62 protein-coding genes, 1 tRNA gene and 1 other RNA gene (2 of these 64 only partly in view) are annotated in these 54,612 nt (G+C 64.9%); 28 read left to right on the plus strand and 36 right to left on the minus strand.

Annotated elements, in window-relative coordinates; all coding sequences use genetic code 11:
• The 10 genes from mltG to IGX34_RS12820 form a co-directional block, all read right to left on the minus strand.
• On the minus strand, positions 1-44 hold the start of the coding sequence (gene mltG, locus IGX34_RS12775; protein WP_192556107.1) for an endolytic transglycosylase MltG. The gene continues 997 nt to the left of window position 1, outside the view; 44 of the gene's 1,041 nt are visible here — the first part of the coding sequence; its start codon is at positions 42-44; its stop codon lies beyond the left edge, outside the window.
• Positions 41-856, minus strand: a complete 816-nt coding sequence (gene pabC, locus IGX34_RS12780) for an aminodeoxychorismate lyase (protein WP_192556108.1) — start codon at positions 854-856, stop codon at positions 41-43. The genes mltG and pabC overlap by 4 nt, the downstream gene beginning before the upstream one ends.
• Positions 856-2,205 carry an aminodeoxychorismate synthase component I gene (locus tag IGX34_RS12785; protein ID WP_192556109.1) on the minus strand — a complete coding sequence of 450 codons (1,350 nt, stop codon included), beginning with the start codon at positions 2,203-2,205 and terminating at the stop codon, positions 856-858. Before IGX34_RS12785 ends, pabC begins: the two co-directional genes overlap by 1 nt.
• Positions 2,206-3,444: a beta-ketoacyl-ACP synthase II gene (gene fabF, locus IGX34_RS12790; protein WP_192556110.1), complete on the minus strand. Its 1,239-nt coding sequence runs from the start codon at positions 3,442-3,444 to the stop codon at positions 2,206-2,208. It lies immediately after the preceding gene.
• A gap of 198 nt (positions 3,445-3,642) precedes the next feature.
• Entirely contained in the window at positions 3,643-3,882 is a 240-nt protein-coding gene (gene acpP / locus IGX34_RS12795; RefSeq protein WP_192556111.1) for an acyl carrier protein, read from the minus strand.
• Positions 3,883-4,186: 304 nt separating this feature from the next.
• Positions 4,187-4,927: a 3-oxoacyl-ACP reductase FabG gene (fabG, locus tag IGX34_RS12800; protein ID WP_192556112.1), complete on the minus strand. Its 741-nt coding sequence runs from the start codon at positions 4,925-4,927 to the stop codon at positions 4,187-4,189.
• A gap of 36 nt (positions 4,928-4,963) precedes the next feature.
• On the minus strand, positions 4,964-5,905 hold the full coding sequence (fabD, locus tag IGX34_RS12805) for an ACP S-malonyltransferase (RefSeq protein ID WP_192556113.1): 942 nt from the start codon (positions 5,903-5,905) through the stop codon (positions 4,964-4,966).
• Between the two features lie 160 nt (positions 5,906-6,065).
• Complete coding sequence (locus tag IGX34_RS12810) at positions 6,066-7,040, minus strand: beta-ketoacyl-ACP synthase III (RefSeq protein WP_192556114.1); 975 nt, start codon at positions 7,038-7,040, stop codon at positions 6,066-6,068.
• 164 nt (positions 7,041-7,204) lie between these two features.
• Positions 7,205-7,399, minus strand: a complete 195-nt coding sequence (rpmF, locus tag IGX34_RS12815) for a 50S ribosomal protein L32 (protein ID WP_192556115.1) — start codon at positions 7,397-7,399, stop codon at positions 7,205-7,207.
• Positions 7,400-7,416: 17 nt separating this feature from the next.
• Positions 7,417-7,893 (minus strand): YceD family protein, encoded by a 477-nt coding sequence (locus IGX34_RS12820; protein ID WP_192556116.1) that lies wholly within the window; start codon positions 7,891-7,893, stop codon positions 7,417-7,419.
• Between the two features lie 199 nt (positions 7,894-8,092).
• Between IGX34_RS12820 and IGX34_RS12825 the strand changes: the two genes are divergently transcribed.
• Together IGX34_RS12825 and IGX34_RS12830 are read left to right on the plus strand one after the other, a co-directional pair.
• Positions 8,093-8,545 (plus strand): hypothetical protein, encoded by a 453-nt coding sequence (locus IGX34_RS12825; RefSeq protein ID WP_192556117.1) that lies wholly within the window; start codon positions 8,093-8,095, stop codon positions 8,543-8,545.
• Complete coding sequence (locus tag IGX34_RS12830; RefSeq protein ID WP_192556118.1) at positions 8,542-9,126, plus strand: Maf family nucleotide pyrophosphatase; 585 nt, start codon at positions 8,542-8,544, stop codon at positions 9,124-9,126. The genes IGX34_RS12825 and IGX34_RS12830 overlap by 4 nt, the downstream gene beginning before the upstream one ends.
• On the opposite strand, the gene IGX34_RS12835 is transcribed toward IGX34_RS12830, so the two are convergent.
• Positions 9,127-10,647 carry a glycosyltransferase family 39 protein gene (locus IGX34_RS12835; RefSeq protein ID WP_225737431.1) on the minus strand — a complete coding sequence of 507 codons (1,521 nt, stop codon included), beginning with the start codon at positions 10,645-10,647 and terminating at the stop codon, positions 9,127-9,129.
• 91 nt (positions 10,648-10,738) lie between these two features.
• Between IGX34_RS12835 and IGX34_RS12840 the strand changes: the two genes are divergently transcribed.
• The 4 genes from IGX34_RS12840 to IGX34_RS12855 are packed head-to-tail and all read left to right on the plus strand — an operon-like array spanning position 10,739 to position 15,246.
• Positions 10,739-11,680: an AAA family ATPase gene (locus IGX34_RS12840; RefSeq protein ID WP_192556120.1), complete on the plus strand. Its 942-nt coding sequence runs from the start codon at positions 10,739-10,741 to the stop codon at positions 11,678-11,680.
• Between the two features lie 13 nt (positions 11,681-11,693).
• Positions 11,694-12,641, plus strand: a complete 948-nt coding sequence (locus IGX34_RS12845) for a DUF58 domain-containing protein (RefSeq protein ID WP_192556177.1) — start codon at positions 11,694-11,696, stop codon at positions 12,639-12,641.
• Positions 12,638-14,614, plus strand: a complete 1,977-nt coding sequence (locus IGX34_RS12850) for a transglutaminase TgpA family protein (RefSeq protein WP_192556121.1) — start codon at positions 12,638-12,640, stop codon at positions 14,612-14,614. Before IGX34_RS12845 ends, IGX34_RS12850 begins: the two co-directional genes overlap by 4 nt.
• 50 nt (positions 14,615-14,664) lie before the next feature.
• Positions 14,665-15,246, plus strand: coding sequence for a Slp family lipoprotein (locus IGX34_RS12855; protein WP_192556122.1), 582 nt, complete (start codon positions 14,665-14,667; stop codon positions 15,244-15,246).
• A gap of 72 nt (positions 15,247-15,318) precedes the next feature.
• Here the strand turns inward: IGX34_RS12855 and IGX34_RS12860 are convergent, their stop codons facing one another.
• From IGX34_RS12860 to IGX34_RS12895, 8 genes are all read right to left on the minus strand, one after another.
• The gene (locus IGX34_RS12860; RefSeq protein WP_192556123.1) at positions 15,319-15,663 is read right to left on the minus strand and encodes a histidine triad nucleotide-binding protein; all 345 of its coding nucleotides are present in this window, start codon (positions 15,661-15,663) and stop codon (positions 15,319-15,321) included.
• Positions 15,664-15,681: 18 nt separating this feature from the next.
• Complete coding sequence (recR, locus tag IGX34_RS12865; protein WP_192556124.1) at positions 15,682-16,281, minus strand: recombination mediator RecR; 600 nt, start codon at positions 16,279-16,281, stop codon at positions 15,682-15,684.
• A gap of 49 nt (positions 16,282-16,330) precedes the next feature.
• On the minus strand, positions 16,331-16,654 hold the full coding sequence (locus IGX34_RS12870) for a YbaB/EbfC family nucleoid-associated protein (RefSeq protein ID WP_192556125.1): 324 nt from the start codon (positions 16,652-16,654) through the stop codon (positions 16,331-16,333).
• 19 nt (positions 16,655-16,673) lie between these two features.
• The gene (dnaX, locus tag IGX34_RS12875; protein WP_192556126.1) at positions 16,674-18,341 is read right to left on the minus strand and encodes a DNA polymerase III subunit gamma/tau; all 1,668 of its coding nucleotides are present in this window, start codon (positions 18,339-18,341) and stop codon (positions 16,674-16,676) included.
• A 97-nt stretch (positions 18,342-18,438) separates the two neighbouring features.
• An RNA gene (ffs, locus tag IGX34_RS12880) (signal recognition particle sRNA small type) lies at positions 18,439-18,535 on the minus strand.
• 111 nt (positions 18,536-18,646) lie between these two features.
• Positions 18,647-18,739 (minus strand) — tRNA-Ser (locus tag IGX34_RS12885).
• A gap of 86 nt (positions 18,740-18,825) precedes the next feature.
• A complete protein-coding gene (locus IGX34_RS12890; RefSeq protein ID WP_192556127.1) occupies positions 18,826-19,584 on the minus strand; it encodes an MBL fold metallo-hydrolase in 759 nt (252 codons plus the stop codon).
• A complete protein-coding gene (locus IGX34_RS12895; protein ID WP_192556128.1) occupies positions 19,581-20,306 on the minus strand; it encodes a 3-deoxy-D-manno-octulosonic acid kinase in 726 nt (241 codons plus the stop codon). Before IGX34_RS12895 ends, IGX34_RS12890 begins: the two co-directional genes overlap by 4 nt.
• A 47-nt stretch (positions 20,307-20,353) precedes the next feature.
• On the opposite strand from IGX34_RS12895, the gene IGX34_RS12900 reads away from it, so the two are divergent.
• The gene (locus IGX34_RS12900; RefSeq protein ID WP_192556129.1) at positions 20,354-21,400 is read left to right on the plus strand and encodes a glycosyltransferase family 9 protein; all 1,047 of its coding nucleotides are present in this window, start codon (positions 20,354-20,356) and stop codon (positions 21,398-21,400) included.
• Between the two features lie 71 nt (positions 21,401-21,471).
• On the opposite strand, the gene IGX34_RS12905 is transcribed toward IGX34_RS12900, so the two are convergent.
• The 15 genes from IGX34_RS12905 to IGX34_RS22500 all read right to left on the minus strand — a co-directional run bounded on the left by IGX34_RS12905 (position 21,472) and on the right by IGX34_RS22500 (position 34,970).
• Positions 21,472-21,873, minus strand: a complete 402-nt coding sequence (locus IGX34_RS12905; protein WP_192556130.1) for a DUF6165 family protein — start codon at positions 21,871-21,873, stop codon at positions 21,472-21,474.
• A 69-nt stretch (positions 21,874-21,942) separates the two neighbouring features.
• A complete protein-coding gene (gene lpxK, locus IGX34_RS12910; RefSeq protein WP_192556131.1) occupies positions 21,943-22,920 on the minus strand; it encodes a tetraacyldisaccharide 4'-kinase in 978 nt (325 codons plus the stop codon).
• Between the two features lie 4 nt (positions 22,921-22,924).
• Positions 22,925-24,709 carry a lipid A export permease/ATP-binding protein MsbA gene (gene msbA, locus IGX34_RS12915; protein ID WP_192556132.1) on the minus strand — a complete coding sequence of 595 codons (1,785 nt, stop codon included), beginning with the start codon at positions 24,707-24,709 and terminating at the stop codon, positions 22,925-22,927.
• Positions 24,706-25,137 (minus strand): ExbD/TolR family protein, encoded by a 432-nt coding sequence (locus tag IGX34_RS12920; protein ID WP_192556133.1) that lies wholly within the window; start codon positions 25,135-25,137, stop codon positions 24,706-24,708. The genes msbA and IGX34_RS12920 overlap by 4 nt, the downstream gene beginning before the upstream one ends.
• 23 nt (positions 25,138-25,160) lie before the next feature.
• On the minus strand, positions 25,161-25,829 hold the full coding sequence (locus IGX34_RS12925) for a MotA/TolQ/ExbB proton channel family protein (RefSeq protein WP_192556178.1): 669 nt from the start codon (positions 25,827-25,829) through the stop codon (positions 25,161-25,163).
• Positions 25,830-25,941: 112 nt separating this feature from the next.
• Positions 25,942-28,233 carry a DNA internalization-related competence protein ComEC/Rec2 gene (locus IGX34_RS12930; protein WP_338015468.1) on the minus strand — a complete coding sequence of 764 codons (2,292 nt, stop codon included), beginning with the start codon at positions 28,231-28,233 and terminating at the stop codon, positions 25,942-25,944.
• A 165-nt stretch (positions 28,234-28,398) separates the two neighbouring features.
• Positions 28,399-29,100, minus strand: a complete 702-nt coding sequence (lolD, locus tag IGX34_RS12935) for a lipoprotein-releasing ABC transporter ATP-binding protein LolD (protein ID WP_225737433.1) — start codon at positions 29,098-29,100, stop codon at positions 28,399-28,401.
• Between the two features lie 4 nt (positions 29,101-29,104).
• Positions 29,105-30,352, minus strand: coding sequence for a lipoprotein-releasing ABC transporter permease subunit (locus IGX34_RS12940; RefSeq protein ID WP_192556135.1), 1,248 nt, complete (start codon positions 30,350-30,352; stop codon positions 29,105-29,107).
• A 129-nt stretch (positions 30,353-30,481) separates the two neighbouring features.
• Positions 30,482-30,913, minus strand: coding sequence for a hypothetical protein (locus tag IGX34_RS12945; RefSeq protein ID WP_192556136.1), 432 nt, complete (start codon positions 30,911-30,913; stop codon positions 30,482-30,484).
• Positions 30,885-31,133 carry a succinate dehydrogenase assembly factor 2 gene (locus tag IGX34_RS12950; protein WP_192556137.1) on the minus strand — a complete coding sequence of 83 codons (249 nt, stop codon included), beginning with the start codon at positions 31,131-31,133 and terminating at the stop codon, positions 30,885-30,887. The genes IGX34_RS12945 and IGX34_RS12950 overlap by 29 nt, the downstream gene beginning before the upstream one ends.
• A gap of 188 nt (positions 31,134-31,321) precedes the next feature.
• Complete coding sequence (locus tag IGX34_RS12955) at positions 31,322-32,104, minus strand: succinate dehydrogenase iron-sulfur subunit (protein ID WP_192556138.1); 783 nt, start codon at positions 32,102-32,104, stop codon at positions 31,322-31,324.
• Positions 32,105-32,128: 24 nt separating this feature from the next.
• A complete protein-coding gene (gene sdhA, locus IGX34_RS12960) occupies positions 32,129-33,916 on the minus strand; it encodes a succinate dehydrogenase flavoprotein subunit (RefSeq protein ID WP_192556139.1) in 1,788 nt (595 codons plus the stop codon).
• A 5-nt stretch (positions 33,917-33,921) separates the two neighbouring features.
• Positions 33,922-34,317 carry a succinate dehydrogenase, hydrophobic membrane anchor protein gene (gene sdhD / locus IGX34_RS12965; protein ID WP_192556140.1) on the minus strand — a complete coding sequence of 132 codons (396 nt, stop codon included), beginning with the start codon at positions 34,315-34,317 and terminating at the stop codon, positions 33,922-33,924.
• Positions 34,314-34,709 carry a succinate dehydrogenase, cytochrome b556 subunit gene (gene sdhC, locus IGX34_RS12970; protein WP_192556141.1) on the minus strand — a complete coding sequence of 132 codons (396 nt, stop codon included), beginning with the start codon at positions 34,707-34,709 and terminating at the stop codon, positions 34,314-34,316. Before sdhC ends, sdhD begins: the two co-directional genes overlap by 4 nt.
• A 93-nt stretch (positions 34,710-34,802) precedes the next feature.
• A complete protein-coding gene (locus IGX34_RS22500) occupies positions 34,803-34,970 on the minus strand; it encodes a DUF1674 domain-containing protein (protein ID WP_192556142.1) in 168 nt (55 codons plus the stop codon).
• A 124-nt stretch (positions 34,971-35,094) separates the two neighbouring features.
• Between IGX34_RS22500 and ygfZ the strand changes: the two genes are divergently transcribed.
• Both ygfZ and IGX34_RS12985 read left to right on the plus strand, forming a co-directional pair.
• Positions 35,095-35,898, plus strand: coding sequence for a CAF17-like 4Fe-4S cluster assembly/insertion protein YgfZ (gene ygfZ / locus IGX34_RS12980; RefSeq protein ID WP_192556143.1), 804 nt, complete (start codon positions 35,095-35,097; stop codon positions 35,896-35,898).
• A gap of 440 nt (positions 35,899-36,338) precedes the next feature.
• The gene (locus tag IGX34_RS12985; protein WP_225737434.1) at positions 36,339-36,773 is read left to right on the plus strand and encodes a cell wall hydrolase; all 435 of its coding nucleotides are present in this window, start codon (positions 36,339-36,341) and stop codon (positions 36,771-36,773) included.
• 102 nt (positions 36,774-36,875) lie between these two features.
• Here IGX34_RS12985 and IGX34_RS12990 read toward each other — a convergent pair whose 3' ends face one another.
• Both IGX34_RS12990 and IGX34_RS12995 read right to left on the minus strand, forming a co-directional pair.
• Entirely contained in the window at positions 36,876-37,337 is a 462-nt protein-coding gene (locus IGX34_RS12990) for a glycine zipper 2TM domain-containing protein (RefSeq protein ID WP_225737450.1), read from the minus strand.
• A gap of 28 nt (positions 37,338-37,365) precedes the next feature.
• Positions 37,366-37,992, minus strand: coding sequence for a glycine zipper 2TM domain-containing protein (locus IGX34_RS12995; protein ID WP_192556145.1), 627 nt, complete (start codon positions 37,990-37,992; stop codon positions 37,366-37,368).
• Positions 37,993-38,170: 178 nt separating this feature from the next.
• Between IGX34_RS12995 and IGX34_RS13000 the strand changes: the two genes are divergently transcribed.
• The 19 genes from IGX34_RS13000 to metX form a co-directional block, all read left to right on the plus strand.
• Positions 38,171-38,959 carry a TatD family hydrolase gene (locus tag IGX34_RS13000; RefSeq protein ID WP_192556146.1) on the plus strand — a complete coding sequence of 263 codons (789 nt, stop codon included), beginning with the start codon at positions 38,171-38,173 and terminating at the stop codon, positions 38,957-38,959.
• A gap of 92 nt (positions 38,960-39,051) precedes the next feature.
• The gene (locus tag IGX34_RS13005; protein ID WP_192556147.1) at positions 39,052-39,576 is read left to right on the plus strand and encodes a MarR family transcriptional regulator; all 525 of its coding nucleotides are present in this window, start codon (positions 39,052-39,054) and stop codon (positions 39,574-39,576) included.
• Positions 39,573-41,120, plus strand: coding sequence for an efflux transporter outer membrane subunit (locus IGX34_RS13010; RefSeq protein ID WP_192556148.1), 1,548 nt, complete (start codon positions 39,573-39,575; stop codon positions 41,118-41,120). The genes IGX34_RS13005 and IGX34_RS13010 overlap by 4 nt, the downstream gene beginning before the upstream one ends.
• A 1-nt stretch (position 41,121) precedes the next feature.
• Positions 41,122-42,303: an HlyD/EmrA/EmrK family protein gene (locus IGX34_RS13015; RefSeq protein WP_192556149.1), complete on the plus strand. Its 1,182-nt coding sequence runs from the start codon at positions 41,122-41,124 to the stop codon at positions 42,301-42,303.
• 95 nt (positions 42,304-42,398) lie between these two features.
• The gene (locus tag IGX34_RS13020) at positions 42,399-43,952 is read left to right on the plus strand and encodes a DHA2 family efflux MFS transporter permease subunit (protein ID WP_192556150.1); all 1,554 of its coding nucleotides are present in this window, start codon (positions 42,399-42,401) and stop codon (positions 43,950-43,952) included.
• Positions 43,953-44,055: 103 nt separating this feature from the next.
• Positions 44,056-44,553 (plus strand): polyhydroxyalkanoate synthesis repressor PhaR, encoded by a 498-nt coding sequence (gene phaR, locus IGX34_RS13025; protein WP_192556151.1) that lies wholly within the window; start codon positions 44,056-44,058, stop codon positions 44,551-44,553.
• An 85-nt stretch (positions 44,554-44,638) separates the two neighbouring features.
• The gene (phbB, locus tag IGX34_RS13030; RefSeq protein WP_192556181.1) at positions 44,639-45,400 is read left to right on the plus strand and encodes an acetoacetyl-CoA reductase; all 762 of its coding nucleotides are present in this window, start codon (positions 44,639-44,641) and stop codon (positions 45,398-45,400) included.
• A gap of 87 nt (positions 45,401-45,487) precedes the next feature.
• Complete coding sequence (locus IGX34_RS13035) at positions 45,488-46,858, plus strand: FAD-dependent oxidoreductase (RefSeq protein WP_192556152.1); 1,371 nt, start codon at positions 45,488-45,490, stop codon at positions 46,856-46,858.
• Positions 46,851-47,285 carry a DUF3293 domain-containing protein gene (locus IGX34_RS13040; protein ID WP_192556153.1) on the plus strand — a complete coding sequence of 145 codons (435 nt, stop codon included), beginning with the start codon at positions 46,851-46,853 and terminating at the stop codon, positions 47,283-47,285. The genes IGX34_RS13035 and IGX34_RS13040 overlap by 8 nt, the downstream gene beginning before the upstream one ends.
• 21 nt (positions 47,286-47,306) lie before the next feature.
• Positions 47,307-47,942, plus strand: coding sequence for a cytochrome c biogenesis heme-transporting ATPase CcmA (gene ccmA / locus IGX34_RS13045; protein ID WP_192556154.1), 636 nt, complete (start codon positions 47,307-47,309; stop codon positions 47,940-47,942).
• Entirely contained in the window at positions 47,935-48,630 is a 696-nt protein-coding gene (ccmB, locus tag IGX34_RS13050) for a heme exporter protein CcmB (protein ID WP_192556155.1), read from the plus strand. Before ccmA ends, ccmB begins: the two co-directional genes overlap by 8 nt.
• A gap of 2 nt (positions 48,631-48,632) precedes the next feature.
• Positions 48,633-49,391 (plus strand): heme ABC transporter permease, encoded by a 759-nt coding sequence (locus tag IGX34_RS13055; protein WP_192556156.1) that lies wholly within the window; start codon positions 48,633-48,635, stop codon positions 49,389-49,391.
• Entirely contained in the window at positions 49,388-49,627 is a 240-nt protein-coding gene (gene ccmD, locus IGX34_RS13060; protein ID WP_425598789.1) for a heme exporter protein CcmD, read from the plus strand. The genes IGX34_RS13055 and ccmD overlap by 4 nt, the downstream gene beginning before the upstream one ends.
• Positions 49,628-49,751: 124 nt before the next feature.
• Positions 49,752-50,222, plus strand: a complete 471-nt coding sequence (gene ccmE / locus IGX34_RS13065; RefSeq protein ID WP_192556157.1) for a cytochrome c maturation protein CcmE — start codon at positions 49,752-49,754, stop codon at positions 50,220-50,222.
• Positions 50,219-52,192, plus strand: a complete 1,974-nt coding sequence (locus IGX34_RS13070; protein WP_192556158.1) for a heme lyase CcmF/NrfE family subunit — start codon at positions 50,219-50,221, stop codon at positions 52,190-52,192. Before ccmE ends, IGX34_RS13070 begins: the two co-directional genes overlap by 4 nt.
• Positions 52,189-52,731, plus strand: coding sequence for a DsbE family thiol:disulfide interchange protein (locus tag IGX34_RS13075; protein ID WP_192556159.1), 543 nt, complete (start codon positions 52,189-52,191; stop codon positions 52,729-52,731). The genes IGX34_RS13070 and IGX34_RS13075 overlap by 4 nt, the downstream gene beginning before the upstream one ends.
• A complete protein-coding gene (locus tag IGX34_RS13080) occupies positions 52,731-53,174 on the plus strand; it encodes a cytochrome c-type biogenesis protein (protein ID WP_192556160.1) in 444 nt (147 codons plus the stop codon). Before IGX34_RS13075 ends, IGX34_RS13080 begins: the two co-directional genes overlap by 1 nt.
• The gene (locus IGX34_RS13085; RefSeq protein WP_192556161.1) at positions 53,171-54,229 is read left to right on the plus strand and encodes a c-type cytochrome biogenesis protein CcmI/CycH; all 1,059 of its coding nucleotides are present in this window, start codon (positions 53,171-53,173) and stop codon (positions 54,227-54,229) included. The genes IGX34_RS13080 and IGX34_RS13085 overlap by 4 nt, the downstream gene beginning before the upstream one ends.
• Before the next feature lie 80 nt (positions 54,230-54,309).
• On the plus strand, positions 54,310-54,612 hold the start of the coding sequence (metX, locus tag IGX34_RS13090; RefSeq protein ID WP_192556162.1) for a homoserine O-acetyltransferase MetX. Its footprint extends 801 nt past the window's final position; 303 of the gene's 1,104 nt are visible here — the first part of the coding sequence; the start codon lies at positions 54,310-54,312; its stop codon lies off the right edge, out of view.

Consider the following 54,612-nt stretch of genomic DNA (forward strand, 5'->3'; position numbering starts at 1 on the left):
AGGCGCCAGGAAATGCGCCCCAGGTGTGCACCGCTTCGCTTCATGCCTGCTCCATCGGAAAACCGAGCCCCTGCCAGTACCGCTGTACGGCACGGGTCACCGGGCCGGGAGCGTACACGGTATTGGCGACGGCCTGAACCGGCAGGATGCCGCGGACGCTGGAGCTGAGGAACAGCTCGGATGCGCGCAGGCATTCGGTCAGCGGCAGATCACGCACTCGGCAGTCCGGCCGTGCGTGCAGCAGCTCGGCGCGCGCCACGCCCGCAACACCGCAGCGCTCTACCGAAGGTGTCACCAGTTCACCGTCGATCACGGCAAACAGATTCGCCGCCGTCGCCGAGATGACCCGGCCATGCTGATCGCAGACCAGGCCTTCGGCCAGCGCCGGATCATTCCATTCCGCCCGCGCCAGCACCTGCTCCAGCCGGTTGAGGTGCTTGATGCCGGCCAGCAAGGGCTGCTCGGCCAGCGTGGTCGTGCACTGATGCAGGCGCAGGCCGTCGCAATAAGCGCCGGCTGTCATCAGCGGCATCGGAAATGCGGCAACGATGCGCGTAGCCTGGGTGATCGCAGGCAGTGCATAACCACGCTCGCCCGATCCGCGCGTAAGCGTGATACGCAGCACCGCATCCGCCAGCCCATCGGCGGCCTGCAGCGCCTCCTGCCATAGTTGCTGCGCATCGGGCCGCGGCATCCGCAAGCGCTCGCATCCGAACGCAAGGCGTTGCATATGCCGGGCCCATAGCGGGGCATGCCCGTGCAGCAGACGGATGGTTTCGAACAGGCCGTCGCCGTAACTCAGGCCACGATCCAGTGCCGGCACGCTGTCCTGCAACTGGCCGTTGACCAGCAGCATCAGCCGGGCACTCCCAGCGCCCGCAACATGCCGCGGGCCTTGGCGCGGGTTTCGTCCAGCTCCTTGGCCGCGACCGAATCGGCCACGATGCCGGCGCCTGCACGCAGACTCACTTCCTGCCCATGCAAGGTCAGCGTGCGGATCAGGATGTTCAAATCGAGGTCGCCGTTGCGGTCGAGATAACCTAGCGCACCGGTGTAGGCGCCGCGCGGCGCATTTTCCAGCGCCGCGATGATCTGCATGCAGCGCACCTTCGGACAGCCGGTGATGGTGCCACCCGGAAAGGTCGCGGCAATCACCTGCCCCGGCGTCACGCCGTCGCGCACCCGGCCGCGCACATTGGACACGATGTGATGCACGTGCGCGTAGCTTTCCACCACCATCAGCTCGTTCACTTCGACCGTGCCCGGGCGACACACGCGGCCCAGGTCATTGCGCTCCAGATCGATCAACATCACGTGCTCCGCGCGTTCCTTGGGATGCGCGGTGAGTTCGCGGATACGTGCCAGGTCGTCGTCGCCGGCCACGCGCGGACGGGTGCCGGCGATCGGCCGCGTCTGCGCCATGCCGCGCCGCACTTCGACCAGGCGTTCGGGCGAGGAGCTGACCACCGCCCAATCCGCATGCTGCAGCAAGCCGGCAAAAGGCGCCGGATTGGCGCGGCGCAGTGCGGCATACAAGCTCGCAGCCGAAGGTGCCTCGGCAAAATGCGCATGCCACGCGCGCGAAAGATTGGCCTGAAAGACGTCGCCGGCCTGCAGATGCTCGTGGATGCGCTCCACGCCATCGAGGAACAGCGCCGGCTCGTCATCCTCCAGCGTCGCCGGCAAGGGCAGCGGCGGAATCGACACTGCAAGCTCGAGATCCGCAGCCATGCTGTCGAGCATGGCTTCGTGCCCGGCTTCGGCGATCAACACCGTGCGCGCCTGCAGGTGATCCACGATGATCGCCGCAGGACAGCGCACCGCCAGTGCAACCGGCAAATGCTCCGAATAGCGCAGGCGCAGGCTGGGCTCGATTTCCGCGGCCAGCTCATAGCTGAGCAGCATTACCCAGCCGCCGTGAAACGGCAGGCCATCATCATCGGCATGCGGCAGGCGCTCGGCCTTCCAGGCTGCATCGAGCGCATCGAGAAAGCGGCCGGGCCGTAAGGTTCCATGCTCATCGCGCACGCAGCCATCCGCGCCCAGCGCCAGCGAGGCCTGCGGAAACGCGAACAGGATGTCATAGCGCGCATGCGCACTGCCCTGCGTGACGCTCTCAAGCAGGGCCGGATAACGGGCCGGAAATGCAGCGGCCGGCGCGAGCAGATCGCGCCGGCCGGCAAACGTACGCTGGATCGCAGCCACTTAGATGCGGCGGAAAACCAGGGTACCGTTGGTACCGCCGAAGCCGAACGAGTTGGAGATGGCGACGTCGAGCTTCGCTTCGCGCGCCGTGTGCGGCACGAAATCGAGATCGCAATCCTCACCCGGCTCGTCGAGGTTGATGGTGGGCGGCAGCACCTGGTCGCGCATGGCGAGGATGGTGAAGATCGCTTCCACGCCACCGGCCGCACCCAGCAAGTGGCCGGTGACCGACTTGGTGGAGCTCATCGCCAGCTTGTAGGCGTGGTCGCCGAACACGCGCTTGGCGGCCAGCACTTCGCCCAGGTCGCCCAGCGGCGTGGAGGTGCCGTGCGCGTTGATGTATTGCACCTGGGTCGGATCGATGCCGCCGTCCTTCAGCGCGGTTTCCATGCAGCGCGCTGCACCTTCGCCGCCCTCGCTGGGCGCGGTGATGTGGAATGCATCGCCGCTCATGCCGAAGCCGACCAGCTCGGCGTAGATCTTCGCGCCGCGCGCCTTGGCGTGTTCGTATTCTTCCAGCACCAGCACGCCGGCGCCGTCGGACAGCACGAAGCCGTCGCGATCCTTGTCCCACGGGCGACTAGCCTTGGATGGCTCGTCATTGCGGGTGGACATCGCCTTGGCCGAGCAGAAGCCGGCCATGGCGGTACCGGTGGTGGCGAACTCGGCGCCGCCGGCCACCATCACGTCGGCATCGCCGTACTGGATCATGCGCGCGGCCAGGCCGATGTTGTGCGCACCGGTGGTGCAGGCCGTGACGCAGGCAATGTTCGGGCCCTTCAGGCCGTACATGATCGACAGGTGGCCCGAGACCATGTTGATGATCGAGCTTGGCACGAAGAACGGCGACACGCGACGCGGCCCCTTCTCGTGCAGCTCGATCGATGTGCGCTCGATGGTATGCAGGCCGCCGATACCGGCCGCCACCGCCACGCCGATGCGCGGGGCATTCGCTTCCGTCACTTCCAGGCCGGAGTCGCGCAGGGCCTGGGTGCCGGCCGCGATACCGTAGTGGATGAACGGATCCATCTTCTTGATTTCTTTCGCCGCAATCCACTGGGCCGGATCGAAGTCACGGACCTGGCCAGCGATGCGCGTGGCATACGTGGTGGCATCGAAATGCGTGACCTGGCCGATGCCGCTGACGCCCTTGAGGATGTTGTCCCAGGCGGTGGCGATGTCGTTGCCGACCGGCGAGATGATACCCATGCCGGTCACTACCACTCGTCTCTTGCTCATGGATCAGTTCCTTACTGGTTCGGGAAGGATCGGCCATCCAGCCTCGCCTGCCACAAATCGCGATGCGCCGATCGTGCAAACCATACGTGATCGGACGTTACACCTTGCAGAAACGAAAACTGCGCCGATATGGCGCAGCTTCCGGTGTGTCGCTTCGTCGTGCATGGGACGCTGGCAGCGTCGCCGCTGCACCACGAATCACTGCTTGGTGTGGGCCTTGATGTAGTCCACGGCCTGCTGCACGGTGGTGATCTTCTCGGCTTCTTCGTCGGGGATTTCGGTTTCGAATTCCTCTTCCAGAGCCATCACCAGCTCGACCGTGTCCAGCGAATCCGCGCCCAGATCGTCCACGAACGAAGCGTTCGCCGTGACCTCATCTTCTTTCACGCCCAGCTGCTCGACGACGATTTTCTTGACGCGTTCTTCGATGGTGCTCATGTTGCCAATACCTCCCAAGGGGTGTGTCTGTCTTGCCGGTTTTTCCACCGGCAAATTCCGCGGCATTGTAGTGGCTAAGTTGCTGAGCCGCCACATTGCCAGTCAAAACAAGCCGCCACGGTATCCGCGCCGACGCGAAAGCGCCGATTGTCGCCTAAAACGGAGGCCGTGACGACTCCTCTGGTCTCAGGTGGCCCAATCGGCCACCGAGTTTCAAACGACGCGACGCGGCGATCCGGGCGTTCCGCCCTCGGCTCGCACCCGGCACGTGCTGTCCAAACCTGCCCGTAAGTCCTCGCCGGACTTAGGGCATGTACATGCCGCCGTTCACATGCAGGGTCTCGCCGGTGATGTAGCTTGCGGCCGGCGAAGCCAGGAAACCCACCGCCTTGGCGATGTCGGCCGCCTCGCCGAAGCGGCCCAGCGCGATCTGGCCCAGCAGGGCCTGCTTGGATTCCTCCGGCAGGCCGCGGGTCATGTCGGTGTCGATAAAGCCCGGCGCCACCACGTTCACGGTGATGCCGCGCGAACCGATCTCGCGCGCCAGCGACTTGGAGAACGCGATGATGCCGGCCTTGGCGGCGGCGTAGTTGGACTGCCCCGGATTGCCGGTCAGGCCGATCACCGAGGCGATCGAAATGATGCGGCCCTTGCGCGCCTTCATCATGCCGCGCATCACCGCCTTGGAAGTGCGGTAGACCGAGCTGAGATTGGTATCCAGGATCGCCTGCCAGTCGTCGTCGCGCATGCGCATCAGCAACTGGTCGCGGGTGATGCCGGCGTTGTTGACCAGGATCGAGACCGCGCCGAACTGCTTGGCGATATCGTCGATCAGCGCTTCCACCGCGGCGCCGTCGGTCACGTTGAGCATGCGGCCGTGGCCACCGTGCGCAGCCAGCCGCTCGCCGATGGCCGCCGCGCCGGCTTCGCTGGTGGCGGTGCCAATGACGGTTGCGCCCATGGCCGCCAGTTCATCGGCGATCGCCGCGCCAATGCCGCGGCTGGCGCCGGTGACCAGTGCAACCTCACCTTGCAGAATGCTCATGCTTGGATTTCCTGTGATCGTTGATCGGGTGGGCGCTCAGGCCCATTCGGCGCGCGCGGCGTCGAGCTCGGCCGGTGCACCGATGGCGCGCGCCTCGACGCTCTTGTCGATGCGCTTGATCAGACCGGCCAGCACCTTGCCCGGACCGCATTCGGCCATGCGCGTGGCGCCGCCGGCAACCAGCGCCTGCACGCATTCGGTCCAGCGTACCGGCAGGTACAACTGGCGCTGCAGTGCGCCGCGAATATCGTCCAGCGAGTTGTAGGCACGCGCTTCGGCGTTCTGCACCACGGGAATGACCGGCAGCTGCCAGGCAATCGAAGCCATGCGCTGGCCCAGCTGGTCCGAGGCTTCGCGCATCAGCGCGCTATGCGAGGGCACGGACACGGCCAGCTTTACCGCTTTCTTCACACCCAGCTCCGCCAGCCGCGCAAGCGCGCGATCCACCGCTTCGGCGTGGCCGGCAATCACCAGCTGTCCCGGCGAATTGAAATTGGCCGGGGCCACCACTTGTCCCTGTGCCACTTCGGCACAGACCTCGGCGATCTGTTGATCGTCACCGCCGATGATGGCCGCCATCGCGCCGACGCCCGGCGGCACCGCCGCCTGCATCAGGCGGCCACGCTCGGCCACCAGCGCGGCGGCATCGTGCAGCGACAAGGCATTGGCGCACACCAGCGCGCTGTATTCGCCCAGGCTGTGGCCCGCCAGCTGCGCCGGCTGCGCACCACCGAGCTTGTGCCATACGCGCCACACGGCAACGCTTGCCGCGAGCAGCGCCGGCTGAGTGTTCTCGGTGCGGTTGAGCTGATCTTCCGGTCCCTGCTGGCTTATCGCCCACAGGTCGACGCCGGCGCCTTGCGAGGCTTCGTCGAACGCAGCTTTCACTTCCGCATGCGCTGCCGCCAGCTCGGCCAGCATGCCGACCGACTGCGAACCCTGACCCGGAAAAACGAAAGCGAGCGAAGCAGAACTCATAAGGAAGGCATGTCACTGAAGATGAAGAGCGCAATGGTGCCAGCATTGGCTTACATACGCAGCCGTTTTGTCGCCGGGCCGGCGGCAGCACGACCGCTGCACCATCAACGCATAAAACAAAAAAGGGCGGCCCTCAGGCCGCCCTTCGCACATCGTTGACTCAGTATTTCAGCAGCGCGGAGGCCCAGGTGAAACCGCCGCCGAAAGCTTCCAGCAGCAGATTCTGGCCACGCTGCACCTTGCCCGAGCGCACGGCGTAATCGAGCGCCAGCGGTACCGAGCCGGCCGAGGTATTGGCGTGCTTGTCGACGGTGACGATCACCTGTTCCATCGGCATGTTCAGGCGCTTGGCAGTCGCCTCGATGATGCGCAGATTGGCCTGGTGCGGAATCAGCCAATCGAGCTCGGACGCCTGCATGCCGGCTGCGGCAAGCGTCTCTTCGACCAGCGAATCGAGCGTCTTCACCGCCACCTTGAACACTTCGCGGCCGGACATGCGGATCTGCACGCCGTGATTGGTCGTGTCCTTGAAGCCGACCGACACACCCACCGGGTTGTACAGCAATTCCTTGTGGCCGCCATCGGCATGCAGGCAAGTGGCGTAGATGCCCGGCTCGCTGGAGGCTTCCAGCACCACCGCGCCGGCGCCGTCGCCGAACAGCACGGCGGTTTCGCGCTCTTCCCAATTGACCATGCGGGTCAGCGTTTCGGCGCCGATCACCAGCACCTTCTTCGACGCGCCGCTGCGGATGAACTTGTCGGCCACGCCCAGTGCGTACACAAAGCCCGAGCACGCGGCGTTCACATCGAAAGCTGCGCAGCCGTTGGCGCCGAGGCGGTGCTGCACCAGGCAAGCGGTGGACGGAAAGATGATGTCCGGCGTGGTGGTGCCCAGCACGATCAGGTCCAGCTCGGACGCCTTTACGCCTGCCGCATCCAGCGCGCGCTGCGCGGCCAGCGTGGACAGGTCGCCGGTGGTTTCGCCATCGGCCGCGACGTGACGCTGGCGGATACCGGTGCGTTCGCGGATCCATTCGTCGCTGGTGTCGACGAACTTTTCGAGATCCGCATTGGTGAGGACGCGCTCTGGCAGAGCACTGCCGGTACCGATGATGCGGGAATAGATCTGGGCCATTGAATATCCATCAGCAAGCGGAGGTGCCCTGCGCCAGCCGCCATGCGGATGACCCGGCACACCAAGACCGCAACGTTACGTTGCCGAACGCCGGAACGCAAAGCGGCGCGTCACCGCGCCGCCTGCCGGACCGGATCCATGAGCGCGCACGCTCAGGAACTGGCTCAGTCTTCTTCGACCACCGAGGTGTTGGTGTCGATCACCTTCTTGCCGCGGTAGTAGCCGTCGGCAGTCACGTGGTGACGACGATGCACTTCGCCGCTGGTCGGATCGGTAGCCAGCTGCACCGTGCTCAGCTTGTCATGCGAGCGACGCATGCCGCGGGTGGACGGGGTCTTGCGGCTCTTTTGAACGGCCATGGTGGTTCTCCAGCTAATCAGTTCTTCTTGAGTTCGCGCAGTACCGCGAACGGGTTATCGGGGCGCTCATCGACGGAAACCTCCGCCGGCGGGCGTGTGACATCTTCGGGCAAGACGCTGTCCGGATTGACCGGCACCAGCGGCAGCGCCAACAACAGTTCGTCCTCGATCACATCGATCGGGTTCAGCTTGTCATCCTCGGCCACCAGCAGCGGCTCGACGCCCCCCGGCAACGCGGATTCCTCGCGCTCGGAACGGATCAGGCCCAGCCGGCTGTTGACCGTGACAGGCATGATGAACGGCTCCAGCGTGCGCTGGCAGACCAGCCACAAAGGCGCCTGAACCCTGACATCGACATATGCCGTGCCGTATTCGTCCCGACCGAAATCGAGCTCATACGCGGCCGAACCTGCATCATCCGCCAGTGCTTCGCAGAGGCGAGGCATTGCGGCGATGGGCAGTGACCCTTGGAACGAACGCCGCGCCGAAACCATGCGCCAAGCGTCCACAGACTCTGGCAGTGTCGCGGACATAACTGCGAAATGGTAAGTTTTCTGGCCCGGTCAAGTCAACCGCGGCAGCTCAATCCGGACCGGCGGCGATCCGCGTCACGGCAATGACCTTCCGGCTTTGCCTGAACGAAGCGCTTCGGTCAGACTGCGCCCCATCGCCCGCCAGAGCCCCGCATTGTAAGTGAATAACTACCTCACGTTCGGTCTGGCCCTCCTGTTCGTCCTGCTGGTGGCCGCCCTGCTGGGCGTCGCGGTACTGCGCCGCCTGACCCGGCGCACGGCCAGCCTGCGGCGCCTGCTGGACCTGGCCGATCGCGTAGAGGGGGACCTGAAATCCTGCCGCAGCCGGCTGCAGCAGGCGCATGCGGTGATGTCGCTCAATCCCGACCTGCCGGCGGCCAGCGAAAAAGAAGCCGCCCAGGCCGTGGACGCCGGTCTGCGCGCCTTGCTGCAGCAGCGGATCTGGATCCGCGACCGCGCCCCCACCGCCAGCCAGGCCGAACTGGACGAAGCCAGCCAGGCCATGCAGCAGACCCGCGACCGCCTGCGCCCCCTGCTGCAGGCCCTGGGCCAGGCCCAGAACGAGCTGGACAGCGCCATGCGCGAACATATCCGGCAGGATTCCGCCCCGTGACCGCTCGCCGGCTGGTGCTCGGCTCGACCTCGCGCTACCGGGCCGAACTGCTGCACCGCCTGGGCCTGGAGTTCGAACTGCGTGCCCCAGGCACTCCGGAAGACGAACTCCCGGGCGAAGCCCCGGCCATGCGCGCCATGCGCCTGGCCATCGCCAAGGCGACCGCCGCCGCGGCTGGCCTGCCCGACGCCCTGGTGATCGGCTCGGACCAGGTGGCCGAACTGGACGGCGCCCTGCTGGAGAAGCCCGGCTCGGCCGCACGCGCGCATGCGCAACTCAGCGCCAGCTCCGGCCACAGCGTGCATTTCCACACCGCGCTGTGCCTGCTAGATACGCGCGACGGCCGGGTACGCACCCACCTGGACCTGACCCAGGTCCACTTTCGCCAGCTCGATAGCGCGGAAATCGCCCGCTACATCGAGCGCGAGCAGCCGCTGGATTGCGCCGGCAGCTTCAAGTGCGAGGGCCTGGGCATCAGCCTGTTCGAGCGCATCGACAACAGCGATCCCACCGCCCTGATCGGCCTGCCGATGATTGCGCTGGCACAGCTGCTGCGCGATGCCGGCCTCAGCGTGCCCTGATCATTCCCCGCCTGCCGCCGCGCTGCGCCAGGCAACACAATCGGCCGAAGCGTTGAACGGTGCTCCCACTGCCGCGACCTGCCCGCGATAAAACGCAACGCTCTTGCGCGCGTCGAACATGCCCAGGCGCTGCAGCGGCTGCAGATTCGACACGCGCGAACACAGGGTCTTCAACCATGCTGCGCGTTCGCGCTCGCGCAACGCATGCTCATCCACCACCAGCAACACCGCCGCACCGGCGTGGTCGTGGCGTAGCGCGGTTTCATTCCTGCCCCACCAGGCCACTTGCGGTGCGCGCCCGTATTTGACGTTGAGCGGGCTGTCCAGCGTATACACCGGGCGCTGGCCATCGAACTGAAAATCCAGCTCCGCCGCCATCATGAAATTGTCCGCCACCAGCACCGCCGGCTGTGCATCGAGTTGCGCCCTGGCGATAGCGGCACTTTGCTGCCAGCCGATCAAGGCCGTGGGCATCGCACGTGCTGCGCCCAGCCAGCGTGCTGCAGCGGGAAAAGCGGACGCGCCCAGATAAGCCAGGCCCATCAGCTGTAGCACCAGCGCCAATACGCCAGCCGCCACGGCAAACCGGCGCCAGCCCTGCGCCACCTCGCGCAACAAAGCTGGCAGTGCCGCCAGCAGCGGCAGATAACCGGGCAACGGCCAGTGCACCCGAAAACGCTGATCGTCGGCAAACAGCCCGGCCACGAAATAAATCACGACAAAGCTCAGCGACAGCACCGCGATCACATCCCAGGGACCGCCCTCGCGACGTCGGCGCCATGCCTGCCAGGCCGCCCACAGCAGGCCGGCATACAACAGCGGCGTGCAAGTAGCCGCCTGCTCCAGCGGCTGCACCAGCGTGTCGGCATGGAAGCGCCATGGATTGCGCTGCAACAGCTGGAACGCCAGCCCGGCGCCATGCTGCTGCCAGTTGGAAATCAATAGCGGCAAGGTACCAAGGGCCGCAACGCCCAGCGCCAGCCAGAAGCCGCCACGCGACCATTGCCGCCGGCCGCGCGGCGTCAGCAGGCACAGCAGCAGGCCGGCGACGATGAACATCGCCGCGCGGTAATGACTCATCCAGCACACCGCCAGCGCCACACCGAGCAGCAGCCAATCGCGCCAGCGGTTTTCATCCATTGCGCGCAACAAGGCCAGCATGGCCAGCGCCCCCGCCACGGTAAGCGGCACGTCCGGCATCGCGATCACACCCAGACTGCCGGCCAGTGGCAGGCACAGGCACAACAGCCCCGCCTGCCAGCCAATGCGTGCATCGAAGGCGCGGCGGCCGAACGCCACCAGCAGCCACGGCAACGCGCTGCCCAGCAGCAGAAACGGCCAGCGCATGCCCAGTACGCCATGCCCCGCCAGCACCTCGCCCAGCCGGATCAGCCATGCGGTAAAGGGCGGCAGATCGCTATAGCCCCAGGCAAGGTGGCGGCTCTCCTGCCAGTAGAACGCTTCGTCGCCGAGCGGCTGCAGCGTCGCGGCAAGCACCAGCTTCACGGCGAGCAGACACAAGAAGAACGTGACGAATACCGCTCGCCAGCGCGCGAGGCCGACGACTACACTGGCGTCGCCCCCCGTTCCTATCCTCGCCCTGCTCAAACTCATGTCAGCCATCACCCCGCTTCGTGATGAAAACCTGCAACAGCATCTGCATGCCGCCATCGGCCAGGTCAACAAGGTGCTGCTCGGCAAGGCGCGCCAGGTCAAACTGGCCTTCACCTGCCTGATCGCAGGCGGCCATCTGCTGCTGGAGGATGTGCCCGGCGTCGGCAAGACCACGCTTGCGCATGCCCTGGCGGCCAGCTTCGCGCTGGATTTTCAGCGTGTGCAGTTCACCAGCGACCTGCTGCCGTCCGACATTATCGGGGTCAGCATGTATGAGCGCGAGACCGGTCAGTTCCGTTTCCATCCCGGCCCGGTGTTCGCCGGCCTGCTGCTGGCCGACGAAATCAACCGTGCCACGCCGAAAACGCAGAGCGCCCTGCTTGAAGCGATGGCCGAACGGCAGGTCACCGTGGACGGTCAGACGCATACGCTGCCGGACCCTTTCTTCGTCGTGGCCACGCAAAATCCGCTGGACCTGGCCGGTACGTTCCCGCTGCCGGATTCGCAGCTCGACCGCTTCATGCTGCGCGTGTCGCTCGACTATCCCGACGCCAGCGCCGAACGCGAACTGCTGATCGGCACCGACCGCCGCGACCTGCTCACCCGCCTCACCCCGCAACTGGATGCACCCGGCCTGAGCCTGCTGTATCGACAGACGCAGTCGATCACCGCCAGCCCCGCGCTGCTGGATTATCTGCAGGCGCTGCTGGCCGCCAGTCGCCGCCATCCGGATATCCGCGTGGGCCTGTCGCCGCGTGCGGGGTTGTCGCTGCTTGCCGCGGCACGTGCCTGGGCGATGATCAGCGATCGTGGCCATGTGCTGCCGGAAGATATCCAGGCTTTGTTCGTGCCGCTTGCCGCACATCGATTGGTCGCCGCACGCGGCGCCAGCGGCGAGATGCTGGCGCGCACCTTGTTGAACGAAGTCGCAGTCGACTGACGCGCGCGCCTTGATCCGCGACCCGTTCCAGCGCTTGCAGCAGTGGGCGGAGCGCCGCCTGCCGGCGCTTACCCGCCACCGGCGCCTGGAAGAACTGCCGATCGAATTGCACCGGCGCCGCATCTACATCGTGCCGACCGGCTTCGGCCTGGCCTTCACCGTGCTGCTGATGGTGATGATGGTGGGCAGCCTCAATTACTCCAACAACGCCGCCCTGCTGCTCACCTGCATGCTCGGCGCGGCCACCGCGATCAGCATGCTGGTGGCGTTCCGCACCCTCAACGGGTTGCGCGTGCGCGGCCTGCGTGCAGGACATGCCATCGCCGGTCAGCCGATCGATATCACCTTCGATTTCGAGGCAAGCAGACTGCGCCAGGCCGTGCGGCTGGATCTGGCCGAGCACACGCGCCCGTTCGACGTACAGGGACGTGTGGACGTAATTCTCAGTCTGCCCACCGAACAGCGCGGCTGGCTGAGCCTGCCGCGGTTCCGCGTGTGGACCACCTGGCCGCTCGGCCTGTTCCGCGCCTGGAGCTGGATGCATCCAAATTACGCGGTGCTGGTGTGGCCGCGACCGGAGTTGTCCGGACCGTTCCCCACCCTGCCCGCGGCAGACCAGCGCCGCCAGCGTCTGCACCGCGGCGAAGATCTGGCCGCACTGCGCGACTATCGCAGCGGCGACTCCATGCGCCACATCGCCTGGAAAGCCAGCGCGCGTCACGAGTCCTTGCTGGTGAAGGACTACGAACAACCCGAAGCGCGACAGGAATGGCAATTGGATTGGCGTCTGCTGCACGGCCTGGATAACGAGTCGCGCATCTCCCGACTCGCCCGCTGGCTGGGCGAAGCGCAAGCGCAAGGTCGTCAATGGAGTCTGTGGCTGCCCAATGAAGTGATCGAGCTGGGCAACGGCCATGCTCATTACGCGCGCTGCATGAGCGCACTGGCGCTGCTGCCATGACGCTCGCGCTATTTGGCCGGCGTCCGCGCGTGCATGAGTTCCTGGGCGAGCGCAGCTTCGATCTGCTGTGCCTGACCACCGCCTTCGTGCTGGCCGTGCACGCCACTCATTTGCCGCCCTGGCTGAGTGCCGTGCTCGGCGTGGCGCTGGCCGTGCGCTGGTGGCAGCACAAGCATCGTCCGGGCCGTGTACCCGGCTGGCTGAAGCTGCCGGCGCTGGTGCTGCTGGTCGCCACGGTCATACTTCATTACGGCAACGTGTTCGGCCGTGAACCGGGCTCGGCGCTGGCCGCCGGCCTGCTTGTCCTGAAGCTGACGGAAAGCGACACGCCGCGCGATGCACGCGTGGCCGCGGCCTTTGCCTGTTTCCTGCTGATGGCGGCGCTGCTGTTCGGCCAGGATCTGCTGGCCAGCCTGATCGTTGCGCTCGGCCTGCTGCCGGCGCTGAGCACCTGGCGCTCGCTCGAACCCACGCAGATACCGGTCAGCCTGCCGCGCCAACTGCTTCCCGCGCTGTTGCTGCTGGGCACATCGTTGCCGCTGGCGCTGGCTGCCTTCGTGTTCCTGCCGCGGCTGAGTTCACCACTGTGGGGCACGTCCGATGCACAGGCGGCCGTGAGCGGTCTCAGCGACCAGATGTCGCCCAGCGACTTCACCGAGCTGTTGAACGATGACAGTCCGGCGATGCGCGTCAATTTCGAAGGTGCGCCGCCGGCCAAGGCACAACGCTACTTCCGTGCCTTCGTGTTGTGGAATTACGACGGCAAGGACTGGAAGCGGCTGGACAACTTCGACGATGCGCCCCTCGCCATCCAGGCGCATGACGCGATCGAATACCACATCAATCTCGAACCCACGCATCAGCGTGTGCTGCCCACCCTGGACATTCCGCTGCAAGCACCTGCGCAATCGCAAATGTATGCGGACGGCGAGGTCTTTGCGGACAAGCCGATCAACGATGCCCTGAACTACACGGTGCGCTCCACCCTGCACTACCAGCTGCAGGCCACGCTGGATCCGGCGACGCGCCTGCTGGCGCTGCGCCTTCCCGCCGATTTCGATCCGCGCACGCATGCGCTCGCCGAACAATGGCGGCAGCGCTTCGGGCGCAACAACGGCGCCATCATCCAGGCCGCGCTGCAGATGTTCCACAACGACGGATTCGGCTACACACTGGGTCCGCCGCCGCTGGGGCATGATGCGATCGACGATTTCCTGTTCAACACGCGCGAAGGTTTTTGCGAGCACTACGCATCTTCTTTCACCGTGCTGATGCGCGCCGCCGGCATCCCTGCCCGAGTCGTCACCGGTTATCAGGGCGGCTACTGGAACACCATGGGCCAGTATCTGCTGGTGCGCAATTCCGACGCCCACGCCTGGAGCGAGGTGTGGCTGGACGGCCGCGGCTGGGTGCGCGTCGATCCGACCGCCGCCGTAAGCCCCCAACGCATCAATCTCGGTGCGCAGGCATCGGGCGGTAACGAGCTGCTGCCCTGGTACGAATCAGGAGTGTTGGAATCGCTGCGCAACCGCTGGGATATCGTCAACCGATGGTGGAACCAAGGCGTTATCGGTTTTGACGCATTGCGCCAGCGCGGAATGCTGACCCCGTTCGGCATTCGCGATGTTGACACCGGCATGCTGGAAAGGCTGCTGGCGGTCAGCATGGCGGTGTTCGGTGCCGCCGGCCTGGCATGGGCCTTGTGGCGCCGGCCGGAGGGCGATCCGGCGCTGGCGGCCATGCGCGCGCTGGAGCGCAAGCTGGCCCGCGCGGGTGTTGCCCGCGGACGCAGCGAAGGGCCGCAACACTACCTTCGCCGCGCCATCCGCGCGATACCCGGGCAGCGCAGCGAACTGGACTATTTGATGAGGTGCTATATCGAGCTGCGTTACGCCAATGTCGAACCTCCCCCTGAATCCCTGCGTGCGTTTAGACGGGCCGTGCGGAATTTCCAACCGCACAACGTGGTCTAAACCGAGCGCGACGATGTAGCATGCAACCGCCCACGATGGAGAAAAACACCATGTCTCCCCTGTACCGAATTCTCAGCCTCGCAGCCGTCTGCACCCTGATGGCCGCCTGCGCCACTGTGCCGCAGCCGCTGCAAGGCAATTTCGCCAACGTCAATTCGTTGAGTGCGCAACAGAGTCCCGCCAACGGCACGCAAGTGCGCTGGGGCGGCGACATCATCAGCACCGAGCCCGGCCAGCAGTCGACCTGCTTCTACGTGCTGGGCCGTCCGCTCGATAGCGAAGCCCGTCCGGTACGCGACAACAACAACAGCCAGGGCCGCTTCGTCGCCTGCCGCACCGGCTTCTACGATCCTGAAGTGTTCAAGCCCGGTCGCGAGATCACCGTCACCGGCACCATCCAGGGCACCATGACGCGCAAGGTCGGCGATTACGACTACGCCTATCCGCGCGTGGAAGCGAACGTGGTCTACCTGTGGCCGAAGCGCCAAGTGATGGCCGGCTATCCCTACGGTCCGGGCTGGTACGACCCGTTCTGGGGTCCGTACTGGGGTCCCGGTTGGGGCTGGGGCGGCGGCTGGGGCTGGGGTGGCGGCTGGTATGCACCGCCGGTCATCGTGGTCCGCCATCGCTGATCGTTCCGATCGCTCAACAAAAAACGCCGGCACATGCCGGCGTTTTTTTGTGCGCCATTCAACGTCGGCCGATCAGCCCGGCGGCCAGGTCATGCGCCGGCCAGCCAGCAAGTGCACGTGCAGATGGAACACCGTCTGCCCGCCGTGCTCGTTGCAATTGATCACGGTGCGATAGCCGTCTTTCTCGAAGCCGTGCTGCTTGGCGTAGCTGGCCGCAGCCAGCAGCAGTTTGCCGAGCAGCTCGGCGTCGGCGGGGCCGGCATCGTTCAAGGTGGCGATGGCGTGCTTGGGCACGAACAGCACATGTACCGGCGCCTGCGGATTGAGATCGCGGAAGGCCAGCACGTCATCGTCTTCGTAGACGATGTCGGCAGGAATTTCGCGGCGGACGATTTTGCCGAAAATGGTGTCGGCCATACGTATCTCCCTAGCGGTTTATTCCACGGACTGCCGGCTGCCGAAAGCATGCGCCAGCGTGCCACGATCCACGTATTCCAGTTCGCCGCCCAGCGGCACGCCGTGCGCCAGCCGGGTCGGACGAATGCCGGCGGCGCGCGCCAGCTGCGCAAGATAGTGTGCGGTCGCCTCGCCTTCCACGGTGGGATTGGTGGCCAGGATCAGCTCTTCCACGTCGCCTTCGCCCAGCCGCTCGCTCAGCAAACCAAGCCCCAGCTCCTCCGGCCCCAGGCCATCCAGCGGCGAGAGCCGGCCCATCAGCACGAAGTATTGCCCGCGATAGCCGGTGGCCTGTTCGATGGCCGCCAGATCGGTCGGCGATTCCACCACACACAGCACATGGCGATCGCGGCTGCTGCTGGCGCAGATCGAACACAGCGGCGTCTCGCTGAAATTGCGGCAGCGCGCGCAGTGGCCGATGTTCTGCATGGCTTGCTGCAGCACTGCAGCCAACTTGAGGCCACGCTCGCGTTCGCGTTCCAGCAAATGGAAGGCCATGCGCTGCGCACTCTTGCCGCCCACGCCGGGCAGGCAGCGCAGGGCCTCGATAAGTTCGCTGAGAAGAGGAGAGCTGCTCATAAGCCTTTACTCCCCTGTTCCGATCGGAGCGGGGAACACGGGGAGGAAATCAGAACGGCATCTTGAAGCCGGGCGGCAGATTCATGCCGGAGGTGACGCCGCCCAGCTTGTTCTTGCTCGCCTCGGCCACCTTGTTCACCGCGTCGTTGATCGCCGCGGCGACCAGGTCTTCGGCCATTTCCGGATCGTCCGCAAACAGCTTGCGATCGATCTGCACGCGACGCACTTCATGCGCGCCCGACATCACGACACTGACCAGGCCGCCACCGGAGGTACCGGTCACTTCAAGCTTGGCGATCTCTTCCTGCGCGCGCTTCATGTCTTCCTGCATGCGCTGCGCCTGCTGCATCAGCTGGCCAAGTTGTCCTCTCATAACTGTGTGCTCCGGAATATCAGGATTCGAATGGTTTGATCGATTGCGGCACCACGCGTGCGCCGAATTCGCGCTTCAGCGCCTGCACCAGCGGATCGCCCTCGATCGAGGCTTCAGCCGCCGACTGCGCCTCGCCGCGCGCTACCGCGGCACGTGCCGCCGGAGTATGCGTGGCGCCATGGCTGTCGCTGATGAAACGCAGCTTGATCGGCTGGCCCATGACGTCGCTGATGCGATCGGCAATCTGGCCCACGATCGGTTCCACCGCCAGGTGCATATAGGTCGGCTGCAAAGCCAGGATCAGCGTGTTGCCGTCTCTGCCCTGCAAGGCGGAATTCTGTGCCAGCTGGCCGAGCGGACCGCGCAGGTCGGCGCGCTGGATCAGGCCTTCCCAATCGGGCAGGCCGCCATTGTCCACCATGCGTTGAACGGGCGCTGCGGCAACGGCGGCTTCCCGCGTCGGCTGGGGATGAGGCGCTGCCGCTGGCGGCGCAGCCGGGCGTGCCGGCGGCTGGGTGCTGGGCACAGGCGCCGGTGCACGTGGCGGAGCCGCGGGCGTGGATCGCTGGCCGCCTGTGGCCGTGGCTGGTGCGGCATCGTCGCCAGGACGGAACGCCAGCATGCGCAGCATGGCCATCTCGAAGCCGGTGCGCGTATCCGGCGCCAGCGCCAGATCGCGGCGCCCGGTGGTGGCGATCTGGTAGTAAAGCTGCACGTCCTCGGGCGTCAGGCGTTCGGCCAGGGCGCCGAGCGCGGTGTCGCCGCCTTCATTGGCATCCGGCCGGTAGCCCGGCACCAGCTGGGTCAGCTGGATGCGATGCAACGCTGCCGCCAGATCGTCCAGCACGCTGCCGAAATCCGGCGAGAACGAAGCAATTCGTGCGCACTCGGCCATCAGCGCCGCGCCGTCGCCGGCCGCCAGCGCATCGAGCAGGCCCAGCACCTGGCCGCGCTCGACACTGCCCAGCATCGCGCGCACATCGTCGGCCTTCAGCGAACCGCCGCCGTAGGCGATGGCCTGGTCCAGCAAGGACAGGCCATCGCGCAGCGAACCGTCGGCGGCACGCGCCAATTCGCTGATCGCCGCCTCTTCGTACTCGATATGTTCGGCACCCAGGATGTGATGCATCTGGCCGGAGATCTGGTCGGGCAGCAGGCGCTTCAGATTGAAGCGCAGGCAGCGCGACAGCACCGTCACCGGCAGCTTCTGCGGATCGGTGGTGGCAAGCAGGAATTTCACGTGCGGCGGCGGTTCTTCCAGCGTCTTCAGCAAGGCGTTGAACGCCGGCTTGGACAGCATGTGAACTTCGTCCACCAGATAGACCTTGAAGCGGCCGCGCGCCGGTGCGTACTGCGCGTTTTCGATCACCTCGCGCACATCGTCCACGCCGGTGTTGCTGGCGGCGTCGATTTCCAGCAGGTCGACGAAGCGGCCCGCATCGACCGCCGTGCAGACCGCGCATTCACCGCAGGGATCGGCCGATTCGCCGCGCTCGCAATTGAGCGATTTGGCGAAGATGCGCGCGATGGTGGTCTTGCCGACGCCGCGCGTACCGGTGAACAGGTACGCGTGATGCATGCGCCCGCTGTCCAGGGCGTTGGTCAGGGCGCGTACGACGTGCTCCTGACCGACCAGTTCCGCGAACTTGCGGGGGCGCCATTTACGCGCGAGTACCTGATAAGACATGCGTGGGAGTGCTCAGAGGCAGATGGGCCAGAACCCGATTGTGCCAAGTCGTTCAGGGCAAGTCATGCAAGGCTGTCGCAAGCCGAAAAGGCGGCGGCCCCGCCAGCCACACCCCGGCACCCGAATCATCCGCTACCGTTGCTTCCTTCCGGACCTGGCGGGGTTTGCGAACTATCGTCGCGGGGGGACCGACGGGGCCACCATAGGGTGGGCATCGAAGCCCGGGATGGTTGCCGGCTCGATAACCGGTGTCCATCTCGCTGTTTTAATGCGCCAGGCTCCGTGCCGTCGCACTTTTCAATTACTGGCGGAGAGAGAGGGATTCGAACCCTCGATACGGGGATAAGCCGTATACACACTTTCCAGGCGTGCTCCTTCAACCACTCGGACATCTCTCCGCACTGGGTAAACCCTTTCGCCGTCTTGGAGCCCGGCAAAGAATCGGAAGGATAACGGCTGGACCCAATGCAGACAAGAGAGGGATTCAGCCGGCGTCGGCGCGCGGCGGTGCCGGCGGCGTCAGCGCGATCCGCTCGCCGGTGGCGGCAATGCGGTAGCCGCGCGCGGCCAGCGCCGCGCCGTCGGCGGCACTGCCGTAGTGATAAAGCAGCAAGCGCTCGCGTAAAGCGGCCTCGTAGTCGCGCTCGATATCGTCGATGCCGGTATGCGACGGATTGCCGTGCAGGCCGCAGTCGTGCGCGATCAGTGCCGGCGCCTCGGCGTAGTGCGCCAGCACTTCGGGAATCGGCCGCGTATCGCCGGTGAACACGAAGCTGCCGTGCAGACCGATGCCGAACGAGGTATCCGGCCGGTGGTGGCGGGTGGCAAACACGTCGAACCACCAGCCCTCCAGCCAGAACCCGCGCGAACACGGCACCAGCCGGAACGCCTCCCAGTAGTTCACGCCGCCCTCGGCCAGCACGCCGGGATAATCGGCGATGCGTGCCTGCAGCCACGGCACCAGCGCTGCATGCGCAAACACGCGCGTGCGTCCGCGCAAGGCTTCGTTGAACCACAGGCGGGTAAACAGTCGTTCCATCCCACCCACATGGTCCATATGCGTGTGGGTGATGTAGATGTTCTGCGGCAGTTCGCCGTACGCGGCCAGATAGCGGTCGAGCGTATCGGGACCGCAGTCGATCAGCAGCAGCGGTTTGCCGTCGCGCTCCACCACCGCGGAAGAGGAACCGAGTTCGACCGCGTGCGCGGCGCCCGTGCCAAGAAAGTGCAGATGCCAAGTCATGCGCTTAACGTACGCTCGTAGCCGTACAGAAGAGGTGTCCAGATCTGCTGGTCGAACGCCGGCTCGCCATCGGGCGCCGCACCCAGCTTGAACAGCGATCGCCGCAGCCGCTGCAGATTGGCGATGCGCCAGCCCTGCTCCGGCGCACGCATGCGGCCGCGATCGAAATCGAGCAGATACAGCGCATCGGGCGCCACCAGCACATTGTGCGCATTGAGATCCGCATGGCACACGCCGGCGCGATGAAAGCGCGCCACCAGCGCGCCCACTTCCTGCGCCAGTTCGGCATCCAGCAAGCGCTCGACGACCCGTTCGGCCAGGGTCTGCGCAGCGGGAATGCGTTGCGTGATCAGGTCGGCGCGATAGTGCAGCCCCCTGCGCTGATAGCGCGCCGCAACCGCCTGCGGTACCGGCAGGCCCAGCTTGTACATCGCTTGCAGCAGCCGGAATTCGGCAAAGCTGCGGGTGCTGTCGGCACCGGTCCACAGGTAGCGGTCACCCAGCAGCCGGGCCACCATGCCGCCGCGCCGGTAGTGCCGCAACACGCATTCGCCGGCCGGGGTGGCGATCACCGCCACGCCGCCGCGGCCGCCGCCACGGACGCTCAGGGCTGCACGCTCGCGCCAATAACCGGGATCGAACCAGCGGCCATCGACTTGTGGCGACACGCCAGGGTCGAACAGAATCGCACCTTCGGCGTCTTGGCGCAGTTGCTCGTGCATCGGTGCTGCTGCGGCTCCGTTCTGGTTCATTGCCCCGGCGATTCTACATGTCAGATCCCCGCTCCATCTGCCTGCTGCGCACTTCGGCCATCGGCGACGTCACCCATGTGGTGCCGCTGGTGCGCACCCTGCAGCAGGCTTATCCGCAAGCCTCGCTGACCTGGCTGGTGGGCAAGCTGGAACGCAAGCTGGTGGGCGACCTGCCGGGGGTGGAATTTGTCACGTTCGACAAGGGCGCCGGCTGGGCCGGCATACGCGCGGTCTGGTCCGGGCTGCGCGGCCGCCATTTCGATGCCTTGCTGCAAATGCAGGTGGCGATGCGCTCGAACTTGCTCAGCCTGGGCATCAAGACACGGCGGCGTATCGGCTACGACCACGCGCGCGCCAAGGACCTGCACGGCCTGGTGATCAACGAGCGCATTCCGGCCCGCACCGGCGAGCACGTGCTGCAGGCCATCGGCAGTTTCTGCGAGCCGCTGGGCCTGCAGCAGACCGACATCCGCTGGGATATTCCGATTGCCGAGCAGGACCATGCCTGGGCCGCGGAGCAGTTGCCCGGCGACCAGCCGACCCTGCTGGTCAGCCCTACCTCCAGCCATGCGCTGCGCAACTGGCAGGCCCAGCGCTACGCCGCCGTCATGGATCATGCGGCGGCTCGCGGTTGGCGCGTGGTGCTGATCGGCGGTCCCTCGCCGGCCGAACGCGCAATGGCCGATGCCGTGCTGGCTGCCTGCCACCACGCACCGCTCGACCTCACCGGCAAGGACACGCTCAAGAAACTGATGGCGATGTTCTGCCGCGCACAGCTGCTGCTGACGCCGGATTCTGGTCCGATGCACATGGCCAACACCGTCGGCATGAAAGTGCTCGGCCTGCATGCCGCGAGCAATCCGGCGCGTTCGGGGCCTTATTCGGACCGGCGCTGGTGCGTCGACAAATACGACGCCGCCTCACGCAAATACCTGGGTAGGCCAGCCAGCGAGATTCCCTGGGGCAGCAAGATCGAATATCCCGGCGTAATGGACCTGATCGAAGTGGACGAGGTCATCGAGCGTTTTGAGGCGGCGGCACTGGCGATGGGTATCAGCCAGTAGCGCGTCGATATGCCGATTGGGTTACCCCCGGATCAAGTCCGGGGCAACTCAACCTACGCATTGGCGATGGCTCAGCTTTTCTGCCGATAATCCTGATACGACTTTTCCTCGACCAGCTGCGAGCCCAGCTTCAGATTGATCTCGCGCTTTACCGCCGCGCGATCGTCGTTCTGGAAATACACCGCACGCGCAAGCTCGATGAATTGGGCATCGAACTCCTGCGCCTGTTCCTTCAGGCGAATGCGATCCTCGATATCCCACAGCGCCTCGTTCACCGCCAGCAGGCGCGCACGCTCTTTGCTGATGTCGGTCTGCGATGCCGGATGGCTGCCCCAGGTGGTATTGAGCAGCTCCAATTCGGTGTGCACATTGGCCAGCTTGGCCGGGTCGGAGATTTGGCGTGACTTGATCTCGAGAATCGTGATCTTGTCGATCAGCTCGCCGAAAGATACCGGTACCTGGATCAGGCTCATGAAAACCTCGTACGGAAGAGATCGGCCTGCGGCCGGAAGGGGGCCAATGATACCGCCCCGCCCCGGGGTTTAGCTTTTGGCGGCAAGGCGCCGTTGCAGCGCATCGTAAAAAGCGGGCGGCAGCTCGGCCTGTACCGGCACGCTCCACCAGTTGGCATGGGCGAAAGCCCGGCATTTCACCGCATCTTTTTCCGTCATCAGCACCGGCAGGCCATCGCCGAAAGCGAGGTCCGCAGGCACGAACGCGTGATGATCGGCAAACGGGTGGGGAATCACCTCGATGCCCTGCGCCGCCAGGCTGGCGAAGAAACGCTGCGGATGACCGATTGCCGCCACCGCATGCACGCGGGCGCCGGAGAAGTTGCCTACGGGCTGCGCATGTCCATCGATCAGTGCGCGCACGCTGCCACCGCGCAAACGCATCGGCACTTCGCCGGTTTGCGCATCGCCGCCATTGCATACACGGAAATCGACGGCGGACAGCCGGCTCAGCGGTTCGCGCAAGGGACCAGCCGGCAACCCGCGCCGATTGCCGAAACGGCGCTCGCCATCGATCACGCAAATTTCGATATCGCGCGCGAGGCGGTAATGCTGCAGGCCATCGTCCGCGATGATCACGTTGCAACCGGCATCCAGCAGCAAGCGCGCCGCTGCCGGACGATCCCGGCCGATGGCCACGGCAACACCCGCGGCGCGGATCAAGGCAGGCTCGTCGCCCACTTCGGCCGGATTCGGCGCATCGCCGAGCAGGAGCGGCCCACGCTGCGTGCCGCCATAGCCGCGACTGACCACGCCGGGACGGTAACCACGCTCGCGCAATGCATCGACCAGGGCCAGGGTAAGCGGCGTTTTGCCGGCCCCGCCTACCGTGATGTTGCCCACCACGATCACCGGGCAAGGCAGCCGCACGCTGCGCCGCCAGCCCATGCGATACAGGTTGCGGCGGATCGACACCACCGCGCCATACAGCGCGGCCAACGGATAACACCACCAGGGCAGATGCCCCTCGCCATACCAGCCGCGCTGCAGCGTCTCGGCCAGGCTCATCGCATCAGACGGCCGCCACCGCCAAGGACGGTTCGTTGAACTGCATGCGATGCAGGGCCGCGTAATGGCCGCCCTGCGCAATCAGCTCGGCATGCGTGCCACGCTCGATGATGCGCCCCTGCTCCATCACCGCAATCTGGTCGGCGTGCTCGATGGTGGACAGGCGATGCGCAATCACCACGGTGGTACGGTCGCGCATCAGGTGTTGCAGGGCCTGCTGGATCAGCCGCTCCGATTCGGTATCCAGCGCGCTGGTCGCTTCGTCCAGCACCAGGATCGGCGCGTTCTTGAGAATGGCGCGGGCAATGGCGATGCGCTGGCGCTGCCCGCCGGACAGCATATTGCCGCCCTCGCCGATGTGACTGTGGATGCCCTTGGGCAGGCGCTGGATGAACTCCATCGCATTGGCCGCCTCGGCCGCGGCGATGATGTCCTGGTCGCTCGCGCCGGCCAGTTCGCCGTAGGCGATGTTTTCCGCCACCGTGCCGTCCAGCAGCACCACGCTCTGGCCGACCCAGGCAATCTGTCGGCGCAGCGAGGGCAGCGTATACGACTCGTAGTTTTCGCCATCGAGCAGGATGCGCCCGCCGGTGGGCGCGTTGAAGCGCGGCAGCAGGCTGACCAGGCTGCTCTTGCCGCTGCCGGAACGGCCGACCAGCGCGGTAACGGTGCCCGGCGCGCAATGCAGGTTCACGCCCGACAACGCCTCGAAATCATTGCGCGCATACACCAGGCGCACGTCTTCGAAACGCAGATCGCCTTTGGTGCGCCCCAGCACCTGGCTGCCGTGGTCCACTTCGGGCGGCAGGTCGATCACTGCAAACAGGTTTTCTGCCGCGGCGATGCCGGTCTGCATGGTCGCCTGCACATTGGTCAGGCGCTTCAGCGACGGCAGCATGCCGCCCATCGCGGTAAGCACGGTAACGAACACACCCGGCGAAATGCTGTCGATCACCGACGGACGCGAACCCAGGAACACCAGGCCGGCCAGCGCAAACGATGCCACCGTCTGGATCGACGAACTGGAGGTGGCTGCGGTCGCGATGATCTTCAGATTGAGATAGCGCGCATGATCGGACACCTGCTTGAAGCGCTCCGCCGACTGCTCCTGGCCGCCGTAGATGCGCACTTCGCGGTGTGCCTCCACCGCTTCGGAGACCGTGCCGGTGACCGAGCCCATCATGCCCTGGATGCGCCGACTGATGACGCGATAGCGGCGGCTGACCACGGTGGCGATCAGCACGATGGCCGGAATCAGCAGCAACAGCGCAATGGTGAGATAGGCGCTGTTGCTCAGCATCACGTAGAACATGCCGATCACGGTAACGGTTTCGGTCACCGCCACTTTCAGCGCATCGGTGGACGCGCCGGCTACCTGTTCGCTGGTAAAGGTGATGCGCGAAATCTGGTGACCGGAATGCTCGGTACCGAAAAAAGTCGCCGGCAGCCGCAGATAGGCGCCGAATACATCGCACTGCATCGCCTGCACCACGTTGCGCCCGACATAACCGATGCCGTAGTTGCTGACGAAGGTGGCCACGCCGCGCACCATGAAGATGGCGATGATCCAGATCGGCATCCAGAAGATCAGATAGGGATCTTTCTTGGCGAACAGATCGTCGATGATCGGCCGCAGCTTGTCGGTAAAGAACGCCAGGCAGCCGCCATCCACCGCAAAACCGATGATGGTGATCAGCACCACTGGCCAGTAGCGTGCGGAATAGCCGAGCAGCCGTTTGTAGGTGCGCCGGCTTTCAGCATCCCACAGCGCAACTTTTTTGCTGCTCATTGGTCCGTTTCCGACTGCGTCGGCGTGGTGGCGATGGAAAGATGGGTAAAGCCCAGCTGGCCCAGTGCATCCATCGCCGTCACCACGTTCTGGTGCGCGGTCATGGCATCGGCGCGGATGGTGACGGTCTGGTTGCGGTCGTCACCGGCTACGCGCTCGATGGCCGCTTTCACCGCGTCCACGCTCTGGCCGGGCACTTCGTCGCTGCCGACATAGAAATGGCCTTCGCGATCGACCATCACGGTAATCGCCGGCTGCTGCATGTCGCGATCTTCCGCGCTGGCCTGCGGCAGGTTCACTTTGAGCCGCGAATGCTGCACGAAAGTGGTAGTAAGCACGAAGAACATCAACAAGGTCAGCAGCACGTCGATCAGCGAGACCACGTTGATCTCGAAATCGTCGCCGCGGCGGTCGTTACCGATACGCATGGGTCAGCACCTGTCGCCGTCGCTCAGACCGAGGTCTTGTCGCCCGCGGCAGCCGGTGTGCGGCGCGGACGCGGAGCAGATGCCGGCGGCGCGGCGAAGGTGAGGTCATCCAGCAAGAGCGTGGCCTGTTTTTCCATATCGACGCAGTAGCCGGCTACCTTGGAACGAAAATAGCGGTGCAGCACATAAGCCGGAATGGCTACCGTGAGGCCGGCTGCGGTGCAAATCAATGCTTCGCCGATGCCGCCGGCCATCTTGGTCGGATCGGCCATGCCGCCCACCATCACCTGCATGAACATGCGGATCAGGCCGATCACCGTGCCGAACAGGCCGAGCAGCGGGCCGATCAGGGCGATGGTGCCGAGTGTGTTGAGATAGCGCTCCATGCGATGCACCACATGGCGGCCGGTATCTTCGATGCGCTCCTTGATCAGTTCGCGCGGACGGGTGCGCACTGCCAGCGCGGCGGCCAGCAGTTCGCCCAGCGGCGAGCCGGTCGAAAGTTTTTCCAGATGGGCCGGATCGAGCTGGTCCGAGCGCGCCCATTCGCGCACTTCCTGGGCCAGCCCGGACGGCAGCACCGAGCTGCGGCGCAAGGTCCAGCAGCGCTCCAGCACGATCGCCAGGGCAACCGCCGAACAGAGCAGGATCGGCGCCATTGCCCAGCCGCCAGCCATCAGAATATGACCCAAGTCACCCACAATCCGCTCCTGGTCTTGCCGCCTGCTAGAAGCGGGCATGATAGCAGCGTCGTCCGGCGATGCTCTGACCTACGCCACGCATCCGGCATCTGCCGCACGGCCATTACTCCCGCCAGTAGCGGCGCTCCAGCCGGCGCCAGCGGGCGGTGGCCGCAGGCGCGGCGTCGACCGGAAAATCCAGCTGAACGGCACCTTCCAGCGCGGTATTGAAGACCGGCACGCCGGCCTGCGCATAACGCTGCAGCACTTCCGGCCGCGGATGGCCGAAACGATTGCGCCAGCCGGCCGACACCACCGCCAGCGACGGCCTGATTGCGGCCAGAAACTTTGCGCTGGACGACGTGCGGCTACCGTGATGAGGCACCTGCAGCACCAACGGCGGCCCGGGCTTCAGTGCAGCTGCAACCTGCGGCTCCGTGTCGGCGGCGATATCGCCAGTAAGCAGCAGGCGGCCGCCAGGCCCCTCTACCAGCAATACGCAGGATCGATCGTTGGCGGTCGATGCCGCTGCCGCACCGTTCGGACTCAGTACCCGGAAGCGCACACCATCCCATTCCCATTGCTGTCCGGCCACGCAGGCGTCCATCGCCGGATGCATGCGCGCAGGTTCGCCCGCGTAACGGCGCGCCTGCGGAAATGCCGCCGCCACGGCTGGCGCGCCACCCGCGTGGTCATTGTCGGCGTGGCTCACCATCAGCATGTCCAACTGCTCGACACCGAGCGCATGCAGCGAAGGCAGCACCACTGCCTGACCCAGGTCGAAATCCGACGGATAGCGCGCGCCTGCGTCGTAGACCAGCGCATGGCGATGCGTGCGCACAACCACCGACAAGCCCTGCCCTACATCCAGCATCCAGGCCCGGAAAGCACCCACTGGCGGCAACGATCGCACCGGCCACAGCAAGGGCAGAAACAGCAGCGCACCCAGCGCGCGCAACGGCACGCCACGCGGCATGAATAACCAGGCGGCGCCGAGCGTGGCCAGCAGCAGCGCCAGCGGCTGCACTGCCGGCAGGTACCAGTGCGCACCGGGCCATGCCGCCATGTATTCCAGCAACCACCATTGCGCATGCGTCAACCGTGCGGACAGCCACAGCACCGGTGTTGCCAGCGGCGGGCATACGATCAGCAGCAGCAAGCCGGCCAGCGCACACGGCACGATCACAAAACTGACGAACGGCACCGCCACCAGGTTGGACAAGGCGCCGACCAGCGACGCTTCGCCGAAGAACCACAACGTAAGCGGCAGCAAGGCCACCGTCATCACGATCTGCCCCACGGTGAGCTCGTGCAGAAACGCACGCCAGCCACGCCCTTGTGCCTGCAGGCACAGCATCAGAAACCCCACGCCCACAAAGGACAGCCAGAATCCCGCTTCGAGCACGGCCAGCGGATCGATCAGCAAGATGACCAGCAAGGCCAGCGCCAGACTATGCGCACCGGCTGCACTGCGCCGACAGCAGCGCGCCAGGGCGACCGCGGCAATCATCAGCACCGTGCGTACGGTAGGCATGCCCAAGCCGGCCAGGCCGGCATACGCAAAGGCCCAGATCAGCGCCGACAGCGCACGCACCGGCGGATACGGCCAGCGCAAGGCCAGCCCAGGCCAAGACGCATAGATCAAGGCGCACAGCCAGACACCGAATACCGCTGCCACGCCGACATGGAAACCGGAAATCGCAATCAGATGGGAAATGCCATTGGCACGCGCCACTTCCCAGTCATGCACACCCAAACCGCGCGTATCGCCCAGGGTGAACGCGCGCAGCAAGGCCGCATCATGCGTGTCGGCGACGCGCGCCTGGATGTCGTCGGCCAGCGATGCGCGCCATCGATCAAGACACCATGGCGTATGCGGCTGCCGCTGATTGGCGGCATCGTCACGCACGTAACCTACCGCCGCGACACCTCGCGCCAAGGCGCTGCGCTCACTATCGACACCGCCAGGATTGACCATGCCGCGCGGACGGCGCAAACGAAGCAGCAGCTGCCAGCGCGAGCAAGGTTCCAACGCCGCGGGCGGCTGTCCATACCAGCTGATGCGGGCAAGGCCGTGCCACGGCCTGGTTTGTCCATGCTCCGACATGCCGTCGATTTCGAACTGGAAGCGGACCGCGTCAGGCCTAATCTGCGCTAAATCGACCACATGGCCGGTAACGCTGAAGTCGCGCCCCTCCCATGCCGCCGGCAATCGCGCCTGCATGGCCACGCTGCCGTGCCACGCACCCCACACCAATCCCAGCAAGGCCACCGATAGCACCCGCAATGCGGCGATTCGCCATGCCATCGCTATGGCAACTGCCAGCAGGCCGCCCATCAGCCAACGCGATGGCAATACCGGCAGCCATTGCACTGCGAGCACGCCCGCCAGCAGCGCAAGCGCTGTCGAGATCACACCTGGCCATGGCCCTGTTCGCCGCACACGCCGCTCCTTGCGAAAAACAGCAAGCTAGCGCAGGTGCAGGCCACCTCCGTGTAGGGGGCGGCCGCGTATTACTGAGGGAATGGGCGGCAATTCGAGCAGGCCGACGCAATGCGCGCCGGCCTGCCGATCGCCGGATCAGCCGATCTGCTTTTCGCGCAGCTCGCCGTTGTGCAGTTCCAGCGTGCGATCCATGCGCGCCGCCAGGCGGTTGTCGTGCGTCACCAGGATAAAGCTGGTGCCAACCTCACGATTAAGCTCCAGCATCAGCGCGTACACCTGCGCGGCGTTGTCTTCATCCAGGTTGCCGGTGGGCTCGTCGCCCAGCACGCAGGAAGGACGCGTCACCAGCGCGCGCGCCACCGCGCAACGCTGGCGTTCGCCGCCGGAAAGCTCGGCCGGCTTGTGCTCCAGGCGCTGACCCAGGCCGACCCGCTGCAGCAGCGTGCGGGCCTGCTTTTGCGCCTCGGCGATGCCAGTGCCGCGGATCAGCAGCGGCATGCACACATTTTCCAGCGCGGTAAATTCCGGCAGCAGGTGATGGAACTGGTATATAAAGCCCATCGAACGATTGCGCACGCGCCCGCGCTCGGCATCGGACAGCTTGGACAGCTGCTGCCCTTCCACTTCCACTTCGCCGCCGGTCAACGTATCCAGACCGCCGATGATGTGCAGCAAGGTGCTCTTGCCGGAACCGGAGGCGCCCACGATCGACAAGGTTTCGCCGCGCTTGAGGGTGAAGCTCACATCGCTCAGCACCTTGGTGTGCAGACCGCCTTCCTCATAGGTCTTGGCGATATGGCTGGCGCGCAGCACGATGTCGGTGGCTGTGTTGTTCATGGGCTTATTCATAGCGCAGCGCCTGCGCCGGCTGGGTACGCGATGCACGCCAGGCGGGATACAGCGTGGCAAGCAGGGAGAAGGCAAAGGTGATCAGCGCCACCCAGGTCACGTCGTGCCAGTCGAGTTTGCTGGGCACTTCGCTGATGTAATACACGTCGGGCGACAGGAACGTGATGCCGGTGAGGTGCTCGATCCACTTCACAATGCGCGGCAACTGCCACGACAGCAGCGAGCCCAGCGTGACGCCGAAGCCGATACCGACCACGCCCACCAGCACGCCCTGCACCATGAACATGCCCATGATGCTGCGCGGCGTAGAACCGAGCGTGCGCAGGATCGCAATATCGGCCTGCTTGTCGGTGACCAGCATCATCAGCATCGAAATCAGGTTGATCACTGCCACCAGAATGATCAGCGAAAGGATGATGAACATCACATGCTTCTCCATCGAAATGGCGGAGAAGAAATTGGCGTGACTGTCCATCCAAGTGGTCACTTCATAGACCTGGCCCAACGCATTGGCCAGCTCGCGCGCAACAGGGCCGGCGTTGTAGATGTCGTCCAGCTTGAGGCGGATGCCGGTGGGCCCATCGACGCCGGCCAGCTTCTCCGCGTTGTGCATATTGATCAGGCCGAGTCCGGAATCGAACTCTTCCATGCCCATCTCGAAAATGCCGCTGACCTTGAAGCTCTTGATCAGCGGCAGCGACCCGAGCAGCGGATTGGCGCGCAGCACCGGCACCACCACGGTGACACGGTCACCCACATTGACGCCCAGCTGCAAAGCCAGTTCCTTGCCCAGCACGATATTCCAGTCGCCCTGGGTGAGCGAGTCGAACGAACCGGAGATCATGTGCTTGTTGATATCCGACACCTTCGGTTCCAGCGAGATATCGATGCCGCGCACCATCGCACCGCTGGAGCGCTGCGCCTGCAGGAAGGACTGAATTTCCACATACGGCGCCGCGCCTTTCACGTGCGGGTTGTCCTGCACCGTCTTCATCGCGTACTGCCAGTTCTGCACGCTTTCGCCCGGCAGCCCGGCCACCGTCGCATCGGAAATCGCCCCCAGGATGCGCGTGCGCAACTGATCGTCGAAGCCGTTCATCACCGACATCACCGTGATCAAGGCCATCACGCTGATAGTGATGCACACGATGGAGACGGTGGAAATAAACGAGATGAACTGGTTTCGCCGTTTGGCGCGCGTATAGCGCAGGCCGATGAATAGCTCGAGCGGTCGGAACATGGATGGGTCGCTTGTGGGGTCGGATGGCGGGTCTTGCATACGCCCGGTGATCGCCGATCGTCCGGGGCCATGCTGGGACCATGCCGCGCGCGCAGAGTGCCCGAAGCCGGGCATGGCGGCAACTTGGGGCTAGTTATCCGCTTCCGGTGCCGCCGACAGCATGGCCAGGCGCATGCGCAGGCGCCGCCGGATATCCGCATCGCTGTTGTCGGGCATCAGCCAGAGCACCAGCTGGCCGCGCCGCTGGCCAGCCAGACGCAGCAGAATCATGCCCTGCAGGCAGCGGAATGAAAGCAGCGTAGCCGGCTCGTCCGCACCGTCGGTGTCGCGCAAGGTCCAACCCGAGTGCAGCGCCCACCCAACCGCCCGGACCGGCACGCGCAACCCGCGCACCGCGAGGTAACAAGCCAGACAGGCGCCGAGCGCCAGGATCGCTTTCAGCACGAAGGGCACGCCGGAGAGCAGGATGGCGAGCTCCGCCAGCGCGGTTACAAGCATCAACAGCCAGGCCAGCCAGCGCGACGGGCCGTATTCAAAGCCGATGGCGGGTGCGGATGTCATCGATGATCGCCTGCCAGTCCGCACGCGTGGGGCGGGCGTGGCCCATCACCCAGTCCCACAGGTCCGGGTCCTGCACTTCGAGCAGTTCTTCGAAGGCCTGGCGGGTGGCCTCGTCGGCAGTGGGAAAGGACGTTTCCAGCCAGCCGCCGAACAAGGCGTCGAGTTCGCGAGTGCCGCGGCGGGTGCGCCAGCGGAGGCGCTTGAGACGTGCTTCGTCCACCCTTCCCTCCTTCGGATCCGAGGCAGTGCTCGTACGCTGCGCCGTTCGCAGGCGGTGACGCCAGATGCGCGCCATCTTCGTAGCTTGGGTTAGCCCGGGCTTGATCCGGGCGTAACTCAATAACGCCGCTTGGTAGCGAAATGGTTGGGTTACGCTGCGCTAACCCAACCTACGTCGTCTTTCAAAGATCAAGCCGATCGACGTTCCACGATCAGCTTCTTGATCTCCGCAATCGCCTTGGCCGGGTTCAGGCCCTTCGGACAGGTGCGCGCGCAGTTCATGATGGTGTGGCAGCGATACAGCTTGAACGGATCTTCCAGATCGTCCAGGCGCGCACCGGTGTCCTCATCGCGCGAATCGACGATCCAGCGATAGGCCTGCAGCAGGATCGCCGGACCGAGGTAGCGGTCGCCGTTCCACCAGTAGCTGGGGCAGCTGGTCGAGCAGCAGGCGCACAGGATGCATTCGTATAGGCCATCCAGCTTCTTGCGGTCTGCCGGCGACTGCAGGCGCTCGCGGTCCGGAGCCGCACTCTGCGTGCGCAGCCACGGCTTGATCGAGGCGAACTGGGCGTAGAAATGGGTGAGATCCGGCACCAGGTCCTTCACCACCGGCATGTGCGGCAGCGGATAGATCTTCACGTCACCCGACGGGCACTCCTCGATCGCCTTGGTGCAGGCCAGCGTATTGGTGCCGTCGATATTCATCGCGCACGAACCGCAGATGCCTTCGCGGCACGAGCGGCGCAGGGTCAGCGTAGGGTCGATCTCGTTCTTGATCTTCAGCAGTGCGTCCAGAACCATCGGGCCGCAGGCGGCCAGATCGACTTCATAGGTGTCGATGCGCGGGTTCTGGCCGTCGTCCGGCGACCAGCGATAGATGCGGAACGTACGCGGTTTCTTCGCGTCTTTCGCCGGATAGTGCTTGCCCGGCTGGATCTTCGAATTCTTGGGTAGCGTGAACTCGGCCACGATTGCCTCTCCAGTCGGTAATGCTTAGTAGACGCGCTTCTTCGGCGGCACCACTTCGACCTCGTTGGTCAAGGTGTACATGTGCACCGGACGGAAGTCGAAACTGGTCTTGCCGCTTTCGTCGACACTGACCATGGTGTGCTTTTGCCAGTTGTGGTCGTCGCGCTCGGGATAATCCTCGTGCGCGTGCGCGCCACGACTCTCATGCCGCTGCTCGGCCGAGTACATGGTGGCCACGGCCTGGCCCAGCAGGTTGGACAGCTCCAGCGTTTCGATCAGGTCGGAGTTCCACACCATCGAACGGTCGCTGACGCGCACGTCCTTGAAGGAGTCGAACACCTGCGAGATCTTGCCGCAGCCGGCCTTGAGCGACTCGCTGGTGCGGAACACCGCGGCGTCGTCCTGCATGGTGCGCTGCATGTTGGCGCGGATCTTTGCCGTCGGCGTACCGCCATTGGCGTTGCGCAGGCCATCGAAGCGAGCCAGGGCCTGGTCCAGCGCGCTGGACGGCAGGTCCTTGTGGGCGGTGCCCGGCTTGATCAGCTCGGCGCAGCGGTGCGAAACGGCGCGGCCGAACACCACCAGGTCGAGCAGCGAGTTGGAGCCCAGGCGATTGGCGCCGTGCACCGACACGCACGCGGCTTCGCCGATGGCGAACAGGCCCGGCACCACGGCATCGACATCGTCGCCCTTCTTCTGCACCACTTCGCCGTGATAGTTGGTGGGAATGCCGCCCATGTTGTAGTGCACGGTGGGCAGTACCGGGATCGGCTCCTTGGTGACGTCCACGCCAGCAAAGATGCGCGCCGATTCGGCGATACCCGGCAGGCGTTCGTGGATCACTTCCGGCCCCAGGTGCATCAGGTTCAGATGCACGTGATCCTTGTGCTCGCCCACGCCGCGGCCTTCGCGGATTTCCATGGTCATGGCGCGGCTGACCACGTCGCGCGAAGCGAGATCCTTCGCGCTCGGTGCATAGCGCTCCATGAAGCGCTCGCCCTTGGCGTTGGTGAGGTAACCGCCCTCGCCACGCACGCCTTCGGTAATCAGGCAGCCGGCGCCGTAGATGCCGGTCGGATGGAACTGTACGAATTCCATGTCCTGCAGGGCCAGGCCGGAACGCAGCACCATACCGCCGCCGTCGCCGGTGCAGGTATGGGCAGAGGTGGCGCTGAAGTACGCGCGGCCGTAGCCGCCGGTGGCCAATACCACGGACTGGCCGCGGAACAGGTGCAGGGTGCCCTCGTTCATATCGAGCGCCAGCACACCGCGGCATACGCCATCGTTGTCCCAGATCAGGTCGATGGCGAAGTATTCGACAAAGAAGGTGGCGTCATGCGCCAGCGCCTGCTGGTACAGCGTATGCAGGATGGCGTGGCCGGTACGGTCAGCCGCGGCGCAGGTACGCTGCGCGGTGCCCTTGCCGTAGTGCGTGGTCATGCCGCCGAACGGGCGCTGGTAGATGCGACCGTCATCGGTACGCGAGAACGGGACGCCGTAGTGCTCCAGCTCCAGGATCGAGGGAATGGCCTCGCGGCACATGTACTCGATCGAGTCCTGGTCGCCCAGCCAATCCGACCCCTTGATGGTGTCGTAGAAGTGGAAGCGCCAGTCGTCTTCGCCCATGTTGCCGAGCGCGGCGGCGATGCCGCCCTGCGCCGCCACGGTATGCGAGCGGGTCGGAAACACCTTGGTGATGCACGCGGCCTTCAGGCCCTTTTCGGCCAGGCCGAAGGTGGCGCGCAGGCCCGCGCCGCCGGCGCCGACCACGACCACGTCATATTTGTGCTGCTGAATCTTGTAGGCTTCCATCGGCCTCATGCTCCCAATGCGATGCGCAGCACCGCCAGCGTGCAGGCAAGCACGCTAAGCACCGCGATGAACTTGATCGCCACGAGAAGGACGATCTCCTTCCAGCGCGTATGCACGTAGTCTTCGATCACCACCTGCAGGCCGAGCACGGCGTGCCAGAACATGGCGATCACGAAGGCAATCAACAACACCGCATTCCACGGCTTGGCCACCGCCGCGCGGGCGCTGGCGTAGTCGGCATGCAGCAGGCCGAGCAGCATGCTGACGAACCACAGCCCCAGCACGATCAAGGCGGCGGCGGTAACGCGCTGGGTCCACCAGTGGCCGACGCCGAACTGGGCCGAACCGAGTCCGCGCGCGCGCTTGAGCGGATTGCGCAAATCCTTGGCTTTCGTGCTCATGCGGCACCTCCGGCAGTCAGCACGTAAGCCCATACCAGGATGGTCAGCACGATGCTGGCGATGATCGACATCCAGCTGGAGCGGACGAACTGCGCGATGGCATAGCCGGCGCCGGCATCCTGGACCAGATGACGGATGCCGTTGCACAGGTGATAGAAGAGTGCCCAGGTCCAGCCGATCAGCAAGATCATGCCCAGCGGGCTGCCGCTGCAGATCTTGAACTGGTTGAAGGCGTCTTCGCCGGCGGCCAGCGAGACAAGACCCCACAGGACCATCAGCGTGCCCACGGCCAGGGCGATGCCGGTGGCGCGATGCAGGATGGAGGTCACCATCTGCACTTGCCACTTATATATCTGTAGGTGTGGGGAGAGCGGTCGTTGCGTGTCTGCCATGGCGGCTATCCTGGGTGGAATCGCTTGATGCCCGCACCGCCAACTGCTCCCCTGCTCCATCGCCACGTCCACGACGCGGTCTGGCGCGGGGGCTCAGAAATCGATGCAGCGCCCGTTCTTTTCCCAATCGCCGTAGCGCGTGGGATCCGGTGCCGGTCGCCCGCCCGGTTCCTGCTCCTGCGCGGGCGAAGCAGGCGTCACTGCGCGCTCCGTATTCGCGGGGGTGGGAATGAGGGCGGGTTTGGAGGGTGTGTCGGGCATAGTTATCGCCAAAAGCGTAATACTTGCGGCATAGCGGCACAACCAGTTGACGCGCAGCCCAAGGCGTTGCAGGCACCTGCCTGCGGCCTTGCACCATAGGGTTACTGCCCCCATCACTCCGCGCATGCAGACATCCAGCCCCGCCCAAGCAATCTTTATCGAAGGCCCGGACGCCGCCGCCTTTGCGCATGCCCAGTTCACCAGCCAGGTCACGGCACTGCCGGTAGGCCAATGGCAATTCAGCAGCTGGCTCGATGCACAAGGCCGTGTGCGCAACGTGTTCCATCTTGCGCGACTGGATACCGAACGTTTCCTGGTACTGCTGCGCGGCGGCAACGCTGCGGAGTTTGCCGAGGCATTGCGTCGCTTCGTGTTCCGTTCACGTGTCACCCTCAATAGTGCGCAGCACATGCAACTCGGAACTGGCGCAGCACTTCCCATGCACATTGTCGACGCGGATCAGAACAACATTCGTGTGGGGTGTGGTGCATATGCGTTGCACGTAGGCAACGATGTTGTTGGCGATGATGCATGGCAGCTTGCGCAACTGCATGCAGGTTGGCCGTGGTTGCCGGACAACGCCGCCAATCAATTTCTGCCGCCGGCATTGTCATTGCATCGACTCGGTGCCGTTGCACTCGACAAGGGTTGCTATCCAGGACAGGAAATTGTTGCGCGCCTGCACTACCGCGGCGGGAACAAACGCCACCTGCATCGCATCAAACTCTCCACGCGTGTTTCGGATGGCGCGGAACTGCAGCGCGATGGTCGTGAGTTCGTGCGATTGCTGAGTGTCATTGCAGATCGCGACAGCTTCGATGCACTCGCTGTCATCACGGATGAGACAGCGAACAACATCGCGCAAGCTATCGAAAACACTAGCGATGACGGCATCGTCATCGCACTTGTGGAGAGTTGGCACGACTGATTTCAACGTTGCGCGAGACACACGCGCAACGTGAGTAAATTGTGAACTGATTAAGCCAGGCACTTGCAAAGACGAAAAAGGCCCACTAGATTCCGCCAACGATTTTTTGGCGCCGACCAGACCACAGGGCGCCTACATACGCGACGAACCGGAGGGGTCCGGATCGGCGCGACCCGGCAGAAATGATTGCCGGTGGACAATTCGCCGTATGCGCGAACGCGCTGCACACAAGGCCCTGAGCCCGCAGCGTAATTGCAGAATCCATGACGATCGACATCGGACATGCCGGTCGTTTTCGCCACGTTTTGGTGGCTAACCGCTAACGCCACAAGTTTCGGTATTAGCGATATATCCAGGTGGAACGGTCTGCCCGCCCGTCCACCGCAATGGCGCCCTGACATGCATGTCATGTCCGGACGTACTGCAAACTGGAGGCAGGTATGAAACTTTCCATGTTGTTGTGGCTGATGTCCGTACTGCCCCAACCGCTCGCAGACCAGACTTGTCTGGCGACTACCGTCTATCTGGAAGCTCGCAGCCAGTCGACGGTCGGTCAGATGGCCGTGGCAGAAGTTGCCATGCGTCGACGCGAACGCGGTCAATGGGGTGATACGGTGTGCGATGTGGTGAAGTCACCGCATCAGTTTGCGCTCACCACAACGCCGCTCACCCAGGAAATCGACAATCTCGGCGCGTTCCAGAAAGCATGGGAGATCGCCGGCAAGTCGATCACCAACTGGGATCTTCCCGCCGAAGAACGCCATATGTTCGTGCCGCATGCAGATCACTTCGCAACGGCAGCGGTGGCACCGGCATGGTCGCGCAATCACAGCGCCATTACCATCGGCGACCACAAGTTCTATTCGCTCAATTAATGCGCAAGCAAGACACAAAAAAAGGCCCTCTTTCGAGGGCCATTTTTATTTGCGCGCTTTATGCAAATAGACGTCTAAACGCCCATTTGCGTGTCATACGCATCAGCGCGGATACACCTGGTTGTTGCTGATCACCACATAATCGCCAGGACGCACGCCCGGATTGGGACCCTGCGTAACAGTGGCGTACTGGCCATTATCCATGCGGACCACGATCTGCCACGCCGGCGCGGCACCGCCCGGCTGGCTGTTCTGCGAACCGATCGCATTGCCCGCCGCACCGCCAGCCACCGCACCCACCACGGTCGCCGCCGTATTGCCGCGACCGTGACCGATGGTGCTGCCCAGCAGGCCACCGGCCACCGCGCCGATCACCGTGCCCAGCACCGCATGATTGGTGCCCTGCTGCTGGATATAGATCTGCTGCACCTGCTGCACCACGCCGCAGCTCTGGCAGCCACGGTAGCCATAGGTCGTCTGATAGACCGGCTGCGTCTGGCAGCCGGTAAGCGCTGCCGTACCAACCAGTAACGCCGCCGCCAGACCATACTTGCTTGATTTCATTTTCACGACGACCTCCTTGGTAAATCGATCATTGGGCGCTGGAGACCACGCTGACACTCTGTTCCACCCTCACGCGATTACCGGGATCGTGATCCATGCGGGTGGTGCGCGTTACTCCGTTGTAGACGTAGGTCACGTCATACCCAACGATATTACTGGTGGTATTCGCAACAGTGTCGCAACGATGAACCACTTCGGATTGAACGTTTGCCTGCTGACGGCTTTCCTCGATTTTCTTGCCGGCATAGCCGCCGCCGACCGCACCGGCTGCCGTGGCCAGCGCATTGCCCTTGCCCGAGCCGACCATATGGCCGAGCAAACCGCCCGCCACCGCGCCGATCGCCATGCCCGCGATCTGGTGCTGGTCCTTCGGCGGTACCGTCCGATTGACCACCACGTCGTGACAGACCTGCTGCGGGTTGTTGACGTCCTGGCGGACCGGCGTAACGCTGACCACCTGGGCATACTGCCCATCGTCGGTCGACTGGGGCGCCTGGCCGGGCTGCTGGCCCGGTTGCACCTGGGCGGCAGCATCGGCACCGGCCGCGGCCGCACCGTTGGCATCGGCACTGGCCTGGCGATTGCAGGCGGCCAGGCCAAGCGTCAACGACGCCGCCAGCCCCATGCACAATGCATTGACTACAAACTTGCTCATTTCTGGATCTCCTGGACTTGAAGACAGCCGCAGCTGATGCTGCGTCCCCGCGATATCTTGCGACGTGCATTGAAGCGCCAGGATGCTGAATAAAACTGGACCAAAACACCAAAATGTCGACCTCTTCGCAAGTCGACCCGCATCCGGCGGGAAAGCCGCCTAATCCAAGCTCGAAACCATGCCATTACTCGCCGACAGTCACGTACACCTGGACGACGCCCGCTTCGATGCCGATCGCCCTGCCGCCCTTGCACGCGCCCGCGCTGCGGGCGTTGTCGTGCAGATCATTCCGGGGACCGATGCCGCAAGCTGGCCGCGCATCCAGGCACTGTGCAAACCGGGGGCGGGATTGTTTCCAGCCTACGGACTGCATCCGATGTTCATGCACCGGCATCAGGCGGATGACATGGCCCAGCTGGCGCATTGGCTGGACACGCAGCGCCCCGTAGCCGTAGGCGAGATCGGCCTGGATTTCCATGCCGAAGATCATGACGCCCAGGCGCAACGCGATATCTTCGCGCGCCAACTAGACCTGGCTCGCAAATGTAACCTGCCGGTCATCCTGCACGCCCGCAACGCCCTCGACGAAGTCACTACGACACTGCGCCGTACCGGCGGCCTGCGCGGTGTGGTGCACAGCTTCTCCGGCAGCCAGCAACAAGCCGAGCAGCTGTGGAAGATCGGCTTTCATCTAGGCATTGGCGGCCCGGTTACCTATGAGCGCGCCCAGCGCCTGCGGCGCATCGTCGCCGAGATGCCGATCGAATATCTGCTGCTTGAAAGCGACGCCCCGGATCAGCCCGGCGCACAACATCGCGGCGAACGCAACGAGCCGTCCTTCCTTGCCGATACCTTACGCTGCGTCGCCGAACTGCGCGGCATGGATCCCCATGCATTGGCTGCTGCAACGACAGCCAACGTCGCGCGCCTGTTCGGAATTTCCTCCGAAGACACCCTTCCCGGCTAAGCACTGCGGGGCACGTTGAGGCGCATAGCACTTGCGCTCGACCTCCGCCGCGTTGCATTATTTATTTCATCAGTGAAATATGCACCAGTGAAATGTCCCTGATTAACCGGATCAAACACCTGGACGAAGGCTTCGAGCGCATCCGCAAGGCGGTGCCCGAACTGCCCGAAGACGCCAAGCTGTGCCGCCTGCTGCTGCTAGTGGGCGAGCGCTTGCAGGCGGAATTCGAATCGAAGCTTCGGCCTTACAAACTCAACGACAGCGAATTCCGCACGCTGGTGATGCTGTTCTCCCAGCCCGATGGTTCCTCGACGCCGGGCGAGCTGTGCGAATTCACCTCGCAAGGCGCCACCAACATGACGCGCATTGCCAATGCATTAGCCAAGCGCGGCTTGATCACGCGCGGCCACAACATCACGGACCGCCGCCAGGTAGTGATGCAAATCACCGCTGCAGGGCGTCGCTTCGTGCAGAAAATGCTGCCCGGCATGATGCCCAGTTTGCGGCTCACGTTTGCCGAATTCACGCAGAGCGACCGCAACCAGTTCAGCAAGCTGATGCGCAAGCTCGCCAAAAACCTCACTCAACTCGAACATGAAGCGGGTGATCCGCCATGAACAGTCTTTCTTCTTCCGCATCCGTACGCTTGCGGCCGCTCGCCTGGATCACGCTGCTAAGCATGGGCCTGGCCGGCTGCATGATTCCGGCAAAGCTGCCGCATCCGGCATTGCGCGACGATGTCCCGCTGGCCGGATTGCCGGCCGCCGCCCGTGCCGGCTGGCCGGCCGCCGACTGGTGGCGCGTGTACAACGATCCGCAGCTCGATGCGCTGATTGCGCTGGCGATGAAGCAGTCGCCGGATCTTGCTCAGGCTCATGCACGCGTACAGACCGCCGAGCAATCGGTACGCGTCGCCGCCGCGCAGGCAGGCCTGACCATCAACGGCAGCGCCCAGCTCACGCGTCAGCGCATGAGCGATCACGGCCTGTTTCCGCCTGCCCTGCTCGGTTTCAACTGGTACAACCAGGCCGACCTCGGCGTGCAGCTCGAATACGATTTCGACTGGTGGGGCAAGAAGCGCAAGGCGATCGAATCTGCACTGGATCAGGCGCATGCGGCCGAAGCCCAGCACAGTGCCGCCGCGCTGACGCTGCAGAACGCCGTGGCAGATACCTATTTCGGCTGGCTGGCAGACCAGAACCGCCTGACACTGGCCAGGCAGTCGGTCAGCGTGCAGCAGCGACTGCTGCAGATCGCACAATTGCGCGTGCATCAGGGCGTGGATCTACCAGACACCGTGCAGCAGGCGCGCGCACAGCTGGCCGCCGCGCAGCAGGCGCAGGTCACGCTGGAAGGCTCGATCGAGTTGCGCAAAGTGGTATTGGCGGCGCTGGCGAATGTGTCCCCCGCCGAGCTTCCGTCGTTGCAGCCGCACAGCCTGCCGACTATCGAAGGCGGCCTGCCCGATGATGCACGGCTGGACCTGATTGCCCGTCGCCCCGATATCGCCGCCAGCCGCTGGCAGGTGGAATCGGCGCTCAAGCAAACCGACGTAGCACGCGCGCAATTTCTGCCGGATGTCAGCATCAATGCGATGGCGGGACTGTCCAGCACCAACCAGGGCTCGCCGACGATTCCGGGCCTGCTTCAAGGCAGCAAGGGCGGCCTGGGCAATCTGTTCACCGCCGGCAGCCGCGTCTTCGGCATCACGCCCGCGGTGCATCTGCCGATCTTCGAAGGCGGTCTGCTGAAAGCCAATTACGGCGCCAGCCGCGCGCAGCTCGATGCATCCATTGCGCAGTACAACGTGACGGTAACCGATGCGGCGCGCGATGTCGGCACGCAGGCGGTAACCGCCCAGCAAATCGCCGAGCGGCGCGTCAAACAGGAAGCACATGTGAAGGCCGAACAGGCGCTGCTCGCCACGGCGCAGGCACGCCAGGCGCATGGCACGCAGGATGCGCGCGAAAGCCTTGCCGCCCAGTTGCAGCTGCTGCAGCAGCGCGACCAGGCGGTGAGCCTGCACGCGCAGGCGCTGAGCACCGACCTTGCGCTGATCAAATCGCTGGGCGGCGGCTATCGCTCGGATAGCGGCAACCCCGCCGCTCCTGCCGCTTCCTCTTCTACCGCTTCCACTTCGAATCTCGCCGGAGCCCCGTGACATGAGCGCTACCGATATTTCCAAGGACGCCAACGATAGCGGCCTGGCCGCGAAGAACCCCGCCAAGCGCAGCCGCGCCCTGCTGATCGTGGCCGGGGTGTTCGTGCTGGCCGCGGTGATTTGGTTCCTGCTGTGGTTGCTGGTGTTTTCGCGTCGCGAGAACACCGATAACGCCTATGTCGGCGGCAACCAGGTCGCCTTGTCGTCGCAGGTATCCGGCACGGTGGTGGCGATCCTTACCGACGACACCCAGCGCGTGGAAGCCGGCCAGGTGCTGGTGAAGCTGGATGGCACCGACGCCGATGTGCGCCTGCGCCAGACCAGCAGCGCACTCGCCCAGGCGGTGCGCCAGGTGCGCCAGCAGACCGATTCGGTCAGTAGCGCCGACGCCACCGTAGCCGCGCGCGAAGTGGATTTGCGCAAGGCACAGGCCGATCTGAAACGCCACCTGCCGCTGGTTGCCGCGCAAGCCGAATCGCCCGAAATCGTGCAGCACATGCGCGACGCCGTAGCCCAGGCGCAAGCCGCGCTGGATACCGCCAAGGCGCAGGCCAGCGCATCGCGTGCCGCCATTGAAGGGGTGGACACCGCCGACAATCCCACCGTGCAGCAGGCCCGCGCCAACTTCCGCGCCGCATGGATCGCCGCACAGCGCAACACCATCGTCGCGCCGGTCAGCGGCTACGTCGCTCAGCGCAGCGTGCAACTGGGTGCCAGCATCACGCCGGGCCAGCAGCTGATGACCATCGTGCCGATGCACAATCTGTGGATCGATGCGAACTTCAAGGAAAACCAGCTGCGCCACATCCGCATCGGCCAGCCGGTGAAGATCAGCACCGATATCTACGGCGGCAGTGCGGAATACCACGGCAAGGTGATCGGCCTGGGCGCCGGCACCGGCAGCGTGTTCTCGCTGTTGCCGGCGCAGAACGCTACCGGCAACTGGATCAAGGTGGTGCAGCGCGTGCCGGTACGCATTGCGCTGGACAACAACGAACTGGACAAGCATCCGCTGCGCGTGGGCCTGTCGACCGATGTGACGGTGGACATCACCAACGACCAGGGCCCGCTGCTGGCGTCGTCGCCGCAGCAGCCGCCGGCCGAGACCTCGGTGTACGACCAGGTCGCCGCACAGGCCGATGCGGAAGCGCAGAAGATCATCAGCGCCAACCTGGGCAAATGACGCCCGGGCATCCCGCACTCACTTGGTAACCTCCATTTCCCGTCATTCCCGCGCGAGCGGGAATGACGGCAGCAAGGCAAGATTGCGAGGCCATCATGGCTGCCACTCCCGATAACACTGCACCGCTCAAGCCTTTGCATGGCGCCCCGCTGGTGCTGCTGACCATCGCCGTCGCGTTCAGCACCTTCATGGAAGTGCTGGACATGACCATCGTCAACGTGGCGGTGCCGCATATTTCCGGCGCCCTGGGCGTAAGTGCCAGCGAAGGCACCTGGACGATCAGCTCTTACTCGCTGGCCAGCGCGATCATGCAGCCGCTGACCGGCTTCGTGGCGCGGCGCTTCGGCGAAGTGCGCACCTTCGTCGTCTCGGTGATGTTGTTCGTGTTGTTTTCCATGCTGTGCGGCATGGCCACCAGCATGCCGATGCTGGTATTTGCCCGCCTGATGCAGGGCGCCGGCTCCGGCCCGATGGTGGCCTTGTCGCTGACCTTGCTGCTTTCAAGTTATCCCAAGGAACGCCAGGGTATCGCGCTGGCGCTATGGGCCATGACGGTAGTGGTGGCGCCCATTTTCGGACCGATCCTGGGTGGCTGGATTACCGACAACCTGTCCTGGCCATGGATCTTCTACATCAACCTGCCGGTAGGCGTGCTGGCCGCGATCATCACCTGGACCCTGCTGCACAAGCGCGAGACCAAGACCTACAAGACACCGATCGACGTGGTCGGCCTGGTACTGCTGGTGGCGGGCGTGGGCTGCCTGCAGTTCATGCTCGACAACGGCAATGACCACGACTGGTTCAATTCCACGCTGATCCTGGCGCTGGGCATCATCGCGCTGGTCTGCCTCACCTTCCTGGTGGTGTGGGAAATCCACGCCAAGCATCCGGTGATCGACCTGACGCTGTTCAAGCAACGCAACTTCACCGTCGGCGTGATCAGCCTGTCGCTGGGCATGTTCGCCTTCTTCGGCATCAACGTGGTGTTCCCGCTCTGGCTGCAGACCACGCTGGGCTACACCGCCACCTGGGCCGGCCTGGCCAGCGCGCCGGTGGGCGTGCTGGCGTTCCTGCTGTCGCCGATCATCGGGCGCAATATGCAGAAGTTCGACCTGCGCATGCTGGTGAGCTTCGCCTTCATTATTTTCGCCATTACCTCTTACTGGTTTTCCACCTTCGACAGCGGAGCCTCGTTCGCCACTCTGGTGGTGCCGCGCTTTGTGATGGGCCTGGCCATTCCCTGCTTCTTTATTCCGCTCAACCAGATCTACCTGTCGGGGCTGCCGGCCTCGGAAATCGCCAGCGCCTCCGGCCTGTCCAATTTCTTCCGCACCCTGGGGTCCAGCGTTTCGACCGCGGTCACCGTGACGCTGTGGCAGCACCGCGGCATCTACCACCACGCCACCCTTACCGAGTACGTAAGCCCGGACGCGCCGGCCACCAGCCAATACCTGCAGCAACTGTCGCATCTGCATATGAGCGCCAGCCAGCGCCTGGGTTATATCGATCAAATCGTGAGTCGGGAGGGGCTGACCCTGGCGGTGAACGATGTCTTCTTCTTGTGCGCGGTGCTGTTCGTGCTGCTGATCCCGGTGCTGTGGTTCTCGCGGCCGCCGTTCGGCAGCGCCGGCGGGGCTGCCGGTCACTGATACGTGCCGCCCCGGCCGGCCCGGCTTTGCTGCACTCCGGCGTGCAGCATAAAACCGGGCGCGTGACTGGTGCGGCGCAATACCTTCTGCTAGCTTGTGCCGCATGGCACAAACAAATCGCATCATCAAGAAGTACCCGAACCGCCGGCTCTATGACACGGAGATCTCCAGCTACATCACGCTGGAAGAGGTCCGTCAGCTGGTTCTGGATGGCGAACACTTCGAGGTCCGCGACGCCAAATCGGGCGAGGACCTGACCCGCTCCGTGCTGCTCCAGATCATCTCGGAGCACGAGGAGAAGGGCCAGCCGATGCTGTCGCCCCAGCTGCTGAGCCAGATCATCCGGTTCTACGGCGACTCCCTGCAGGGATTCATGGGCCCGTACCTGGAGCGCAGCCTGCAGGTCTTCCTCGACCAGCAGCAGCAGTTCCGCAGCCAGCTCAACAGCCTGATGGGGCAGACCCCATGGTCGCTGTTGAACGAGCTGACCGAGCGCAACCTGGACGCCTGGAAATCGATGCAGCGCGGTTTCCTGGATACCGCCTCGCAGACGGCGCCGAATCCGGGCCAGCCCAGCCGCCCCGGCACCAAGAAGCCCTGAACGTCCGCGGCGCGGTCCATTCCCTCTCTCGCCCGCTGCAGCACAGCACGTGCTGCCGCGCGGCATGCGTGAGACGCCAACCGTGATGACTCCGTCAACTTCCGCCGCGCGGATCGCCATTGTGACCGGCGGTATCGGCGGCATCGGCACCGAAATCTGCATGCGCCTGGCCGAAACCGGGCGCCAGGTGATCGCGGTCGACCTGGCCACCCGCGGCGAGCGCATCGAGGCCTTTCGCGAACAAGTCGCCAGCTATCACGGCGCCATCCGGTTCGAGCCCTGCGACGTCAGCGACTTCAAGGCCTGCGGCGGCCTGGTCGAGCATATCGAGCGCAACATCGGGCCGGCCGCCATCCTGGTGAACGCCGCCGGCATCACCCGCGACACCAGCCTGCGCAAGATGGATCCGCAGCAATGGCATGAGCTGATGCGGGTGAATCTGGATGGCGTATTCAATATGTGCCGCCATGTGGTCGAAGGCATGACCACGCGCAGCTTCGGGCGCATCGTCAATCTCAGCTCGGTAAACGGGCAGACCGGCCAGTTCGGCCAGACCAATTACTCCGCCGCCAAGGCCGGCGTGCATGGCTTCAGCATGGCGCTGGCGCGCGAAACGGCGCGCAAGGGCGTTACCGTCAATACCGTTTCGCCCGGCTACTGCGACACGCCGATGGTGGCCGCGGTGCCGCATGAAATCCGCCAGCAAATCATTGCCGACATTCCGGTCGGACGCCTGGGCACGCCGGCCGACATCGCCCGCGCGGTGGTGTTTCTCACCGCGGACGATGCCAGCTACATCACCGGGGCCAACCTGCCGGTCAACGGCGGCTATTTCATGAGCTTCTAAGCCGCCGGGCGGCGCCTGCCGCCGGTCGTACTTGCAGTAAATGCCCAGTTGCGGAACAGTGTCCAGCTTCCTCCCACGGGATGCGGCATGACACGGCAAGCAATCACCCTGATCGGCGGCGGCCTGGTCGGCGCCCTGCTCGCCCAGCTGCTGGCCAGGCGCGGATTCCGGGTGGAAATGTTCGAAAAGCGCCCCGATCCGCGCCGCGCAGGTTTTACCGGCGGCCGCTCGATCAACCTGGCGCTGGCCGAGCGCGGCCTGCAGGCACTGCGCACCGCCGGGCTGGCTGACGATGTATTGCAACGCGCCGTGATGATGCGCGGCCGCATGGTGCATCCGCGCGAGGGCAGCTCCGGCCTGCAGCGCTATGGCGTCGACGACAGCGAAGTGATCTGGTCGGTATCCCGCGGCAGCTTGAACATGTTGTTGCTGGATGCGGCGGAAGCCGCCGGCGTGAACATGCATTTCGGCCAGTCGCTGCTGGCTGCCGACCTCGATGCACGGCAGATCGTGCTGGCCGACGAACACGGTACCCAGCGCCGGCATGAAGCCGCCGTACTGGTCGGTGCCGACGGCGCCGGCTCGGCCCTGCGCGCGGCGATGAACGACTACCAGCCGCTGGGCATCCGCGTCGAACCGCTGGGCCATGGCTATAAAGAACTCGAAATTCCGCCTGCCACCGGCGCCGATCGCTTCGCCATCGAGCCGCACGCGCTGCATATCTGGCCGCGCGGCGGCTATATGTGCATCGCGCTGCCCAATACCGAAGGCAGCTTTACCGTCACCCTGTTCCTGCCGGCGCACGGCGCCCATCCCAGTTTCGACACGCTGCCGGATGCAGCCGCGGCCGCAGCATTTTTCCGCGAGGATTTTCCGGACCTGCTGCCGCAGATCCCGCGCTTCGCCGAGGATTACGACGGGCATCCAGTAGGCAGCCTGTCCACGCTGTATCTGGATCGCTGGCATATCGATGGCCGCGCCTTGCTGATCGGCGACGCCGCGCACGCCATCGTGCCGTTCCACGGCCAGGGCATGAACTGCGGTTTCGAAGACACCGTGGTGCTGGCCGATCTGCTGGCCGAAGCCGGCCGCGATACCGCCGATGCCTTCGCCGAGTTCCAGCGCATTCGCCAGCCCAATGCCAATGCCATCGCCGCGATGGCGCTGGAAAACTATATCGAGATGCGCGATTCGGTGGCCGATCCGCGCTATCTCGCCAAGCGCGAACTGGGGGCGCGCCTGGCCGAACGTGCGCCGACGCATTTCATGGCGCGCTACCGCATGGTCACCTTTACCCATCTGCCCTACGCCTACGCCTACGAACGCGGCCGCGCGCAGGATCAGCTATTAGAACAATTGCTGCGTGGCACGCTCGGCGCCAACGACGTGCAGCTCGACGCCGCCGTCAAGACGCTGCAAGCCACGCTGCCTCCGCTACCCCAATTACGCCATGGATAATTCACTGATCGACACCTACCGCAGCACCGACTACCGGGTGCGCCTCCCGCAAGGGGGCTGGGTTTCCATCCACGTCGACGCCGCCCTGCCGACCTCGCTGCATACGCTGATCGGCGAACACAGCTGGGCCTTCATCACCGCCTGGAATCCCGGCTCGCAAGCGCAGCCGCGCACGCACAATCATGCTGCGCAGCAAGCGCTGCTGCTGGCCCTGCGTCAGCTGCCGCGCACCACCTGCATCCGGCCCGGGATGGGCGTGGGCAATAGCTGGCGCGAAGCCAGCCTGTTCGTGGTCGGCCCCAACCTGGCCGACATCGACGAGCTGGCGCAGCAATTCCAGCAGCACGCCTACGTACACGGCCTGGGCCAGGGCTATGCGCGCCTGCGCCTGAGCAGTGACAGGCCGCCGCATGGACAAGCGGGCTGAAGCCTCCTGACAATGCCGGGAATGACCGCCAGCCCATCCGCCACGCCATTGCTCGAAGCCCGCGCCCTGAGCTTCCACCGCCAGGACGAGCCGGTATTCGGTCCGCTGGATTTCCGCCTCGAGGCCGGCGAACTCACCCTGATCGAAGGCGACAACGGCAGCGGCAAGACCACCTTGATGCGCATCCTCACCGGCCTGCTGCGGCCGGAAGAAGGCGAGCTGCTGTGGCGCGGCCAGCCGCTGAGCTGGGATCGCTGCAGCGGCGAAGTGCTCTTCCTCGGCCACCAGCTGGGCCTGAAAACCGAACTGAGTCCGCGCGAAAACCTGGCCTTCGCCATCGGTCTGTACGGCCAACACAACCTTGCGCGCATCAATGAGGCACTCACCCTGGTTGGGTTGACCGGATACGAAGATGAAGCCGTACGCAAACTTTCCGCAGGCCAGAAAAAGCGCGTGGCGCTTGCCCGCCTGCTGCTGATTCCGGCCAGCCTGTGGTTGCTCGACGAGCCCTACGCCAACCTGGATCGCACCGGCATCGAGCTGGTGAACCGGTTGCTGGAAGCGCATATCGCCCAGGGCGGCGCCGCACTGGTGACCAGCCATGGCGCCGTGCAATTCCACGGCGGCGAACCGCAACGGATCCGGCTGCATGCATGAGCTGCGACGTCCCAGCCTCGGGCATGCCTGCATGGCCGTGCTGCGTCGCGATCTCACCCTGGCCTGGCGCCAGCGCGGCGACATGCTGCTGCCGGTGCTGTACGCCTTGATCGTCACCTCGCTGTTTCCGTTCGCGCTGGGGCCGGAAGATGCCCTGCTGCGCCGCATTGCCGGCGGCGCGGTGCTGGTAACGGTATTGCTGGCCATGCTGTTGGCGCTGGATGCCATGTTCCGCAGCGATATCGAAGACGGTTCACTGGAACAGCTGATGCTGGCGCCGCAGCCGCTGGCCGTGATGATGGGCATGAAGATCCTGGCCCACTGGCTGGCCACCGCCGTGCCGCTGATCGTGATCGCCCCGCTGCTGGCCGGCATGCTGCACCTGCCGGCGCCGGTGATTCCGGTGCTGCTGCTGGCCTTGCTGCTCGCCACGCCCCTGCTCAGCCTGTTCGGCGGTGTGCTGGTAGCGCTGACGGCCGGCACCCGACGCTCTGGTATGCTCCTCGCGCTGATGCTGCTGCCGCTATGCGTGCCGGTGGTGATCTTTGCCGCCGGGGCCTTGGCAGCTGCCCAGGAGGGGCTGCCGTGGATCGCCCCCATCGCGTGGTTGGGTGCAGCACTTGTTATGGCCGTAGTGCTTGCCCCGTTGGCATGCGCGGCTGCACTCCGTATCGCGCTGGATTCGTAGCCATGGCCAACTGGATCCCTTTGTGGTTGCACAAGCTGAGCTCGCCGCCGGCGTTCTACCGCTTCGCCGGCGCGCTGCGGCCATGGGCGATCACCCTTGCGCTGCTGCTCGGCCTCGTCGCCCTGTACGGCGGCCTGGTGCTGGCGCCGCCGGATTATCAGCAAGGCGATGACTACCGCATCATCTTCATCCACGTGCCATGCGCATGGATGAGCTTGTTTATCTATGGCGTGATGGGCGTCGCCGCATTCATTGCGCTGGTATGGCGAATCAAGCTGGCGGAAGTGGTGGCGATGGCCTCGGCGCCGATCGGCGCCTGCTTCACCTTCATCACCTTGGTCACCGGTTCGCTCTGGGGCGAGCGCATGTGGGGCACCTGGTGGACCTGGGATGCGCGGCTCACGTCCGAGCTGGTGCTGCTGTTTCTGTACCTGGGCGTGATCGGCCTGTATCACTCGTTCGAGGATCGCCGGCAAGGTGCGCGCACGGCGGCGTTCCTGGCGCTGATCGGGATCGTCAACGTGCCGATCGTGCATTTCTCGGTGAACTGGTGGAACACCTTGCACCAGGGCTCCACCATCCGCCTGCTCGGACCTTCGAGCATCGCGCCGTCGATGATCTGGCCGCTGCTGACCATGATGGCCGCCACCAAGCTCTACTACGTGGCCAGCCTGTTCGGTCGTACGCGCACGGATCTGCTGGCGCTGGAAAGCGGCAAGGACTGGGTGCGCCAGATCGCCGAAACCGAGGGCCGCGCATGAGCCCGTCGCTGCACGCGTTCTTCGCCATGGGCGGTTACGCCGCTTACGTGTGGCCGGCCTACGGCGTGTTCTTTGCCGTCTTGCTGATCGACTGGCTGGCGCCGCAGTTCCGCCGCCGCCGTCTGCTGCGCGAATTGCGTGGCCGGCTGGCGCGCCAGGAAGCCCGCAAGGAACGCACCGTTACGCCCTCTCCCCTGCGGGGAGAGGGTTGGGGTGAGGGGCCGCGCTTGCCATGACATTCCCTGCTTGTCGCCAAGCCATTCCGCGGTATTTCCACGCTAAAGAAATACCTGCAAGGCAAGATTGCCCCCTCACCCCAGCCCTCTCCCCGCAGGAGAGAGGGAGTCAAGCCAAGTTCTCATGAATCCCACGCGTCAACGCCGACTCACCATCGTCATCGCCGTCCTCGTCGCCGTGATCATCTCGGCTGCGCTGGTGGTCTACGCCCTGCAGCAAAACATGAACTACCTGTTCACGCCGAGCCAGGTGCAGGCGGGCGAAGCAACGCGTTACCAGAATTTCCGCCTCGGCGGCATGGTGAAGCAGGGTTCGATCCAGCGCAGCAGCGATTCGCTGAAAGTCACCTTCACCGTGATCGACGCCAGCGGTGCGATGCCGGTGGAATACAACGGCATCCTGCCGGACCTGTTCCGCGAGAACCAATCGGTGATCGCCACCGGCCATATGGATGACGGCCGCTTCGTCGCCACCGAAGTACTCGCCAAGCACGATGAAACCTACATGCCGCAGGAGCTGAAAGACGCGATGGCCAAGGCGCATGCAGGCAAGCACATCGACGAAGCCGCCAACCAGGACAAGGCGCAGCCATGACACCGGAACTGGGCCAACTGGCATTGATCCTCGCGCTGTTGCTGGCGCTGGCACAGAGCACCCTGCCGCTGCTCGGCGCCTGGCGGAACAACCGCGCGCTGATGGCGGTGGCGCGGCCGGCCGCCAGCGGGCAGGCGGTGTTCGTGGCGCTGGCCTTCGCCATTCTGGTCTCGGCTTTTCTGCACTTCGATTTCTCGGTGCAATACGTGGCCGACAATTCCAACCTGCAGCTGCCCTGGTATTACCGCATTGCGGCGGTGTGGGGCGCGCACGAAGGCTCGATGCTGCTGTGGGTGCTGATCCTCAATGTATGGACGATTGCGCTGGCGCTGTTCAGCCGGCAATTGCCCGAGGTATTCGTCGCACGCGTGCTGGCCGTGCTCGGCATCATCTCGGTCGGCTTTCTGTGCTTCATCCTGTTCACCTCCAATCCGTTCGGACGCCTGCTGCCGATGCCGCCGGATGGCGCGGATCTGAACCCGATCCTGCAAGACCCCGGCATGACCTTTCATCCGCCCGTGTTGTACATGGGCTATGTCGGTTTCTCGGTCGCCTTCGCGTTTTCCATCGCGGCCTTGCTGGGCGGCTCGATGGAACAGTCCTGGGTGCGCTGGGCGCGGCCGTGGACCAATGCGGCCTGGGGTTTTCTGTCCTGCGGCATCGTCGCCGGCAGCTGGTGGGCGTATGCGGAACTGGGCTGGGGCGGCTGGTGGTTCTGGGATCCGGTGGAAAACGCCAGCTTCATGCCGTGGCTGGTGGGCGTGGCCTTGATCCATGCGCAGGCGGTTACCGAGAAGCGCGGTTCGCTGCGTGCATGGACCATCCTGCTATCGCTGTTTGCGTTCTCGCTGTCGCTACTCGGCACCTTCCTGGTGCGCTCGGGCATTCTCACCTCGGTGCATGCCTTTGCTTCGGATCCGCGCCGCGGCTTCTACATTCTTTGCTTCCTGGCCGTGGTGGTCGGCGGATCGCTGCTGCTGTACGCACTGCGTGCGCCCAAGGTCGCCGGCGGCAAGGCGTTTGCGTTGGTCTCGCGCGAAAGCGCGATCCTGATCGGCAACCTGATGTTCACCGTGGCCGCGGCGATGGTGCTGCTGGGCACGCTGTTTCCGCTGCTGGGCGATGCCTTGAACCTGGGCAAGATCTCGGTCGGGCCGCCCTATTTCGGTTTGCTGTTTCCGCTGTTGATGTTGCCGGTGGTGCTCTTGCTGCCGTTCGGTCCGTATTTGCGCTGGGGCAAGAGCGACGCGCCCTTGCTCAGGCAGGTGCTGGTGCGCGCCGGCATCGCGGCGGCAGCGTGCGCGGTAATCGCCGCCTTCCTGGTGCAAGGGCAGCTGAAAGCGATTGCCGGCGTAGCCAGCGCGGTATGGGTTGGCGTGGGCGTGTTGCTGTATGTGTTGCGGCGCTGGCGCGAGATGCCGGCCGGCCGCCGCTATCCGGCGGAAATGGCCGGCATGCTGCTGGCGCATCTGGGCGTGGCGGTGTTCCTGATCGGCGTGCTGTTGTCCGAGTCGCTGAGCGTCACGCGCGACGTGCGCATGTCGCCCGGGCATGTCGCCAGCGTCGGCGGCTATGACTTCCGCTTCGACGGCGTCACCCAGACCCGCGGCCCGAACTGGGAAGCCGAACAGGGCATGGTCACCGTTTCGCGCAAGGGCGAAACCGTGGCCGTGATGCATCCGCAGAAGCGCACCTATGCGCACGAGCAGGTGCAGACCACCTCCGCCATCGATGCGGGCATCACGCGCGACCTGTACGTAGCCCTGGGCGAACCGATGGATCCCCAGCACGTCGAAGGCGCCTGGGCGCTGCGGCTCTACACCAAACCGTTTATCCGCTGGATCTGGGGCGGTGGCCTGTTGATGATGCTGGGTGGCTTTGTCAGCGCGGCGGATCGCCGCTTCCGCGTCAAGCGCACAGCGGAAGCAACGCAAACGGCTGCAGCAAGCGTGCAGGAGTCGCGCGCATGAGCCGCCTGCTGCCCCTGCTCGGTTTTGTCTTGCTGGCCACCCTGCTCGGCTTCGGCATCTGGTGGAACAGTGCGCACGATCCCACCGCCGTCCCCTCGCCGCTGATCAACAAGCCCGCACCGGCCTATGCGCTACCCAAGCTGGATGACCCGGCGCAAACGGTGACCAAGGAAGCGATGCTGGGCAAGCCGTATCTGGTCAACGTCTTTGCCAGCTGGTGCTTTGCCTGCGGCGAAGAACATCCGGTGCTGATGGCCGAAACGCAAGGCCTGGGCATTCCGGTAGTGGGCTACGACTACAAGGACGATCCGAACGACGCCAAGGCGTGGCTGGCCAAGCACGGCAATCCGTACAGCCTGGTGATCGCCGACGAATCGGGCCATACCGCGATCGATTTCGGTGTGTACGGCGCGCCGGAAACTTTTCTGATCGACGGCAAGGGCGTGATTCGCTACAAGCGCATCGGCCCGCTGACGCCGGATGTAATTGCACAACAACTCAAGCCGGCCATCGCCGCACTGCAGAAGGAAGCGCCCTGATGCTCCGCGCATGGCGCATCGCCCTGGTGTTCGCGCTGCTCGCCATTGCCACGGCGGTGGCGGCGCAGGCCATCGATCCGCTGCCGTTCCGCGATCACGCCGAAGAACTGCGCTTCCAGCACCTCACCAGCGAATTGCGCTGCCTGGTCTGCCAGGACGAAAACCTTGCCGACTCCAACGCCGACTTTGCGCGCGACCTGCGCCACAAGGTGTTCGAGTTGATGCAGCAAGGCAAGAGCGATGCCGAGATCAAACAATATCTGGTCGATCGCTACTCCGAGTTCGTGCTGTACGACCCGCCGGTAAACGCAGGCACGTGGCTGTTGTGGTTCGGGCCGCTGCTGATCCTGCTCGCCGGCGGCGTGGCAGTCGGCTACACCATCCGCAAACGCAGCCGGGCCGGCACGCCCGCCACACCGACCGACACTGGGGACGATTGGTGAAATCCGTTTTCTACATAGCCGCCGCAGTGATGATCGCGGTGGCGCTGGCGCTGCTGCTGATCCCACTGCTCAAACATGGCCGCCGCTCCGGCAGCCCGCGCAGCGTGTTCGCCGTGATGCTGGCGATCGCCTTGATCCTGCCCATCAGTGCGGCCTTGCTGTACCTGAAGATCGGCACTCCGGCCACGCTGGGCGGTGTGCAGACCCAGGCGCAAACCACCATGGATGTCGACAAGGCCCTGGATGAACTGCGTGCGCACCTGGCGGCCAATCCCAAGGACGCCCAGGGCTGGATGCTGCTCGCACAAGCCCAGATGGAAATGCAGCAACCTGGCGAAGCGCGCAAAGCCTACGACCAGGTATTGCAGCTGATGCCGAACAATACCGCCGCCATGGCCGGCTGGGCCGAAGCCGATGCCGCTGCACGCCCCGATCATCAGATCCAGGGGCGCGCACGCGACCTGCTCCAACAGGCGGTAAAGCTGGAGCCGGACAACCAGCGCGGCCTGTGGTTGCTGGGCATCAGCGATTACCAGCAAGGCAGCTACGCCGATGCGGCAGCTACGTGGCGCATCCTGCAACCGCAGCTGCAGCCTGGCTCCAGTGTCGCCCAGGCAGTGGCGCAGCAGATCGCGCTGGCCGATGCGCACGCCAACGGTGCGCCTGCCTCTACCTCCAGCAGCACTGCCGCGCCCGCCGCAGTAGCCGGGCCGGCCCTGCACGTCGACGTCACGCTCGCACCGGCGCTGAAGGCAAAGCTTGCCGCGGGCGACACCTTGTTCGTCTACGCCCGTGCGGAACACGGTCCGCCGATGCCGCTGGCGGTCGCCCGCCTCGACGCCGGCCAACTGCCCGCCACGGTCACGCTTACCGATGCAATGGGCATGACACCATCGATGAAACTCTCCTCGGTGCCGCGCGTCTTCGTCGGCGCACGTATCAGCCATAGCGGCGAAGCGATGGCGCAGGCCGGCGACCTGGAGGGCGATGCAGGCGTGGTCGCGGTGGACAGCAAGGCGCCGGTCAAGCTCCTGATCGACAAAGTGCACGATTAGACTGATCGCCCGACTCCAGGCACTCTGCTCGCCGGAGTTCGCTCGCCGCGGAGCGATATCAGCCCATTGAAGGACCGGTCATGAGCGACGCACGCCAATACTTCAAACTGCCCTCGCCGTTCGCCATGAAGCGCGGCGGCGCATTGCATGGCGCACACGTCGCCTACGAAACCTGGGGCAGCCTGAACGCCGCGCGCGACAACGCCGTGCTGCTGCTGACCGGACTCTCGCCCAGCGCTCACGCCGCCGCCAACGACGCCGATCCTTCGCCCGGCTGGTGGGAGGGCATGCTCGGTCCCGGCAAGGCCATCGACACGCGCCGCTGGTTCGTCATCTGCATGAATTCGCTGGGCAGCGACAAGGGCTCCACCTGCCCGGCCTCG

It is taken from the genome of Dyella acidiphila (genome assembly GCF_014863405.1).
Taxonomy (GTDB): domain Bacteria; phylum Pseudomonadota; class Gammaproteobacteria; order Xanthomonadales; family Rhodanobacteraceae; genus Dyella_B; species Dyella_B acidiphila.

What these genes read in the sequence shown, in the direction of transcription:
- IGX34_RS13010 (WP_192556148.1), top strand. Translation starts at nt 39,573, where the DNA reads ATGAACAGTCTTTCTTCTTCCGCATCCGTACGCTTGCGGCCGCTCGCC.
- ygfZ (WP_192556143.1), top strand. Translation starts at nt 35,095, where the DNA reads ATGCAGACATCCAGCCCCGCCCAAGCAATCTTTATCGAAGGCCCGGAC.
- IGX34_RS22500 (WP_192556142.1), bottom strand. Translation starts at nt 34,970, where the DNA reads ATGCCCGACACACCCTCCAAACCCGCCCTCATTCCCACCCCCGCGAAT.
- IGX34_RS12855 (WP_192556122.1), top strand. Translation starts at nt 14,665, where the DNA reads ATGTCTCCCCTGTACCGAATTCTCAGCCTCGCAGCCGTCTGCACCCTG.
- IGX34_RS13000 (WP_192556146.1), top strand. Translation starts at nt 38,171, where the DNA reads ATGCCATTACTCGCCGACAGTCACGTACACCTGGACGACGCCCGCTTC.
- IGX34_RS13080 (WP_192556160.1), top strand. Translation starts at nt 52,731, where the DNA reads ATGCTCCGCGCATGGCGCATCGCCCTGGTGTTCGCGCTGCTCGCCATT.
- IGX34_RS12810 (WP_192556114.1), bottom strand. Translation starts at nt 7,040, where the DNA reads ATGGCCCAGATCTATTCCCGCATCATCGGTACCGGCAGTGCTCTGCCA.
- sdhA (WP_192556139.1), bottom strand. Translation starts at nt 33,916, where the DNA reads ATGGAAGCCTACAAGATTCAGCAGCACAAATATGACGTGGTCGTGGTC.
- IGX34_RS12990 (WP_225737450.1), bottom strand. Translation starts at nt 37,337, where the DNA reads ATGAAATCAAGCAAGTATGGTCTGGCGGCGGCGTTACTGGTTGGTACG.
- phaR (WP_192556151.1), top strand. Translation starts at nt 44,056, where the DNA reads ATGGCACAAACAAATCGCATCATCAAGAAGTACCCGAACCGCCGGCTC.
- lolD (WP_225737433.1), bottom strand. Translation starts at nt 29,100, where the DNA reads ATGAACAACACAGCCACCGACATCGTGCTGCGCGCCAGCCATATCGCC.
- IGX34_RS12895 (WP_192556128.1), bottom strand. Translation starts at nt 20,306, where the DNA reads ATGCACGAGCAACTGCGCCAAGACGCCGAAGGTGCGATTCTGTTCGAC.
- IGX34_RS12890 (WP_192556127.1), bottom strand. Translation starts at nt 19,584, where the DNA reads ATGACTTGGCATCTGCACTTTCTTGGCACGGGCGCCGCGCACGCGGTC.
- msbA (WP_192556132.1), bottom strand. Translation starts at nt 24,709, where the DNA reads ATGAGCAGCAAAAAAGTTGCGCTGTGGGATGCTGAAAGCCGGCGCACC.
- ccmD (WP_425598789.1), top strand. Translation starts at nt 49,388, where the DNA reads ATGAGCCCGTCGCTGCACGCGTTCTTCGCCATGGGCGGTTACGCCGCT.
- IGX34_RS12945 (WP_192556136.1), bottom strand. Translation starts at nt 30,913, where the DNA reads ATGACATCCGCACCCGCCATCGGCTTTGAATACGGCCCGTCGCGCTGG.
- fabF (WP_192556110.1), bottom strand. Translation starts at nt 3,444, where the DNA reads ATGAGCAAGAGACGAGTGGTAGTGACCGGCATGGGTATCATCTCGCCG.
- lpxK (WP_192556131.1), bottom strand. Translation starts at nt 22,920, where the DNA reads ATGAGCCTGGCCGAGACGCTGCAGCGCGGCTGGTATGGCGAGGGGCAT.
- IGX34_RS12840 (WP_192556120.1), top strand. Translation starts at nt 10,739, where the DNA reads ATGTCAGCCATCACCCCGCTTCGTGATGAAAACCTGCAACAGCATCTG.
- IGX34_RS12905 (WP_192556130.1), bottom strand. Translation starts at nt 21,873, where the DNA reads ATGAGCCTGATCCAGGTACCGGTATCTTTCGGCGAGCTGATCGACAAG.
- IGX34_RS13035 (WP_192556152.1), top strand. Translation starts at nt 45,488, where the DNA reads ATGACACGGCAAGCAATCACCCTGATCGGCGGCGGCCTGGTCGGCGCC.
- recR (WP_192556124.1), bottom strand. Translation starts at nt 16,281, where the DNA reads ATGAGCAGCTCTCCTCTTCTCAGCGAACTTATCGAGGCCCTGCGCTGC.
- IGX34_RS12860 (WP_192556123.1), bottom strand. Translation starts at nt 15,663, where the DNA reads ATGGCCGACACCATTTTCGGCAAAATCGTCCGCCGCGAAATTCCTGCC.
- acpP (WP_192556111.1), bottom strand. Translation starts at nt 3,882, where the DNA reads ATGAGCACCATCGAAGAACGCGTCAAGAAAATCGTCGTCGAGCAGCTG.
- ccmE (WP_192556157.1), top strand. Translation starts at nt 49,752, where the DNA reads ATGAATCCCACGCGTCAACGCCGACTCACCATCGTCATCGCCGTCCTC.
- phbB (WP_192556181.1), top strand. Translation starts at nt 44,639, where the DNA reads ATGACTCCGTCAACTTCCGCCGCGCGGATCGCCATTGTGACCGGCGGT.
- fabG (WP_192556112.1), bottom strand. Translation starts at nt 4,927, where the DNA reads ATGAGCATTCTGCAAGGTGAGGTTGCACTGGTCACCGGCGCCAGCCGC.
- IGX34_RS12985 (WP_225737434.1), top strand. Translation starts at nt 36,339, where the DNA reads ATGAAACTTTCCATGTTGTTGTGGCTGATGTCCGTACTGCCCCAACCG.
- IGX34_RS12820 (WP_192556116.1), bottom strand. Translation starts at nt 7,893, where the DNA reads ATGGTTTCGGCGCGGCGTTCGTTCCAAGGGTCACTGCCCATCGCCGCA.
- fabD (WP_192556113.1), bottom strand. Translation starts at nt 5,905, where the DNA reads ATGAGTTCTGCTTCGCTCGCTTTCGTTTTTCCGGGTCAGGGTTCGCAG.
- IGX34_RS13055 (WP_192556156.1), top strand. Translation starts at nt 48,633, where the DNA reads ATGGCCAACTGGATCCCTTTGTGGTTGCACAAGCTGAGCTCGCCGCCG.
- ccmB (WP_192556155.1), top strand. Translation starts at nt 47,935, where the DNA reads ATGCATGAGCTGCGACGTCCCAGCCTCGGGCATGCCTGCATGGCCGTG.
- sdhD (WP_192556140.1), bottom strand. Translation starts at nt 34,317, where the DNA reads ATGAGCACGAAAGCCAAGGATTTGCGCAATCCGCTCAAGCGCGCGCGC.
- sdhC (WP_192556141.1), bottom strand. Translation starts at nt 34,709, where the DNA reads ATGGCAGACACGCAACGACCGCTCTCCCCACACCTACAGATATATAAG.
- rpmF (WP_192556115.1), bottom strand. Translation starts at nt 7,399, where the DNA reads ATGGCCGTTCAAAAGAGCCGCAAGACCCCGTCCACCCGCGGCATGCGT.
- IGX34_RS13070 (WP_192556158.1), top strand. Translation starts at nt 50,219, where the DNA reads ATGACACCGGAACTGGGCCAACTGGCATTGATCCTCGCGCTGTTGCTG.
- ccmA (WP_192556154.1), top strand. Translation starts at nt 47,307, where the DNA reads ATGACCGCCAGCCCATCCGCCACGCCATTGCTCGAAGCCCGCGCCCTG.
- IGX34_RS13075 (WP_192556159.1), top strand. Translation starts at nt 52,189, where the DNA reads ATGAGCCGCCTGCTGCCCCTGCTCGGTTTTGTCTTGCTGGCCACCCTG.
- IGX34_RS13020 (WP_192556150.1), top strand. Translation starts at nt 42,399, where the DNA reads ATGGCTGCCACTCCCGATAACACTGCACCGCTCAAGCCTTTGCATGGC.
- IGX34_RS12940 (WP_192556135.1), bottom strand. Translation starts at nt 30,352, where the DNA reads ATGTTCCGACCGCTCGAGCTATTCATCGGCCTGCGCTATACGCGCGCC.
- IGX34_RS13015 (WP_192556149.1), top strand. Translation starts at nt 41,122, where the DNA reads ATGAGCGCTACCGATATTTCCAAGGACGCCAACGATAGCGGCCTGGCC.
- IGX34_RS12870 (WP_192556125.1), bottom strand. Translation starts at nt 16,654, where the DNA reads ATGAGAGGACAACTTGGCCAGCTGATGCAGCAGGCGCAGCGCATGCAG.
- IGX34_RS12900 (WP_192556129.1), top strand. Translation starts at nt 20,354, where the DNA reads ATGTCAGATCCCCGCTCCATCTGCCTGCTGCGCACTTCGGCCATCGGC.
- IGX34_RS12850 (WP_192556121.1), top strand. Translation starts at nt 12,638, where the DNA reads ATGACGCTCGCGCTATTTGGCCGGCGTCCGCGCGTGCATGAGTTCCTG.
- pabC (WP_192556108.1), bottom strand. Translation starts at nt 856, where the DNA reads ATGCTGCTGGTCAACGGCCAGTTGCAGGACAGCGTGCCGGCACTGGAT.
- IGX34_RS13005 (WP_192556147.1), top strand. Translation starts at nt 39,052, where the DNA reads ATGTCCCTGATTAACCGGATCAAACACCTGGACGAAGGCTTCGAGCGC.
- IGX34_RS12995 (WP_192556145.1), bottom strand. Translation starts at nt 37,992, where the DNA reads ATGAGCAAGTTTGTAGTCAATGCATTGTGCATGGGGCTGGCGGCGTCG.
- IGX34_RS12920 (WP_192556133.1), bottom strand. Translation starts at nt 25,137, where the DNA reads ATGCGTATCGGTAACGACCGCCGCGGCGACGATTTCGAGATCAACGTG.
- dnaX (WP_192556126.1), bottom strand. Translation starts at nt 18,341, where the DNA reads ATGTCTTATCAGGTACTCGCGCGTAAATGGCGCCCCCGCAAGTTCGCG.
- IGX34_RS13040 (WP_192556153.1), top strand. Translation starts at nt 46,851, where the DNA reads ATGGATAATTCACTGATCGACACCTACCGCAGCACCGACTACCGGGTG.